At 67.0% G+C, this 54,591-nt stretch carries 60 protein-coding genes, 3 tRNA genes and 2 pseudogenes (1 of these 65 running past the window's edge); 28 read left to right on the top strand and 37 right to left on the bottom strand.

The genetic code is table 11. From position 1 onward, the window contains the following. From EV643_RS10920 to EV643_RS10930, 3 genes are all read right to left on the bottom strand, one after another. A partial coding sequence (locus tag EV643_RS10920) for an SDR family oxidoreductase (RefSeq protein ID WP_133800053.1) occupies nt 1-729 on the bottom strand: 729 nt, incomplete at its 3' end. A gap of 93 nt (nt 730-822) precedes the next feature. After that, complete coding sequence (locus EV643_RS10925) at nt 823-1,758, bottom strand: LysR family transcriptional regulator (protein ID WP_133799896.1); 936 nt, start codon at nt 1,756-1,758, stop codon at nt 823-825. A gap of 210 nt (nt 1,759-1,968) precedes the next feature. Further along, on the bottom strand, nt 1,969-4,023 hold the full coding sequence (locus EV643_RS10930; RefSeq protein ID WP_370452255.1) for an APC family permease: 2,055 nt from the start codon (nt 4,021-4,023) through the stop codon (nt 1,969-1,971). Nucleotides 4,024-4,247: 224 nt separating this feature from the next. Between EV643_RS10930 and EV643_RS10935 the strand changes: the two genes are divergently transcribed. Continuing rightward, nucleotides 4,248-5,357 carry a serine hydrolase domain-containing protein gene (locus EV643_RS10935; RefSeq protein ID WP_133799897.1) on the top strand — a complete coding sequence of 370 codons (1,110 nt, stop codon included), beginning with the start codon at nt 4,248-4,250 and terminating at the stop codon, nt 5,355-5,357. Nucleotides 5,358-5,421: 64 nt separating this feature from the next. Here the strand turns inward: EV643_RS10935 and EV643_RS10940 are convergent, their stop codons facing one another. After that, entirely contained in the window at nt 5,422-5,598 is a 177-nt protein-coding gene (locus EV643_RS10940) for a hypothetical protein (protein ID WP_238165493.1), read from the bottom strand. Nucleotides 5,599-5,902: 304 nt separating this feature from the next. Between EV643_RS10940 and EV643_RS10945 the strand changes: the two genes are divergently transcribed. After that, nucleotides 5,903-6,085, top strand: a complete 183-nt coding sequence (locus EV643_RS10945; protein WP_133799899.1) for a hypothetical protein — start codon at nt 5,903-5,905, stop codon at nt 6,083-6,085. 52 nt (nt 6,086-6,137) lie between these two features. On the opposite strand, the gene EV643_RS10950 is transcribed toward EV643_RS10945, so the two are convergent. The 3 genes from EV643_RS10950 to EV643_RS10955 all read right to left on the bottom strand — a co-directional run bounded on the left by EV643_RS10950 (nt 6,138) and on the right by EV643_RS10955 (nt 7,548). Further along, nucleotides 6,138-6,509, bottom strand: coding sequence for a glyoxalase superfamily protein (locus EV643_RS10950; protein WP_133799900.1), 372 nt, complete (start codon nt 6,507-6,509; stop codon nt 6,138-6,140). A gap of 101 nt (nt 6,510-6,610) precedes the next feature. After that, a complete protein-coding gene (locus EV643_RS46415; RefSeq protein ID WP_255512956.1) occupies nt 6,611-6,742 on the bottom strand; it encodes a hypothetical protein in 132 nt (43 codons plus the stop codon). A 47-nt stretch (nt 6,743-6,789) separates the two neighbouring features. After that, a complete protein-coding gene (locus EV643_RS10955; RefSeq protein ID WP_133799901.1) occupies nt 6,790-7,548 on the bottom strand; it encodes a class I SAM-dependent methyltransferase in 759 nt (252 codons plus the stop codon). A 93-nt stretch (nt 7,549-7,641) separates the two neighbouring features. On the opposite strand from EV643_RS10955, the gene EV643_RS10960 reads away from it, so the two are divergent. After that, a complete protein-coding gene (locus EV643_RS10960; RefSeq protein ID WP_238165494.1) occupies nt 7,642-8,541 on the top strand; it encodes a LysR substrate-binding domain-containing protein in 900 nt (299 codons plus the stop codon). Here the strand turns inward: EV643_RS10960 and EV643_RS10965 are convergent. Further along, entirely contained in the window at nt 8,532-9,020 is a 489-nt protein-coding gene (locus tag EV643_RS10965) for a hypothetical protein (RefSeq protein ID WP_202869506.1), read from the bottom strand. The genes EV643_RS10960 and EV643_RS10965 overlap by 10 nt on opposite strands. A gap of 137 nt (nt 9,021-9,157) precedes the next feature. Here EV643_RS10965 and EV643_RS10970 point away from each other — a divergent pair, with 137 nt between their 5' ends. Beyond that, nucleotides 9,158-9,979 (top strand): SigB/SigF/SigG family RNA polymerase sigma factor, encoded by an 822-nt coding sequence (locus tag EV643_RS10970; protein WP_133799902.1) that lies wholly within the window; start codon nt 9,158-9,160, stop codon nt 9,977-9,979. 98 nt (nt 9,980-10,077) lie between these two features. Next, a complete protein-coding gene (locus tag EV643_RS10975; protein WP_133799903.1) occupies nt 10,078-10,578 on the top strand; it encodes a DNA polymerase ligase N-terminal domain-containing protein in 501 nt (166 codons plus the stop codon). Here EV643_RS10975 and EV643_RS44100 read toward each other — a convergent pair. From EV643_RS44100 to EV643_RS11005, 7 genes are all read right to left on the bottom strand, one after another. After that, the gene (locus tag EV643_RS44100) at nt 10,565-10,858 is read right to left on the bottom strand and encodes an AzlD domain-containing protein (RefSeq protein WP_166665404.1); all 294 of its coding nucleotides are present in this window, start codon (nt 10,856-10,858) and stop codon (nt 10,565-10,567) included. The two genes, EV643_RS10975 and EV643_RS44100, sit on opposite strands and share 14 nt — an antisense overlap. Continuing rightward, nucleotides 10,855-11,526 (bottom strand): AzlC family ABC transporter permease, encoded by a 672-nt coding sequence (locus EV643_RS10985; protein ID WP_133799905.1) that lies wholly within the window; start codon nt 11,524-11,526, stop codon nt 10,855-10,857. The genes EV643_RS44100 and EV643_RS10985 overlap by 4 nt, the downstream gene beginning before the upstream one ends. Nucleotides 11,527-11,562: 36 nt before the next feature. After that, complete coding sequence (locus EV643_RS10990; RefSeq protein ID WP_133799906.1) at nt 11,563-12,207, bottom strand: nitroreductase family protein; 645 nt, start codon at nt 12,205-12,207, stop codon at nt 11,563-11,565. A gap of 540 nt (nt 12,208-12,747) precedes the next feature. Further along, entirely contained in the window at nt 12,748-13,368 is a 621-nt protein-coding gene (locus tag EV643_RS10995; protein ID WP_133799907.1) for an L-threonylcarbamoyladenylate synthase, read from the bottom strand. Nucleotides 13,369-13,431: 63 nt separating this feature from the next. Next, entirely contained in the window at nt 13,432-13,557 is a 126-nt protein-coding gene (locus EV643_RS46420) for a hypothetical protein (protein ID WP_255512957.1), read from the bottom strand. Between the two features lie 100 nt (nt 13,558-13,657). Then, a complete protein-coding gene (locus tag EV643_RS45505; protein ID WP_502255081.1) occupies nt 13,658-14,269 on the bottom strand; it encodes a class F sortase in 612 nt (203 codons plus the stop codon). A 32-nt stretch (nt 14,270-14,301) separates the two neighbouring features. After that, entirely contained in the window at nt 14,302-15,117 is an 816-nt protein-coding gene (locus tag EV643_RS11005) for a DUF4397 domain-containing protein (RefSeq protein WP_238165496.1), read from the bottom strand. Between the two features lie 225 nt (nt 15,118-15,342). Here EV643_RS11005 and EV643_RS11010 point away from each other — a divergent pair, with 225 nt between their 5' ends. Then, nucleotides 15,343-16,065, top strand: a complete 723-nt coding sequence (locus EV643_RS11010; protein ID WP_238165497.1) for a subtilase-type protease inhibitor — start codon at nt 15,343-15,345, stop codon at nt 16,063-16,065. 29 nt (nt 16,066-16,094) lie between these two features. Next, nucleotides 16,095-17,588 (top strand): MFS transporter, encoded by a 1,494-nt coding sequence (locus EV643_RS11015; protein ID WP_133799910.1) that lies wholly within the window; start codon nt 16,095-16,097, stop codon nt 17,586-17,588. Nucleotides 17,589-17,594: 6 nt separating this feature from the next. Here the strand turns inward: EV643_RS11015 and EV643_RS11020 are convergent, their stop codons facing one another. From EV643_RS11020 to EV643_RS11030, 3 genes are read right to left on the bottom strand one after another with little or no spacing between them, the layout of a single operon-like run. Next, nucleotides 17,595-18,383, bottom strand: coding sequence for a DNA alkylation repair protein (locus EV643_RS11020; protein ID WP_370452263.1), 789 nt, complete (start codon nt 18,381-18,383; stop codon nt 17,595-17,597). Further along, on the bottom strand, nt 18,335-19,075 hold the full coding sequence (locus EV643_RS11025; protein WP_133799912.1) for an SDR family oxidoreductase: 741 nt from the start codon (nt 19,073-19,075) through the stop codon (nt 18,335-18,337). Before EV643_RS11025 ends, EV643_RS11020 begins: the two co-directional genes overlap by 49 nt. Before the next feature lies 1 nt (nt 19,076). Further along, the gene (locus EV643_RS11030) at nt 19,077-19,703 is read right to left on the bottom strand and encodes a DUF305 domain-containing protein (protein WP_133799913.1); all 627 of its coding nucleotides are present in this window, start codon (nt 19,701-19,703) and stop codon (nt 19,077-19,079) included. Nucleotides 19,704-19,799: 96 nt separating this feature from the next. On the opposite strand from EV643_RS11030, the gene EV643_RS11035 reads away from it, so the two are divergent. The 7 genes and pseudogenes from EV643_RS11035 (at nt 19,800) to EV643_RS11060 (ending at nt 26,168) form a co-directional block, all read left to right on the top strand. Then, nucleotides 19,800-21,158, top strand: a complete 1,359-nt coding sequence (locus EV643_RS11035) for an LVIVD repeat-containing protein (RefSeq protein ID WP_133799914.1) — start codon at nt 19,800-19,802, stop codon at nt 21,156-21,158. A gap of 178 nt (nt 21,159-21,336) precedes the next feature. Beyond that, nucleotides 21,337-21,696: an STAS domain-containing protein gene (locus EV643_RS11040; protein ID WP_238165498.1), complete on the top strand. Its 360-nt coding sequence runs from the start codon at nt 21,337-21,339 to the stop codon at nt 21,694-21,696. Between the two features lie 22 nt (nt 21,697-21,718). Next, complete coding sequence (locus EV643_RS11045; RefSeq protein ID WP_133799916.1) at nt 21,719-22,777, top strand: chemotaxis protein CheB; 1,059 nt, start codon at nt 21,719-21,721, stop codon at nt 22,775-22,777. After that, nucleotides 22,749-23,030 (top strand): annotated as a pseudogene (locus EV643_RS46885) (STAS domain-containing protein); the annotation flags it as partial. The gene EV643_RS11045 and the pseudogene EV643_RS46885, both read left to right, overlap by 29 nt. Before the next feature lie 14 nt (nt 23,031-23,044). After that, on the top strand, nt 23,045-23,494 hold the full coding sequence (locus EV643_RS11050) for an ATP-binding protein (protein WP_370452265.1): 450 nt from the start codon (nt 23,045-23,047) through the stop codon (nt 23,492-23,494). Between the two features lie 9 nt (nt 23,495-23,503). Continuing rightward, on the top strand, nt 23,504-25,336 hold the full coding sequence (locus EV643_RS11055) for a CheR family methyltransferase (protein WP_238165499.1): 1,833 nt from the start codon (nt 23,504-23,506) through the stop codon (nt 25,334-25,336). A 100-nt stretch (nt 25,337-25,436) separates the two neighbouring features. After that, nucleotides 25,437-26,168, top strand: coding sequence for a polyprenol monophosphomannose synthase (locus tag EV643_RS11060; RefSeq protein WP_133799918.1), 732 nt, complete (start codon nt 25,437-25,439; stop codon nt 26,166-26,168). 71 nt (nt 26,169-26,239) lie between these two features. On the opposite strand, the gene EV643_RS11065 is transcribed toward EV643_RS11060, so the two are convergent. Together EV643_RS11065 and EV643_RS11070 are read right to left on the bottom strand one after the other, a co-directional pair. After that, on the bottom strand, nt 26,240-26,581 hold the full coding sequence (locus tag EV643_RS11065) for a metallopeptidase family protein (protein WP_133800058.1): 342 nt from the start codon (nt 26,579-26,581) through the stop codon (nt 26,240-26,242). A gap of 26 nt (nt 26,582-26,607) precedes the next feature. After that, on the bottom strand, nt 26,608-27,570 hold the full coding sequence (locus EV643_RS11070; RefSeq protein WP_133799919.1) for a LuxR family transcriptional regulator: 963 nt from the start codon (nt 27,568-27,570) through the stop codon (nt 26,608-26,610). A 149-nt stretch (nt 27,571-27,719) separates the two neighbouring features. Here EV643_RS11070 and EV643_RS11075 point away from each other — a divergent pair, with 149 nt between their 5' ends. The 4 genes from EV643_RS11075 to EV643_RS11090 all read left to right on the top strand — a co-directional run bounded on the left by EV643_RS11075 (nt 27,720) and on the right by EV643_RS11090 (nt 29,438). After that, nucleotides 27,720-28,922 carry a hypothetical protein gene (locus EV643_RS11075; RefSeq protein WP_133799920.1) on the top strand — a complete coding sequence of 401 codons (1,203 nt, stop codon included), beginning with the start codon at nt 27,720-27,722 and terminating at the stop codon, nt 28,920-28,922. Between the two features lie 185 nt (nt 28,923-29,107). Further along, nucleotides 29,108-29,180 (top strand) — tRNA-Glu (locus EV643_RS11080). Between the two features lie 58 nt (nt 29,181-29,238). Then, nucleotides 29,239-29,315, top strand: a tRNA-Asp gene (locus EV643_RS11085). Between the two features lie 50 nt (nt 29,316-29,365). Beyond that, a tRNA-Phe gene (locus EV643_RS11090) sits at nt 29,366-29,438 on the top strand. A gap of 994 nt (nt 29,439-30,432) precedes the next feature. On the opposite strand, the gene EV643_RS11095 is transcribed toward EV643_RS11090, so the two are convergent. Then, nucleotides 30,433-30,804: a hypothetical protein gene (locus EV643_RS11095; RefSeq protein ID WP_133799921.1), complete on the bottom strand. Its 372-nt coding sequence runs from the start codon at nt 30,802-30,804 to the stop codon at nt 30,433-30,435. 590 nt (nt 30,805-31,394) lie between these two features. Here EV643_RS11095 and EV643_RS11100 point away from each other — a divergent pair. The 4 genes from EV643_RS11100 to EV643_RS11115 all read left to right on the top strand — a co-directional run bounded on the left by EV643_RS11100 (nt 31,395) and on the right by EV643_RS11115 (nt 35,321). Then, nucleotides 31,395-32,594: an XRE family transcriptional regulator gene (locus EV643_RS11100; RefSeq protein WP_133799922.1), complete on the top strand. Its 1,200-nt coding sequence runs from the start codon at nt 31,395-31,397 to the stop codon at nt 32,592-32,594. 137 nt (nt 32,595-32,731) lie between these two features. Then, nucleotides 32,732-33,196, top strand: coding sequence for a GNAT family N-acetyltransferase (locus tag EV643_RS11105; protein ID WP_166665406.1), 465 nt, complete (start codon nt 32,732-32,734; stop codon nt 33,194-33,196). 152 nt (nt 33,197-33,348) lie between these two features. Beyond that, nucleotides 33,349-34,113, top strand: a complete 765-nt coding sequence (locus EV643_RS11110; protein WP_133799924.1) for an XRE family transcriptional regulator — start codon at nt 33,349-33,351, stop codon at nt 34,111-34,113. Then, complete coding sequence (locus EV643_RS11115) at nt 34,110-35,321, top strand: hypothetical protein (protein WP_133799925.1); 1,212 nt, start codon at nt 34,110-34,112, stop codon at nt 35,319-35,321. The genes EV643_RS11110 and EV643_RS11115 overlap by 4 nt, the downstream gene beginning before the upstream one ends. Nucleotides 35,322-35,333: 12 nt before the next feature. On the opposite strand, the gene EV643_RS44820 is transcribed toward EV643_RS11115, so the two are convergent. The 3 genes and pseudogenes from EV643_RS44820 to EV643_RS45510 form a co-directional block, all read right to left on the bottom strand. Next, complete coding sequence (locus EV643_RS44820) at nt 35,334-35,507, bottom strand: hypothetical protein (RefSeq protein ID WP_202869508.1); 174 nt, start codon at nt 35,505-35,507, stop codon at nt 35,334-35,336. Nucleotides 35,508-35,513: 6 nt separating this feature from the next. After that, nucleotides 35,514-37,316: a group II intron reverse transcriptase/maturase gene (ltrA, locus tag EV643_RS11125; protein WP_238165500.1), complete on the bottom strand. Its 1,803-nt coding sequence runs from the start codon at nt 37,314-37,316 to the stop codon at nt 35,514-35,516. Between the two features lie 668 nt (nt 37,317-37,984). Continuing rightward, nucleotides 37,985-38,196: pseudogene (locus EV643_RS45510) on the bottom strand (transposase); the annotation flags it as partial. 343 nt (nt 38,197-38,539) lie between these two features. Between EV643_RS45510 and EV643_RS11135 the strand changes: the two are divergent. Continuing rightward, nucleotides 38,540-39,235 (top strand): class I SAM-dependent methyltransferase, encoded by a 696-nt coding sequence (locus EV643_RS11135; RefSeq protein ID WP_133799927.1) that lies wholly within the window; start codon nt 38,540-38,542, stop codon nt 39,233-39,235. 299 nt (nt 39,236-39,534) lie between these two features. On the opposite strand, the gene EV643_RS11140 is transcribed toward EV643_RS11135, so the two are convergent. The 4 genes from EV643_RS11140 to EV643_RS11155 all read right to left on the bottom strand — a co-directional run bounded on the left by EV643_RS11140 (nt 39,535) and on the right by EV643_RS11155 (nt 42,436). Continuing rightward, nucleotides 39,535-39,963, bottom strand: coding sequence for a VOC family protein (locus EV643_RS11140; protein WP_202869509.1), 429 nt, complete (start codon nt 39,961-39,963; stop codon nt 39,535-39,537). Nucleotides 39,964-40,455: 492 nt separating this feature from the next. Further along, a complete protein-coding gene (locus EV643_RS11145; RefSeq protein WP_133799928.1) occupies nt 40,456-40,662 on the bottom strand; it encodes a hypothetical protein in 207 nt (68 codons plus the stop codon). Between the two features lie 170 nt (nt 40,663-40,832). Further along, nucleotides 40,833-41,351 (bottom strand): DinB family protein, encoded by a 519-nt coding sequence (locus EV643_RS11150; protein WP_133799929.1) that lies wholly within the window; start codon nt 41,349-41,351, stop codon nt 40,833-40,835. Between the two features lie 95 nt (nt 41,352-41,446). Then, nucleotides 41,447-42,436, bottom strand: a complete 990-nt coding sequence (locus tag EV643_RS11155; protein ID WP_133799930.1) for a calcium-binding protein — start codon at nt 42,434-42,436, stop codon at nt 41,447-41,449. A 347-nt stretch (nt 42,437-42,783) separates the two neighbouring features. Between EV643_RS11155 and EV643_RS11160 the strand changes: the two genes are divergently transcribed. Continuing rightward, on the top strand, nt 42,784-43,371 hold the full coding sequence (locus tag EV643_RS11160; protein WP_133799931.1) for a hypothetical protein: 588 nt from the start codon (nt 42,784-42,786) through the stop codon (nt 43,369-43,371). A gap of 59 nt (nt 43,372-43,430) precedes the next feature. On the opposite strand, the gene EV643_RS11165 is transcribed toward EV643_RS11160, so the two are convergent. From EV643_RS11165 to EV643_RS11175, 3 genes are all read right to left on the bottom strand, one after another. Further along, a complete protein-coding gene (locus EV643_RS11165) occupies nt 43,431-45,896 on the bottom strand; it encodes a VIT domain-containing protein (protein ID WP_133799932.1) in 2,466 nt (821 codons plus the stop codon). Continuing rightward, complete coding sequence (locus EV643_RS11170) at nt 45,893-46,537, bottom strand: MerR family transcriptional regulator (protein WP_202869510.1); 645 nt, start codon at nt 46,535-46,537, stop codon at nt 45,893-45,895. The genes EV643_RS11165 and EV643_RS11170 overlap by 4 nt, the downstream gene beginning before the upstream one ends. 67 nt (nt 46,538-46,604) lie before the next feature. Further along, nucleotides 46,605-47,093, bottom strand: a complete 489-nt coding sequence (locus tag EV643_RS11175; protein WP_133799933.1) for a hypothetical protein — start codon at nt 47,091-47,093, stop codon at nt 46,605-46,607. A gap of 415 nt (nt 47,094-47,508) precedes the next feature. Here EV643_RS11175 and EV643_RS11180 point away from each other — a divergent pair, with 415 nt between their 5' ends. Continuing rightward, nucleotides 47,509-48,030: a pyridoxamine 5'-phosphate oxidase family protein gene (locus EV643_RS11180; protein ID WP_133799934.1), complete on the top strand. Its 522-nt coding sequence runs from the start codon at nt 47,509-47,511 to the stop codon at nt 48,028-48,030. A 20-nt stretch (nt 48,031-48,050) separates the two neighbouring features. On the opposite strand, the gene EV643_RS11185 is transcribed toward EV643_RS11180, so the two are convergent. The 5 genes from EV643_RS11185 to EV643_RS11205 all read right to left on the bottom strand — a co-directional run bounded on the left by EV643_RS11185 (nt 48,051) and on the right by EV643_RS11205 (nt 51,417). After that, nucleotides 48,051-48,440 carry a VOC family protein gene (locus tag EV643_RS11185; RefSeq protein WP_133799935.1) on the bottom strand — a complete coding sequence of 130 codons (390 nt, stop codon included), beginning with the start codon at nt 48,438-48,440 and terminating at the stop codon, nt 48,051-48,053. Nucleotides 48,441-48,497: 57 nt separating this feature from the next. After that, entirely contained in the window at nt 48,498-48,974 is a 477-nt protein-coding gene (locus tag EV643_RS11190) for a hypothetical protein (protein WP_133799936.1), read from the bottom strand. Nucleotides 48,975-49,172: 198 nt separating this feature from the next. Further along, a complete protein-coding gene (locus tag EV643_RS45515) occupies nt 49,173-49,574 on the bottom strand; it encodes a response regulator transcription factor (protein ID WP_238165501.1) in 402 nt (133 codons plus the stop codon). A 302-nt stretch (nt 49,575-49,876) separates the two neighbouring features. After that, nucleotides 49,877-50,560: a sensor histidine kinase gene (locus EV643_RS11200; RefSeq protein ID WP_133799937.1), complete on the bottom strand. Its 684-nt coding sequence runs from the start codon at nt 50,558-50,560 to the stop codon at nt 49,877-49,879. Continuing rightward, a complete protein-coding gene (locus EV643_RS11205; protein ID WP_133799938.1) occupies nt 50,557-51,417 on the bottom strand; it encodes a hypothetical protein in 861 nt (286 codons plus the stop codon). The genes EV643_RS11200 and EV643_RS11205 overlap by 4 nt, the downstream gene beginning before the upstream one ends. 55 nt (nt 51,418-51,472) lie before the next feature. On the opposite strand from EV643_RS11205, the gene EV643_RS11210 reads away from it, so the two are divergent. Both EV643_RS11210 and EV643_RS11215 read left to right on the top strand, forming a co-directional pair. Next, nucleotides 51,473-52,339, top strand: a complete 867-nt coding sequence (locus EV643_RS11210) for a TolB family protein (protein WP_133799939.1) — start codon at nt 51,473-51,475, stop codon at nt 52,337-52,339. A gap of 10 nt (nt 52,340-52,349) precedes the next feature. After that, a complete protein-coding gene (locus tag EV643_RS11215) occupies nt 52,350-52,835 on the top strand; it encodes a GNAT family N-acetyltransferase (protein WP_133799940.1) in 486 nt (161 codons plus the stop codon). Between the two features lie 38 nt (nt 52,836-52,873). On the opposite strand, the gene EV643_RS11220 is transcribed toward EV643_RS11215, so the two are convergent. Continuing rightward, complete coding sequence (locus tag EV643_RS11220; protein WP_133799941.1) at nt 52,874-54,301, bottom strand: MFS transporter; 1,428 nt, start codon at nt 54,299-54,301, stop codon at nt 52,874-52,876. A gap of 85 nt (nt 54,302-54,386) precedes the next feature. Between EV643_RS11220 and EV643_RS11225 the strand changes: the two genes are divergently transcribed. Continuing rightward, nucleotides 54,387-54,591, top strand: partial view of a TetR/AcrR family transcriptional regulator gene (locus EV643_RS11225; RefSeq protein WP_133799942.1) — the start only. It continues 479 nt past the right edge of the window; only the first 205 of its 684 coding nucleotides appear in the window; its start codon is at nt 54,387-54,389; its stop codon lies off the right edge, out of view.

The raw sequence follows: 54,591 nt of genomic DNA on the forward strand, positions 1-54,591 counted from the left end.
GGCGGAGCCGCCGTTGGTGTAGATGGTTTGGCCGTTGATCCAGCGGGCGGGGCCGGCCAGGAAGGCGACTACCTCGGCGATGTCGGAGGGCTGGCCGAGGCGTTCGAGCGGGGGCTCGGCGGTGATGCGGTCGATCAGTTCCTGCGACTTGCCTTCGAAGAACAGTGCGGTGGCCGTCGGGCCGGGCGCGACTACGTTGACCGTGATGTCGCGGCCGCGCAGTTCCCGGGCGAGGATCAGGGTGATCGCCTCGACGCCGCCCTTGCTGGCCGCGTATGCGGAGTACCCGGGGCGGGCGAGCTTGGTCAGTGAACTGGAGATGTTGACGATCGCGCCACCGGACCGGACCCGGCGTACCGCCTGCTGGTCGACGACGAAGGTGCCGCGCAGGTTGGTGCGGATCACCTGGTCGAAGACGTTCAGGTCGAGGTCGGCCAGCGGCGACAGCGGCATGATCCCGGCCGCGTGAACCACCACGTCGACCCCGCCGAAGGCCTGCTCCGCCTGGTCGAACAGTGCGGCCACCGAACCCTCATCGGCGACGTCGGCCTGGACCGCGATCGCCTTGCCGCCGGCCTGTTCGACCTCCTTGACGGCTTCCTCGCCTTGGGCCTGGTTGCCGCCGTACGTGACCACTACCGAGTAACCCTCCCGCCCCAGCCGGACCGCGGTCTCGCGACCGATACCGCTGGATCCGCCGGTCACGATCGCGACCCTGTTCTCTGTCATCGCACTTGCTCCTTTGAAGTCTGCTTTCCTGCTGACACCAAAAGCTTCGCGCGGCGGATGCATCAAGTCCAACGACTCAAGTCGATGGGTGAATCAATTCTGTTGATCCACCAGGTCGGCTCCCGGGGACGTCCCGTCGGGGTGCCGGAGGTGCGCGACGACCAGACCGAGCAGGGCACGCAGAGCAGCCGACGGCTTCCGCTTCCGCAGGGTCGCCATGTAGAGCGACCACTCGAAGGTCTCGTCCGTGATCGCTACCCGGCGGATGGCCTTGTCGTCGGCGACGGCGTACCCGGGCAGGATTCCCAGGCCGACGCCGTGCCGGACGAACTGGACTCCGTTCTCGATGCCTAGTGCCTCGACGACCACCTGGCGCTCGATCCCGGCCGCCTCGAACCTCTGGTCGATCAGCGTCCGGGTGCCGAATCCCGGTGGGAAGTCCACGAACGACTCGTCCGCCAGTTCGGCCAGCTTCAGCGAACGTCGGCGGGCCAGGCGATGGCCGGTCGGTACCGCGAGCACCTGCGGCACCTTGAGCAGTTCCCAGGCCGTCAGCTCCCGCGGCACACCGCCGGCGCCGACGCCGAGGAACCCGACGTCGATGTCGCCGTTGCGCAGGCCGACGACGACGCCGGCCGATCCCTCGGGTTCGACTCGCAATTGGAGTTCGACACCTGGATAGCGCCGCCGGAACTCCCCAGCCGCGGCCGGCAGGTCGATCAACCCGAGCCCGGGCAGCAGTCCCACGCGGACCGAACCGCGCATACCCGCGCCAAGTTCGTCGACGACATCACGCGCGCCTTGCACCGCGTCCATGACCGCCAGCGCCTCGGGCAGCAGCGCAGTACCGGCTTCCGTCAGCACCACGCGCTGCGCCGAGCGCTCGAACAGCGTGACCTTCAGATCTCGCTCCAGCGCCGCGATGGCCGCGCTCACCGCGCTCTGCACGACATGCAAACGCCGCGCCGCCAGCGTGAAACTCCGCTCGTGCGCCACCGCCACGAAGTACTCCAACTGCCGCAACTCCACGCCCCGAGTCTGGCAGCCGGTATCACGTACGACGCGCGCCGGGCGACCGACCGACTCCGTGTCGGGTCAGCCGACGTACCGCGTCTCGGGTCAGCCGACGTACCGCGTCTCGGGTCAGCCGACGTACCGCGTCTCGGGTCAGCCGACGTACCGCGTCTCGGGTCAGCCGACGTACCGCGTCTCGGGTCAGCCGACGTACTGCGTGTCGGGTCAGCCGACGTGGACCCACGGGCGGTTGGAGCGGTTTGGTTCGGCTCGCCGAAGGACTTCGCGGGTGACGGGCGGGACATCCCCTTCGCCGGAGATGAGGTAGCGGAACAGGAAGTAGAACGGGTTGCCCTCGGCCCAGGCGAAGTAGACGTGGGGCATCACGCCGGTCTCGTCGCGGATCGCCAGCAGCAGGCCGGCGATCGCGTTCGGCACAGTCGGGCTGGCGACCCGCAGGATGCGGTAGCCGAAGCGTTCCTCGCCGACCACCTCGAGCTCGCTCTCGAACACCGACGCGTCGGTCAGCGTGACCTCGAGGAAGAGGAAGTGCGCGTTCTCCGGCAGGTTGCGGACCTCGCGCTGCTCGGCTTCCTTCTCCCGGTACTCCGCAACGTCGCGCGCGTCGGGTTCGTTCGCGATGATCCGGATGTCGCCGGTCGCGGCCGCCTGGTCGATGATCCGGCGCGCCTCGGGATCGAACCGGACCTGGGTGACCCGTAGTTCGGTCGACCGGGTCGCGCGCGAGATCAGTGAGGTGAGGACGATGGCGAAGATGAAGAACGCGGCGATCTGCACACCGTCGGGGCGTTCGATGATGTTCGCGATCGTGGTGTAGACGAAGACCACGCTGATCACGCCGAACCCGATCGTCTTGCCGCGTTGCCCCCGGCGATACGCCGACAAGGTGACAGCGATCGACGCGGACAGGATCAGCACCAGTACGCCGGTCGCGTACGCACCGCCTTGCGCGTCGACATCCGCCTTGAAGATCACCGTGATGGCGAACGCGATCACCGCGAACACGAGCACGAGCGGCCGGGTCGCACGGGCCCAGTCGGGCACCATGCCGTAGCGCGGCAGGTACCGCGGCACGATGTTCAGCAGGCCCGCCATCGCGGACGCGCCCGCGAACCACAGGATCAGGATCGTGCTGACGTCGTAGATCGTGCCGAAGACATTGCCGAGGTGCTCGTGGGCGAGATACGCCAGCGCCCGGCCGGACGCCTCGCCGCCGTCCTCGAACTCGTCGGCCGGGATCAGCACGATCGTGGTGAAGCTGCTGGTGATCAGGAACCCGCTCATGATCAGCGCGGCCGTGGTGAGCAGCTTGCGGGCGCTCCGGATCCGGGCTGCGGGCGCGGCCGGGTCGTCGTCCGGGGAGCCGTTGATCTGCGGCATCACCGCGACCCCGGTCTCGAATCCGGACAAACCGAGAGCAAGCTTCGGAAAAACAACCAGCGAGATGCCGATCATCACCCAGATGTTGGAGTGCTCGGTGGTCAGCAGGTTGCGCCAGTTGGTCACCAGTTCGGGGGCGGTGATCACGTTCCACAGGGCGTTGACGATGACGACCAAGTTGAGGCTCAGGTAGACCACGACCAGGACGACCGCGATCCCGATCGCCTCGCCGAAGCCGCGCAGGAAGACGGCACCCAGCAGCGCGAGCAGGACCAAGGTGATGAGGACTTCGTTGCCGTGTAACCAGCCAGGGACGTACGGGTTCTCCACCAGGTGAGCGGTGGCGTCGGCGGCCGAAAGCGTCATGGTGATGATGAAGTCGGTCGCCATGAAGCCAAGCAGCACCAGGATGACGAACTTGCCCTTCCAGCGGCCAAGCAGCCGGTCGAGCATGGCGATCGAGCCCTCACCATGCGGACTCTCCGCCGCGACGCGGCGATAGACCGGCAGTGCACCGAGCAGGGTGAGCAGGACGAGGACGAGGGTTGCCAATGGGGAAAGGAGTCCAACAGCTGCTGCCGCGATCGCCGGCTGGTAGCCGAGCGTGGAGAAGTAGTCGACACCGGTCAGGCACATCACCTTCCACCACGGATGCGTGGGATGCGGCGGCGGCCGATGCGGCCCCGAGTGCCCGACGGGCCGGTCGTGCAGCAACCACCCGACAAACCGCCCATGCCGCCCGGGCTCAGCCCCACCCACGGCCGAACCACCCGCGCGGGCGTCCGCCGTACCGCGCTCCTCGACGGCACCGGCTGCTTCCGTGGTGCCGGCGGACGGTTCTGGCTGGTCGGATGGTTGCGTGGTGTCCGAGACGCTCACTGGGTTCTCCTCGGGCCGATCCGCGACCCCCGTCGGACCGCTCTGCCCCGCGACAGTAATCAGGCACCGGACCCCACCCACCGGGCTCTAACACGCCTCTAACAACATGTTCCTCACACCTGACGGCCGCTCGCCTGCGGATGTCAAAGGACGCAGGCCCGCTCCGACCAGAGGATGACAGCGGCCCCCAGGCCCCCGAACTGACAGAGAGTGACCCCGCCGACATGAGCAGCAATCTTCAGCAACTGGTTCAGGATTCCATCGACGAGCTGGTCGGATCAGGCGCCGAGACCGGCGTACAGGTCGCCGTCTACCACCATGGCGACCTGGTCGTGGACGCGGTCGCCGGCGTGGCCGACCAGGAGACCGGGCGCCCGGTCGCCTCGGATACGCCGTTCTACAGCGCCTCCACCGGCAAGGGGGCCTCCGCGACCGTCGCGAACGTTCTGGTCGACCGCGGTGTCCTCTCGTACGATGCGCCGATCGTCGAGGTCTGGCCGGAATTCGGTGCGCATGGCAAGGAGAAGACGACGCTGCGGCACGTGCTGACACATTCGGCCGGGGTCCCCGCGCTCCCATCGACCACGACGGTCGAGAGCATTACCGACTGGACCCAGATGACCGAGGCGCTCGCCGGCGCCGAACCGTGGTGGGAGCCGGGGACGAAGATGGTGTACCACGCGCAGACGTTCGGGTTCCTGGTCGGCGAGATCGTCCGCCGTGCGACCGGCAAGACGATCTCGCAGGTGCTCCGTGAGGAGATCACCGAACCGCTCGGCGTCGCGGACGAGTTGTACTTCGGGGTCCCCGCCGCGGAGTTGCCACGCGTCGCCAAGCTGACCGAGCCGGGTGGGTTCGACGAGACATTCGCGATGGTGGCGGACATGTTCGCCAAGCTCGCGCCGCCGGCGGTGAGCCCGAACGCCGCGTACGCCAACAGCCCGGAGGTGCTCACCGCTGACATCCCATCGGGCGCCACGACGAGTGCGCGCGGGATTGCGAAGATGTACGCCGCATTGCTCGGTGAGGTCGACGGGGTTCGTCTGGTCAGGGCCGAGCGGCTCGCGGAGATCAGCAGTCCGGTGCTGGTCGCGCAGGATGATCTGCTCGGCAGTCCCGCGACCTGGGCGATGGGCTACCTGATCGGCCGGCTCGGGTTGACGCCCGAGGAGACGCCGTACACGTTCGGGATGATGGGCATGGGCGGCAGTGTCGGATGGGCAGACACGAGCAGCGGGGTCGCCTTCGCGCTGACCAAGAACCTGTTCGACCCGACCCAGTCGAACGCGGCGGTGCAGATCGGCAACCTCGTTGCGAAATCCCTTGCAGGGTAGGAAAGAACCCTCGCAGGCATCAGCGGCGGGCGCGTGGGCGCGGCGTGCGTTTGGTCCGGTGGGTCTACGGCTCGCGGATTTGGTGTTGGTTCACCCAGACCAGGTGGCCGTGGTGGCTGATCAGGGCCTCACGGTCGCCGGTGGGGGCGATGCGCCAGGAGAGTGCCTGGCCGGCGATCCAGCGGCCGCCGATGTGGACCTGGACTGCTGTCGGCCGGTCGGTCGGAGTGGCTACAGGCATGGCAGCTGCCTTCTGGACAGGGGCGGAGACGGGTTTGTGGCGCCGTGCGGTTCTGGGGTGATGCTGAAGGTCGGGCATGTCGATCGTCCTCGGGAGGGACCGCAGTCGTCGGCGCATCCAACGCCGGCTGGCTGCTCAACCAAAGGCAACAGTACAACCGCGATATGGACGAACCCTAGCGGTAATTGAGATTGCCTCGAAACGACACGGGTACCGCACTTTCTTTCACTTTTCCCGAACCCGCTCGCATGGCTTGACGCGGAGGTGGGACGGGTACCGGTGTGGTGAGTCAGAGGAGGTAACAATGAGCACCAACCCGATTCCTCCCGTCCCGCCGGTGGTCCCCGGCAGAGACCCGGACATCCCTGACGTGGTAGACCCCGACAACCCCGACGTGACCACGCCGCCCGGCGATGACAGTCCCTTCACCCCGCCGACCCCCGACCCCGAAGAGGAAGACCCCAACGAACAGCTCCCCCACTGGTGACTCCGTCATTTCCGTCGGCGCCACAGTGGCGCCGACGGAAGTCGTTGAGTGCTCAGTTGCCGGCCGGCATTTGCTGCACGGCCCAGGTGTTTCCGTCGGGGTCGGCGAAGAAGACGAAGGTGCCCCAGGGGAATTCCTGGATCTCGGAGACCTCCACGCCTCGGCCTTCCAGCTCCTTGCGGGCCGCGGCGACGTCGGCGACGACGACCTGGAGACCGCGGACGGAGCCCGGCTCCGCCTGCGGCATGCCTGAGCCGATGGCGATCGAGCAGGCGGAACCAGGTGGGGTCAGCTGGACGAACCTGAGTTCGTCGGTGACCCGGTGGTCGTGATCAGGATTGAAACCGATCTTGTCGACGTAGAACTCCTTCGCCCGGTCGACATCCGAGACCGGTACCGACACCAGCTCCAACTTCCAGTCCATCGTTTCCCCTCCTGATCGATCGCCTGAATCCGGATCCTGCGGCCTGCCCGGCAACTTATCGGGCCCCGGCGTTCAACAGCCAGTGCCAGGGCCCCACAACCTCAGGAGCTGGGAAGGTCGACGTCGTCGGTCGTACCGCCGACGGGTGGGTCTTCTTCGGGCCCCCGGGTTTCGTCGATGAGGTCGTCCACCAGAATGGTGCCCCGTTCAGGGATCGTCGGATTGTCGGTCATCGGGTCCTCCTCCCAGACCTCTTCCGGGTACCCAAAGGGCCAGCTGCTCACGCTTTGACGGCGACGATAAGGGCGTCGTTGGAGCGACGCCAGACAGTTCCGGCACGCTCGAAACCATTGCGGCGGAGTACGTCGATATGCCAGCCATCGCGTTCGAGCAGATCGCCGGACCAGTGGGCGAAGAGGCTCCGCCGCTCCTCCCACAGTCCGGCGTACTGCGGCTCGGCGTAGGCCCGTTCGTACCACTCGTCGCAGCTCTCCACCCCCGAGGCGAACGCTTTCCGGAGGTCGTGCTCGTGCAGCCGGTCGCCGGCGGCGCGTAGTACGGGCTCGGCGATCGGGAAGTGGTCGGCGTTCGCGAAGATGCCGCCGGGGCGGAGTAGCCGGGCGACGCCTGCGTACACGTCGGCGAGTGCATCCGGCGGGAACCAGTGCATCGCCGTCGCGGTCAGTACTGCGTCGAACCCGCCGCCCGCCAACCCGTCCGTCCAGTCGGCGGCCGCCAGCTGACGGGATATCACCGAGACCCGCGCATCACCCGCGAAGGCATCCCGGGCGAGATCCAGCAGCACCGGATCGATGTCGACGGCAACTACCGAGGCCGCCGGGAACCGGTCCAGCACCCGGCGGGTGATCGAGCCCGGACCGCAGGCGAGATCGAGCACCCGCTGAGGGGTCCCGGACAACTGCTCCACATAATCCAGCATCAGCCGGAACCGGAGCTCCCGATCCGGTTCGTGGACGGCCTGCTGCTCCTCCCAGCCGGCTCGCAGCTCCGCCCGGAAATTCTCACGCTGTGTCGTCATGCTGTACACGTTCGGCGCTGTAAGGGCTCGACGTCCAAGACACAAGCACACTAACGTCACATCCTCTGGTTATCACTGCAGGTGAGGCCGGTTATGACTGCAGGCGAGGATGGCATGGACGTCGATCTACGGTTGGTGCGGTACTTCCTCGTGATGGCCGAGGAGCTGCATTTCACCGCCGCCGCGCGCCGGCTCTACGTATCGCAGCCGGCCCTCAGCAACCAGATCCGCCGGCTGGAGACCCAGCTCGGCGCCCAGCTGTTCGAGCGGTCTCCCCGCGGCGTCACGTTGACCGCCGCGGGCGATGCGTTCCTCCCGCACGCCAGGGGAGCGATCGCGGCGATCCGCTCGGGCATCGCGGACGCGACCAAGGCGGCCGGGCGCGACCAGGTGCTGCGGATCGACGTGCTGCAAACCGATCTGGTCACGCCGCGGGCGGTGCTGGCTCGGCTTCGCGACAGGCTTCCGACGTTGCGGCTCGAGGTGAGCAGTCGAGGCAGTCGCGACCAGGTGCAGCGTCTGCTCAGCGGCGACCTGGACCTGGCGCTCTGTGGTTCCACTGCGCACCTTCCGGACGGGTTGATGCAGCGCGTCGTCCGGCGCGAGGCGCTCGGGGTTGCGCTGCCGGCGGATCACCCGCTCGCGCAGGCCGAGGCGGTCGCCGTACGCGAGCTGGCCGACGAGACGCACTACCTGCCGCGCGACGACTTCGCGCCCGAGTGGAACGAGTTCGTCCTGAACTGCTTCCGTACTGCGGGTTTCCAGCCGCAACGTCATCCGGCGAGCACCGACGGGACCAGTTCCGCGATGGAACTCGTCCGTGCCGGCGAGTGCGTCGCAGTCGGCCTCCTCTCGACGACTGGTCCCGACGGCGTCGTGGTCCGTCCACTCGCAGCCGGCGTCCCGCCGTACGCCTGGTCCCTGCGCTGGCGCGAGTCGAACCACACCCCAACCGCCGCTCTCGCCGTACTGCGGGACCTCGATCACCCCTGAGCTTGCGTACTGGGATTTGTCTCCATCCGCGACGTGTCCCGAGCAGCGATGGCCTCGCCGACTCGGGTCAACACATCACGGATCAGGTCGCCATATGCGTCATCACCCAGTACTCCGGCGGTGAGGCGCGCCGCGGTCAGGTGCCGCTCTGCGTCGTCGAAACGCGCCAACCGTCTGTAGTCGTCGGCCAGGTTGACGTGCAGCGACGGCATCAACGCCTCGGCCTTGAAGCCCGCTTCAACTGTCTCCTCGTCGGTGACAACGTCGGCCGCCGCGAGTGCACGCAGATCCCACTCGAGTTCATCCTCGGTTGAATCCTGCAGATCGGCCAGATAGTGAGCGATCGTGCACGGTGCGAACGGACCGCGCTCGGCTTCGCTGAAGAAAGCTTCAAGTTTCAAACGGGCGGTGACGCGATCGGTCCGGCCCAGTGACACTACGTCGGCGAGTTTCCCCAGCAGGGACTGTGTTTCCGTCATATCTCGATGCTGAGGGTTGGTGTTGGTTCAAGGTCAAAGGCATAACTTCGTGGCCGCAGGGGTAGGTTTGAGAGCAGATATTGACCGCGGTTCAGAGATGTGCCGCGCCGTGACTCACAGTCGCGAGGTCAAGAATCATGGGTACGAGTGCCAGCTACCTGGTCGACGAGCAGCGCGAATCCGGTCCGAAACAGCGCCGCGACGACACCACCCGGGAACTTCTCACCCGGCGAGCCGCAAGCAAGGACGACGAACTCCGGCAGCGCCTGCTGGACGAAGCCGTCGAACTCAACCTGGGTATCGCCCACAGCATCGCGGGCCGGTTCCGCGGCCGCGGAGTCGAGGCCGACGACCTGGACCAGGTCGCCTACCTCGGGCTGGTCAAGGCCGCCCGCAGCTACCGTCCCGACAGCGGGACACCGTTCCTCGCGTACGCCGTACCGACCATCCGCGGCGAGGTGAAACGGTACTTCCGCGACTGCTCGTGGACGGTCCGGATCCCACGCAGACTGCAGGAATTGCAAGGTTCCATCGCCTCTGTCCGGCCTGGACTCGTGCAGGATCTGCAACGTGATCCCACTACCGCAGAACTGGCCGCCGAGATCGGCTGCGATACCGCCGAGATAGAGGCCGCGATCGCCGCGGACGGCTGCTTCTCCGTGCTGTCGCTGGACCGCCCAGTCGACGGCGACTCGACCGCGAGCCTGGCCGACACGATCGCGGCCGAGGAGGACACCGCGTTCGAGCAGACCGAGGCGGTCGCCGTCCTCGAACCGGTGCTGAGCGACCTGGCACCGCGCGAACGCAAGATCCTCGAACTGCGGTTCGTCGAGGGGCAGACGCAGGCCGATATCGGCGCCGAGATCGGGGTCAGCCAGATGCAGGTGTCCCGGCTGCTCCGGGCCATCCTCGACCGGCTGCGCGACCGGATCGAACCACCCGCCGCCGCGGCAGCCTGATCCGCTGCCGGCCTGATCCCGGCTGCGTGTGACCGCTCTGTCCGTGGTCCGCCGTAGACTCGTCTTGCGGCGGACCACGCACGCAGAGGAGGTTTCCGTTGCCCGAGGCCCCTTTGTTCGTCGTCCAGCTGCACGACGCCCGGCGGTTGCACTACGACGTCCGGCTAGAGGTCGACGGCGTGCTCAAGTCCTGGGCGGTCCCCCGCGGCCCGTCTCTCGATCCGACCGTCAAACGGCTCGCCGTACCGACGGACGATCACTCGATCGAGTACGCGGAGTACGAGGGGGTGATTGCCGACAGCAAGTACGGCAGCGGCGCGGTGATCGTGTGGGACGCCGGCGTCTACACCAACCTGACACTGGACAAGCAACGCCGCCGGATCGACCCGGCCGAAGCGATCGACCGCGGCCATCTCAAGGTCCGGCTCCGCGGCGTCAAGCTGACCGGCGCATGGGCGTTCACCCGGACGGATCAGGACTGGCTACTGGTCAAGGTCCGCGACGACGACGCCGACCCGTCGCTCGACCTCACCATCACCGAACCGCGTTCGATCCTCAGCGGCCTCACCATCGAGGAGATGGCCGCTACCCGAGCCTGATCAGCGCTGTCACGACGATCCCGGCCGCCACCGCCGCCAGCATCGGCACCTTCGCCAGCGCCAGAACACCCGCAGTACCGATGCCGGCCAACTGGGTCCAGTCGATCGCCTTCCCGCCGAGCTCCGTCACGATCAGGCCCGCGAGCAGGACCGGCGCGGTCAGGGCAGTCACCCGTACGGCGGCCGGCGGCAGCTTGCGTTCGCCGATGATCAACGGCCCACTCGCCTTCGTCAGCCAGCTGAGCACCGTCACGGTCAGGGCCGACAACCAAAGCCTCACGCTGATTCCTCCTTCTCCGGCAGTACGCCGATGAGCGCGGCCACCGTGGCTCCGAGCAGGGCATAACCAGGCGTGGTCACCAGCAGCAATGCCCCGGCCACGGTGGCGCCGAGCAAGGCCGCGACAAAAGCCCGCGCCGACCGCCGGACCTCGTCCACCGCGAGGATGAGGAAGAACGCCGGGAACACGACGTCCAGCCCCAGATCGTGCATCAGCGACGGTGACGGAGACGTCAGCGCACCGACGGCGGTCCCGCTCACCCAGAAGATCCACTGCGGCACACTCGCCCCGATCAGCCGGGCCGCGTCGTACCCGCCATCGTTGCGGTGGGCAACGACGAAGGACGCGTCGGCCAGCGCCTGCGTTTGCAACGCGCGGGACAACCGGCCGCCCCGCAGGCTGTTGTTCAGCGCCACGCTCATCATCAGGTAGCGGCTGTTGATCAGCACCGCCGACGTGATCGCCGCCAGCGCGGATCCGCCGGCCAGGGCCGTCATCAAGGTGAACTGCGCCGATCCCGAGAACGCGAACATCGAGAACAGCACCGGCAGTGCGACACCCCAGTCGCGCGCTTGCGCCTCCGCCCCGAAACTCAGCGCCAGCACGAACGCCGCACTCCCCGGCCCGATCCCGAGCCGCACCCCGTCGACGAACGCCTCCCGCCTCATCCGGCCTCTCCGACCGGATGAAGGCGCACCTGGCGACTACCAGGCATCGTGGTGCACTACCTCGTCCAGCGGCTGGCGGGGCGCAGGCTTGAAGTCCGTGCCGATCGTGTACGCCGTGGGGATGAGCACCGACTGCCGGATGTCCGCCGGCAACCCGAGCAGCTCGGCCACCTCGGTCTCGTAGTTCAGGTGTAGCGTGGTCCACGCCGTACCGAGGCCGCGCGCCCGTGCCGCGAGCATGTAGCTCCACGCCGACGGCAGGATCGAACCCCACAGTCCCGCCTGGTTCCCGGCCGGCAACGTCTTCGCTTGCAGACAAGGGATCACCAGCACCGGCACCTGCCCCATCCGCTCGCCGAGATAGGCGACGCTGTTCCCGATCCGCCGCTGGATCGGGCCGCGCTCCGGGTCGTCGGCGTACAGCTTCCCGGCCGCGCCCGAGGATTCGAGGTACCGCGCGACGGCGCGCCGGTAGTACTCGCCGATCTGGGCCCGCAACTCCCGGTCGGTGATGACCAGCCAGTGCCACGTCTGCCGATTGCTGCCGGACGGACCTTGGAGCGCGATCTCGATGCACTCGCGGATCAGCTCCAGCGGTACCGGCTTCTCGAGGTCCAGCTGCTTGCGGACCGTCCGGGTGGTGGTGAGCAGTTCGTCGGGCGTCAGGTCGAGAGTCGTCACGCTCTCACTATGTCAGCAGGTGTAGAGCGAGTTCGGGTGCACCTTCTCGCAGTACCGGACGTGCAGGTGGTTGTCATGCGCCGCCCACGCGGCCACCTGTCACCGCCACCCGCACCCCGCCGCCCTGCTGGAAATCTGGGGGTTGACGTCTCTGATTAATGAGGTCTTCTCACCGGATGGTCGTCGATCTGGGCGGTGTTGTCGGAATCCGCGACTCGACGAACCCGGGACCCCGCTACCGGCCGGCGCGACCGACCTTGTGCACCCGCCGGGCGTATTCCGCCGTCAGAAATGGCCGACCCGTGCACAAGGTCGCCGCCGAACCCGCCGGCCAGACCACCAGGCGGACTGGGGAGGGTTTTGCGCCGCAGCGCGACAAAACCCTCCCCGAACCGCTGAGTCGCGGCGTCGAGGCCGTGCCGGGGAGCGCGGTGGGAAGGCCGGGGGCGGGGTTGGAAGCGAGCGGGGTTGGGAGCGGGGGTGCGGATGGGGGTGGGATCGGGACGGGCGTCGATGGATGAGGTGAGGTGGCTTGAGTGGTTACTCGAAGGGGGTGGGGTCGCCGGCGCCTCGGCGGACTACTTCAGGGAAGTCTTCGGAGAAGTCGATGACGGTGGTGGGTTCGGTGCCGGCCTCGCCGGAGTCGATGACGGCGTCCAACTGGTTGTCGAGTTCTTCCTTGATCTCCCAGCCCTGCGTCATCGGCTCGTCGTGGTCCGGCAGCAGGAGCGTGCTCGACAGCATCGGTTCACCGAGCTCGGCGACCAGGGCCTGGGCGACGACGTGGTCGGGGATGCGCACACCGACCGTTTTCTTCTTCGGGTGCAGCAGTCGCCGTGGAACTTCTTTTGTGGCCGGGAGGATGAACGTGTAGCTGCCGGGCGTCGCCGCCTTGATCGACCGGAACACCGCGTTGCTGATGTGCACGAACTGGCCGAGCTGGGCGAAGTCCTGGCACACCAGGGTGAAGTGGTGCCGGTCGTCGAGCTGCCGGATGGTGCGGATCCGCTCGATCCCGTCCCGGTTGCCGAGCTGGCAGCCGAGCGCGAAACACGAGTCGGTCGGGTACGCGATCAACCCGCCCTCGCGAACCAGGTCCACCACCTGCCCGATCGCGCGCTTCTGCGGATTCTCCGGGTGCACGTCGAAATACCTCGCCATACCCCCGAACCTTAGTGGCCGCCTGCACCTCGCCGACTACTGGTTCGGCGGGTGCAGAGTGGCTCAGGCTGTGGAGGTCAGGACGGCGCTCAGCAGGGCGATGGCGGCGAGGATGGCGATCAGGGTCCAGCGCGCCCGGCGAGCGGCTTGCTCGCTGTCGGTGGTCGGGGGCGCCGGCGGAAGGTTCACAATCCTTATGGTCCGGCCTGCCGCCGACAGAAGGAATGGGTTCAAGCGAGGTTCAGGGTTGGGCCCGGGGTGAGCTGGGTGGAGCACCTGAGGGACGCGGTCAGCGAGCCAGTCCCACCGGAGTCGCCGTCACCACCAGGTTCTTCTCGTATCCACCCCGCGCGGCGTTGTAAGCCCCGGTGCACGTGATCAGCACCAACCGGTGCGCGGTCGTCTGATCGAACGCCCCGCTCTCCGTCGCCAACGCATCCTGAGGCACCGACACCACCGAACTCACCTTGTACGTCGCACTGTGGCCGCCTCCGCGCAAGACGACGGTGTCACCCGGCCCGATCCGCAACAGGCGAACGAAGAACCCGATCCCACCATCCGCCGAGTCCACATGACCCGCGAGCACAACCGAGCCGAACGGATCCCCCGCCTGCGCACCACCGTCCCACCACCCGACCCGCTGGACACGTTCGGGGACGACAAGCTGATCGTTCACGGTGCTGGCCGGCAACACCGGCGCGCGTGCTCCGCCAGGAAGAACCACTTCTGCCGGTACGAACCGAATCCGTTGACTCGCGGCCGGCGTACCGACTCGCGCCGGCGGCACAGGCGTAGTACCAGAGGACTCAGGAGCCCCGGACGGCGACACTGTCGCAGCGTCGCCGTCCCCACCGGAGCTCGGGGCTGCCCTGTCCTGCGCGGCGCACCCCTCCAGGCCCACGCACAGCAGGAACAGCCCGAGCAAGATCTTTCTCAGCGACGGACCACCCTTCGCACCGTCGCCAACTTCCGAACAGTCAGCAACAAAGCACAGCCGAGCAGCAGTCCCAGCGGCACCAGCGACGGCCGATCCTCACTCAGGCCAGCCGCCTGCCCGCCAGTACCGGTGTCCACCTTGCCCGGCTTCCCCGTCCCGGTCGCCGCCAACTTGATCGTCCCGACCGCGACATTCATCGTCTTCGAATTCGGTTCCCCGACCGCGAACACCCGAGTCAGGTAACCGGCCCGTGCCGTTAAAGCCACCGGTCCGAGAACAACCGGTGAGGTGGCCCCGGTCGGCACGATGTCCACCGAGTACGTCCCGGCCGGAACGACGACATCCAGTGATTCACCGTTCGCCACGTTCTGGAACACCACCTGACCATTCACCCGGATATCGGCCGGCCCGACCGCGGCGGTGTGCGCGACGCGGAGGGCGGCCTTGTCCTTCGGTATCGGGGTCAGCTTGTTCGCGTAGCTGGTGATCACCGGCGCCGCCGTCGGCGCGGCCGGCCGATGGATCACCACGTCCAGGTTGCCTCCGGCCCCGACCGTCACCTGGCGCTCGATCACCACCCGGCCGCCTTCGCGCGCGGTGATCCGGCGCTGGCCGGATGCCACAGTTAGCGGCCCGACCACACCGGTTGCCTTCACCCCACTGGCGACGGCGCGGCCGTCGACCTGGATGTCGAGGGTCCGGCCGGGCAGGCCCTGGACCATGTAGATGACCCCGTTGGTCGCCCCCTGGGCTGGTACGGCTAGCAGGCCGCCGCCGAGTCCGGCCGTCACCGCGAGCACCAGGAAAATCACCCTGAGATAATGCGGACCTGACATTCTCGAAATCCGTGCATCACCATTCGAGCGCGCTGTGGCAACTGTTCGAAATTGCCCGAATACGCTGCGTTCCTGCATTCTCCACCCCCTCAGAAATGCAAATCCGGAATTGTCTCGCCCCACCAATTTCGGCGTATCGTATGCGGAAGTCGATCCGGCCACCAGAGGAAGTGGCCGGGTTCCTCTGGGGGGCGATGAATCGTGTCCGGCCGCTTGTCGTATGCCCGGGTGCTGGCGGCGGTCGCGCTGACACTGGGGCTCGGCGCGGCCGCCTCCTGTACATCCGATGCCGGCGGGCCGACCGCACCGAGTCCGGGGCGGCTGACGAGCGGCGAAGGCTCCGGGCCGGCCGAGGCATCACCGACGCCCGAGGGGCCGGGACTGAGCGCGCCCGGGATCCGGCTGACCGCCGTACCGCGAGGCGACGGCAGCTTCGACATCACCGAGGAAGTGGTGCTGCGGGTGGCGACCGTCGTCATCCAGCTGGAGCCGCCGCCGTCCGGTGAACGCCTCCAGGGGATGATGGTCGCGACCTTGCCGCAGGCGACCAACCTCAAGGTGTTCGCGGACGACAATCAACTGCCCCTCGCCAAGACCGAGCTGGACCACGGCGAGGACTTGTCCCTGGACAACGCCGTCACCAAGCTGAAGCTGACCTACCGCCTGAAAGGTTCGTCCGCCCGGAGCCTGCCATCCAGGGTCGGACGCGCCCTGGCCGCGATCAGTCCGTTGACAGCTCGGACAGACGGTTCGCTGCCCACGAACATGACGGTGTCCGGTGGCAGCCTGTTGAACGTCGTCTGCCCACTGCTGCAGGAGACTCGCTGCGCTGTCGGCGAACCCCCGGGACTCGGGATCCAGCAGGGCATCCCGGCCGAGCAGGCGCTCGCAGTACTCCAGCTGGATCTGCCGATGCAGCCCTGAGCTCAGTCCCAGGACATACGCTGACCTGCATGGTCGACGGACAGCCTGAGGATCGGATCAGTTTCGGTACGGCGCGGGCGCGGTGGGTGCTCGCCGCGACAGCCCTCGGCTCCGGGATGGCGTTCCTGGACGGCACTGTGGTCAACGTCGCGCTGCCGGCCATGGGTGAGGATCTCGACGCCGACATGGCCGGCCTGCAGTGGATCGTCAACGGCTACATGCTGATGCTGGCCGCCCTGATCCTGCTCAGTGGTTCGCTCGGCGACCGGCTCGGCCGGCGGCGTACCTTCGTCGCGGGCGTGATCTGGTTCGCGCTCGCGTCGCTGGTCTGTGCGGTCGCGCCCAACCTCGAGGTGATGGTGGCGGGCCGCATCCTGCAAGGGATCGGCGGCGCGCTGCTCACCCCGGGCAGCCTGGCGATCCTGCAGACGACGTTCGCGCACTCCGACCGGAGCAAGGCGGTCGGCGCGTGGTCCGGGCTGACGTCGGTCGCCGCCGCGGTCGGTCCGTTCGTCGGTGGTTCACTGGTCGACAGCGGCTCGTGGCGGTGGATCTTCCTGCTCAACCTCCCAATCGCGCTGGTCACGGTCCTGATCACCCTGCGGCACGTCCCCGAGACGCGCGACGAGACCGCGGCCGGCAAGCTCGACCTCACCGGCGCACTCCTCGCGACCCTCGGCCTGGCCGGCCTCACGTACGGCCTGATCAGCGCCGGCGAACGCGGTTTCGGCGACCCCGTCGTGATGACCACCCTCGTCGCCGGTGTCTTCGCGCTGGCCGTGTTCGTCGAGGTCGAGCGACGCAGTTCGCATCCCATGCTGCCGCCCGGGATCTTCAAGAACCTCCGCTTCACCGGAGCGAACCTCGTCACGGTCGTCGTGTACGGCGCACTCGGGACCGCCACGTTCCTGGTCGTCGTCTACCTCCAGACCGCACTCGGGTACGACGCGCTGACGGCGGGCGCCTCCCTGTTGCCGTTGACGTTGCTGATGCTGACCTTGTCGGGATACGCGGGCGAGTTGTCGGAGCGGATTGGCGCGCGGATCCCGATGACGGCCGGCCCCTTGCTGATGGCCGGTGGATTCCTGCTGATGCTGCGGATCGAGCCAGATTCGGGGTACATCAGCGACGTACTGCCTGGTGTCTTCATCCTCGGTCTCGGACTGGTCGCCACGGTCGCACCGCTGACCGCTACCGTGTTGTCCTCGGTCGAGGATCACCATGCGGGGATCGCGTCCGGGGTCAACAACGCGATCGCCCGGTCCGCCCAGCTGATGGCGGTCGCCGCGATCCCGATGGCCGCCGGGATCACCGGTGAGGTCTATCGCGATCCTGTTGCCTTCAGCAATAGTTTCGGCACGGTGCTGTGGATCTCCGCTGTCCTCGCCGTCGCCGGTGGGGTGATCGCGTGGATCACCTTGGGCACGCGCCGCCCCGTCGCACCGTCGCCGGTCGTGCACCATCGGCACTGCGCACTGGAAGCGCCGCCGCTGTCCAGCACAAGGGCTACCGCAAGGAGCTAGCAGCAACTATTTGCTTCTTGGCAGCGAGAGGTAGTGGCGGCGGGTTTCGGGTGGGAGGTGTTCGATCGCGTAGCGGAGGGCGGTCCGGGGCATCGACGGGGCGTGGGCGTCGAGGAAGGTGAGGAGGTCGGCGGCGGAGACGCGCTTGCCGGCCTCGCGGAGCATCCAGCCGGTGGCTTTGTGGATGAGGTCTTCGGGGTCGTCGAAGACCACCGGGGCCAGGGCGTAGATGTCGGTGGCATCGCTGCGGTAGCGCATGAAGTAGTGGGTCGCGACGATAGCGATGCGGCGTTCCCAAAGCGAGCTTGAATGGATCAGGGTGTACAGGTCGTCGCGTGGCTTGTCCGCCAGGTAGCCGCCGACGATCTCGGACGCGCTGCAGTCGACGAGGTCCCAGTTGTTCACGCGGTCCGTGTTGCGGAGGTACAGGTCGTAGATCGCGGCCAGCTCCGGCGGGTTCGCAGTACGGGGCTTCAACGCCCGCATGGCACGATCGGCCAGCAGACAAAGAACCGCCAGCCGATGCTCGTGGACCGGGCTGCCCAACGTCTCTTCCAGGGAAGCCAAGGACAGATCAGCGCGACCATACGGCTTGAGGATCGTGCGCAAAGACGAGAGCTTGACGCCGATGATCTGATCGCCGAAGCCATAGCCGCCGGGTTCGAGCTTGAAGTACCGCGCGAGGATCGCGGCGGTCGCGGGATCGGCCGCCGCGTCGATGTCGGCGAGGAGGTCTTTGACAGTGCTCAGAGGACCAGCCCTCCGGTGGCGCGGAGGTTCTGGCCGGTGAGCCAGCGACCGTCGGGACCGGCCAGGAACGCGACCACATCGGCGACGTCCGCGGGTTCGCCGACCCGGCCGAGCGGGGTCATGCCGACCAGCATTTCGGCGATCTCGGGCGGGTTGGAATCGCGGAACATGTCCGTGTCGGTGGCGCCGGGTGACACCACGTTGGCGGTGATACCGCGGGCGCCGTACTCGCGAGCCGCGATCTTGGTGAACTGTTCGAGTCCGGCCTTGGTCGCGGCGTACAGGGAGATACCGGGAGCGGGCAGCGCCGTGTTCAGGGTGGAGACGGTGATGATGCGGCCGCCGTCGCGCAGTACTTCGCCGGCCTTCTTGATCGCGAAGTACGGGCCCTTGAGGTTGATCGCCATCAACTGGTCGAAGTCGTCCTCGGTGACGTCCGCGATCGGCTTCACCTGGGACTGTGCGGCGTTGCAGACCAGGATGTCGAGGCCGCCGTCCACCGAAGCGGTGTCGAAGACCGACGACAGCGCGGCCACATCGGACTGATCAGCCTGTACTGCGACCGCCTGGCCGCCCGCCTCCTTCACGGCGCTGACCACCTCTTCGGCCGCACTGGACGAGGACGCGAACGTGAACGTGACCAGGGCTCCGTCGGCGGCCAGGCGGCGGACGATCGCCGCGCCGATCCCGCGCGAACCACCGGCGACGAGCGCCGCCTTGCCATCCAGCAGACCCATTTCAGAGCTCCTTCAATACCGCCCGCATCGTTGCGATCTCCTTGGTCTGGGTGACGGCGACCTCCTGTGCGAGCTCGGTGATCCGGTCATCGGCACCGTTCTCGAGCTGTTTGCCGCCCATCGTCACCGCTCCCTCATGATGCTTGATCATCAGGTTCAGGAACATCGTGTCGAAGGACTTCCCGGTCGCCTGCTGAAGGGCGGCGAGCTGGGCCGGGGTCGCCATCCCGGGCATCGAACTGTGGTCGGTGTGCTCGACGTGTTCGAGCGGCGGTGGGGTCTGCCCGCGCGCGGTGAGCAGCTGCCGCATCGCCTCGATCTCCGGCTCCTGCCCGACCCGGATCCGCTCGGCCAGCGCCTTCACCTTCGGGTTCACGGCCACCGTCCGCGCCCGCTCGGCCATCACCAGCGCCTGCGTGTGGTGGACCATCATGTCCGACAGAAACGCGACGTCGTCCGGGTCGACGGTCGCGCCGGTCGTGGGCAGCGCGGTCATGGTCTTGTTCGGCCCACCCGGCGTCCCCGGCACGATCACCGGCACGGTCGAGGTCGGCGCGGCAGCCGGCGCCGGAGAACTACATCCGGCCAGGCCGGCGACGACACCAAGTACGCATACCAGCTTCAGCACCGCGGCCTCACTCCCAGTGGCAGATCGCTTCCACAGCGTGTCTATCACGATTACCCTGGGCCAATCGATCGATTCAACAAACGAAGGGACCACAGCATGCGCCGCCCACGCACGCTTGCCTGTCTCACCGCTGCCCTCCTGGGGATCGGGGCTCTGACCGCCGGCACCGCCGCCGCGGACGTCCCGGACACCGGTGCCGCCAAGAGCGACAACATCACCCACCTGGCCAGCGACCCGATGACCGGGCCACTGACCGGCGGGGTCAACACCGATATCGCGTTCGCCGGCAAGACGGCGTACGTCGGGAACTACTCCGGGTTCGCCATCTACGACATCGGCGACCCGGCGAACCCGGCCCTGATCAGCCAGGTCTCCTGTCCCGGCAGCCAGAACGACGTCAGCGTGTACGACGGGCTGCTGTTCCTCAGCACGGACAGTTCGCGCAGCGACAACTCGTGCCAGAGCGTCTCCCAGTCGCCGACGATCAAGGAGTCCTGGGAGGGCATCAAGATCTTCGACGTCCGCGACCCACGCAATCCCCGGTACATCGCGGCGGTCGAGACCAAATGCGGTTCGCACACGCACACGTTGATCCCGGACAAGCTGCGCCGATCCGTGTACGTCTACAACTCGTCGTACTTCCCGAACGCGACGTACCCGGACTGCCAGCCGCCGAACGACCGGATCGACATCGTCAAGGTGCCACTGCGGAATCCGGAGCAGGCCGCCGTCGTCGCGTCGCCGATCCTGTTCCCGGACGGTGGATTCCCCGGCAGCGAGACCGGTTACGAGACAAGTGGCTGCCACGACATCACCGCGTTCCCGGCGAAGAACATCGCGGCCGCGGCGTGTATGGGTGACGGCCTGCTGCTCGACATCTCAAGGCCGGAACAGCCGAAGGTGATCGACCGCGTCCAGGACGCCGCGAACTTCTCCTTCTGGCACGGCGCCACGTTCAACGGCGACGGCACCAAGGTCGTCTTCATGGACGAGCTCGGTGGCGGCGGTGGCGCGATGTGCACCCCGGAGGTCGGCCCGAACAAGGGCGCGACGGCGATCTTCGACATCAAGCACCGCAAGCTGAAGTTCCGCAGCTACTATAAGATCACCCGGCACCAGGCGACCAACGAGAACTGCGTGTCCCACAACGGTTCGCTGATCCCGGTCCGCGGCCGCGACATCATGGTGCAGGCCTGGTACCAGGGCGGTTTCTCGGTCTGGGACTTCACCGACTCCGCCCGGCCGAAGGAGATCGGGTACTTCGACCGCCCGCCGCGCGACCCGGCCGGGTTCGGCGGGTACTGGTCCGTCTACTACTACAACGGCGCGATCTACGGCACCGAGGCGGTGAAGGCGTTCGACGTGTTCAAGATCTCGGACCCGCGGACCGACTCGGCTGCCCGGGTGAAGCTGAAGGAACTCAACGTCCAGACCCAGCCCGCGTTCTGGGGGTGACAGCACCGGACACGACAGATCACGCTCCGGGGTCACAAACCGTGCAACCATTGTGACCCCGGAGCCTTCGGGCATACGGTTACACCAGGGCTGTCACCCACCCGCCAGGACCGACCGGCGTCTGGGCCCGCCCGGGGGAGAGACCGTCGTGACACAGCCGGAATCCCAGGACGGCGAGATGATCAGAACAACGTTCGACGCAGTCACCGAAGAACTCACCCCCGGGGTGTTGCTGGTCCGATTGTCCGGCGAGATCGATATCGCCACCACGGAATTCGCGGCCGAGTCGATCCGGGCGGCGGTCGCCCCGCCGGCGAACTTGGTGCTGATCGACGTGTCCGCGGTGACCTTCTGTAGTTCGGCCGGTCTGGGCAACCTGGTCGAGGCCCGGAGGCTGGCCGGGCAGCACGGCATCCAGCTCGCCCTGGTCGGCGTCGGCCGCCCGGTCGACCGGCCGCTGACGATCACCGGTCTAGGCAGGGAGTTCCGGATCTTCGCCTCGATCGAGGACGCCCTGCAACACCGCGACGCGGGGTGACGAGGCCGGCCGGCCATCCGCTATGAGCCGTCCGGGAACGTTCCGGGACCTCGTCGTCATCGGCGCATCCGCCGGCGGCGTGGAGGCGCTCCGCAGTCTGGTCTCCCGGCTGCCCGGAGACCTCGCGGCCGGCGTACTGGTCGTTCTGCATCTGCCGGCCGGCAGCACGAGTGCGCTCGCCGCCATCCTCGACAGCGCCGGGCCGCTTCCCGCCGAGCCGGCCAAACACGGTGCACCGATCGAGTACGGACACCTGTACGTCGCTCCGCCTGACCACCACCTGCTGGTCGAGGGCGACTGCACAGCGCTCGCCGCCGGTCCAACCGAGAACGGGCACCGGCCTGCCATCAACGCGCTGTTCCGGTCGGCGGCCCTGTCTCGTGGTCCGCAGGTGGCCGGGATCGTCCTGTCCGGTGTGCTGGACGACGGCACGGCCGGGCTGGTGGCGATCAAGTCGCGCGGCGGTCTGGCGATCGTGCAGGACCCCGACGACGCGGCGTACCAGGGAATGCCGGAGAACGCGCTGGCCAATGTGAAGGCGGACGAGGTGCTGCCCGCGGCGGAGATCGGTGAACAGCTCGCACGGATCCTCAACACCCCGCTCGGGCTACCGCGGCCCGGCGGGCCTGGTGCGATGATGCGGTATGAGCAGGCACTCGCCCGCGACGTTCCGGCCGGCGAACTTCTCGGCAAGGTGGGGCAGGCGGCCGGACTTGTCTGTCCGGACTGCGGCGCCCCACTGTCTGCGCTCGGATCGGATCGGGAGGGGTTTCGTTGCCAGATCGGTCATGCTTGGTCCGCCGATGCGCTGCTCTCCACCGCCGATCATCGAATGCAGGCCGCGCTGTGGACCGCACTGCGCAGCCTCGACGAGAAGACCGCGCTGGCCAGGCAGATGGCAGCCGCCGCGCGGCAACGGGGGAACCTTGAGCTCGCCCGGCGGTATGCCGGATCGGTCGACGAGACCGGGGCAGCCGCTCGACTGCTGCGGGCACGACTGACTGCGTCCGATCACGGGGCCAGCCCCGGGGTCCGGAGGGAGGTGGACAGCGATGGGTCGCGGCAACCCGCTGCTGATTGACGTCCGGACCGTCGGTGACGCGACGGTGGTGACCCCGGCCGGGGTACTGGAAGTGGCGAACGCACCCCAGCTGCGGACCTTCCTGACGAAGGCCATCGCGGATCAGCCGACGGCGGTGATCGTCCAGCTGCATGACCTCGTGCTGGCCAGATCCTCCACCCTCAGCATCTTCACCACCGTCGCCCGGCAGGCCTCGACCTGGTCGGGTGCGCGGCTGATCCTGGTGACCGGCCGGCAGCAGAGCCGCGAGCTCGAGCAGCAGTCGAGATTCATCGGCAGGTTCCTCCCGGTGTTCACCGATCTGGCCGCGGCACTCGCGTCGATGCACACCCCACCGGCCCGTCAGCTGACCCGGCTGCGGCTGGCCGACGATCCGCACAGCGGTGCGAGGAGGTGGCCGAGGACGCGGTGGCCATCGTCTCCGAGTTCGTCGGCAACGTGGTCCAGCACGCCCACACCGACGCGGACCTCCGGCTTGAACTGCGCCGCGACCTGCTCACCGTGGCCGTCACCGACGGGAACCCGACCCTGCCGGTACGTCGGCCGCCGAGCTCGACCCGGGAGAGCGGTCTCGGCCTCGGCATCGTCACCGCTCTCGCCACCGCCTGGGGCGCGAACCCGACCTCGGTGGGCGGCAAGGTGGTCTGGGCGACGATCCGGGTGCGCAACCCGAACGCGACCGCGGGGATCAACAACAGCTGGCGCAACGGGCAGTAGCGTGACCGGGTGACCAACCAGCTGAGCGCCGCGGCCGACGAAGTCGAGGACCTGCTCGCCTACCTGCGCGAGTCCCGGGGCTTCGACTTCGGCGGGTACAAGCGGACCAGCCTGGTCCGCCGCATCCGGCACCGGATGGGTCAGGTCGGGATCGGCACCTACCAGGCCTACCTCGACCTGCTGCAGGTGGACCCGGCCGAGTTCACCGCGCTGTTCAACACGATCCTGATCAACGTCACCGGCTTCTTCCGGGACCCCGAGACGTGGGCGCTGCTGCGGGCCGAGGTGATCCCGTCGATGCTCGCCGAGCGGAGTCCCGGTGATCCGTTGCGGATCTGGAGCACCGGCTGCTCATCCGGCCAGGAGGCCTACTCGCTGGCGATGGCGCTCGCCGAGGAGCTCGGCCTGGACAACTACCTCAAGCAGGTGAAGATCTACGCGACCGACATCGACGAGGACGCGCTCGCCCAGGCCCGGCAGGCGTCGTACCCGGAGGTGGAGCTGGAAGGGGTGCCGGCCGAGCTGCGGTCGAAGTACTTCGAGGCTCGGGGCGGCCGGTTCGTCTTCCATCCGGAGCTGCGCCGGACGGTGATCTTCGGCCGCAACGATCTGCTCCAGGACGCGCCGATCTCCCGGGTCGACCTGCTGTTGTGCCGCAACACGCTGATGTACTTCAACGCCGAGACTCAGCAGCGGGTGCTGAATCGCTTCCACTTCGCCCTGGTCCCCCGTGGCGTGCTCTTCCTCGGCCGGGCCGAGATGTTGCTCGGCCGGTCCCGGTTGTTCGAACCGATCGACCTCAAGCTGCGGATCTTCCGGCGGGTCGCCAACCGGGCGGTCCCCACCGGTCGGCGAGCGTTCGACCCGCACCACACCGAGCAGCCGATCGACCGGCTGCACGAACATGCCTTCGCGGCGACCCCGGTCGCGCAGCTGGTGGTGGGCAAGGACGACACCCTGTTGCTGCTGAGCGACCAGGCGGCGACCCTGTTCGGACTGTCCCGCCGCGACCTCGGCCGGCCGATCCGCGAGCTCGAGGTCTCGTACCAGCCACTGGCGCTGCGCGGTCATCTCGACCGGGTGCAGGCCGAGCGCAAGCCGATCCGGATCTCGGAGGTCGAGTTCGGCCGGCCGGGCGGGGTTGTGCACTGGTTCGAGGTGCACCTCAACCCGGTGATGGACGGATCCGACCTGCTCGGCGTCTCGGTGGTCTTCCACGACGTCAGCTCGACCCGCGCGCTGCGGCTGGAGATCGACCGGGTCAGCCGGCAACTGGAGTCCACCAACGCGGAGCTGCAGTCGACCAACGAGGAACTCGAGACCACCAACGAAGAACTGCAGTCGACGGTCGAGGAACTGGAGACGACCAACGAGGAGCTCCAGTCCACCAACGAGGAACTCGAGACCATGAACGAGGAGCTGCAGTCCGCGAACGACGAACTGCAGATCATCAACGACGCCGTCCGCGAGCGCAGCGCCGAGCTGAACGACGTGAACGAGTTCCTCGAATCCGTGCTGACGGCCTTCAGCGCCGGAGTGGTCGTGGTCGACCACGAGATGCTCGTGCTGGCCTGGAACGCGGCGGCCCAGGAGCTGTGGGGAGTACGCGGTGACGAGGCGGAGGGCAGACATTTGCTCAACCTTGATGTCGGTCTGCCGGCCGACGTACTGCGTCCGCTGGTACGGGCCGCCCTCGACAACCCGAGCGCGCCGACCGAGGCCCGGATCGAGGCCGTCAACCGGCGCGGCCGGTCGATCACGGTTCGGCTGGTCTGCAGCGCCCTGCGCGCTCCCGACGGCCGCCAGCGTGGCGCCCTACTGGTGATGGAGCCGGTCGACTGATCAAGGCAGCCACACTGGAACTCGGCCATACCGGCGATGCCGACACCGTTGTGCGCCGGGAGATGCGATAGCGTCCGGTGTCCCCGACGAAGGAATTTTCATGGGCGAGAGCTACTCCAAGATCATCGTCGTCGTCCCGACGTACAACGAGCGGGACAACCTGCCGGTGCTCGCTGGTCTGCTCGCGGACCTGCAGGTGCCGGGGCTGCAGCTGCTCGTGGTCGACGACAACTCCCCCGACGGCACCGGCGACGTGGCCGACAAACTGGCCCAGGACGCGCCGGAGCGGGTCGGTGTCCTGCACCGGATGGAGAAGGACGGCCTCGGCCGCGCCTATGTGGCCGGAATCACCCGGGCGCTGTCCGAGGAGGCCGACATAATCATCCAGATGGACGCCGATCTGTCCCACCCGGCCGCGGTGCTCCCGACCATGATCGAGACGCTCCGGACCACCGACGCCGGCGTGGTGATCGGCTCCCGGTACGTCGAGGGTGGTTCCGCGGCCGCCGAGTGGGCCTGGCACCGGCGGGCCCTGTCTGCCTGGGCGAACTTCTACGTGAACGCGATCCTGCGGCTGCACGTGAAGGACGCGACCGCCGGGTTCAAGGCGTGGAAGGCGGACACGCTGCGGGCGATCGACGTCGGCTCGGTGCAGAGCAACGGGTACTCGTTCCAGGTCGAGATGAACACCCGCGCGGTACGCCGCGGCTACCGCATCGCCGAGGTGCCGATCCGGTTCGAGGAGCGCACCCACGGCGCTTCCAAGATGAGCCTCAAGGTGCAGTTGGAGTCGGCCCTGATGCCGTGGAAGCTCCTCTTCCGTCGCTCCTGACGCGGCACGGCGCGCCCGGTCGGGACGGCCGACCGGGCGGAGCGTAGTACGGGCTGGTTTGTGCTGTTTGCTCAGCCGTAGCCGAGTTCGTGCAGGCGGGCGTCGTCGATGCCGAAGTGGTGGGCGATCTCGTGGACGACCGTGATGTTCACCTCGTCGATCACGTCGTCGACCGTCTCGCAGATCGCCAGGGTCGGGTTTCGGTAGATCGTGATCCGGTCCGGCAGTACGCCGCCGTAGTAGTGCCCGCGTTCGGTCAGCGGAATGCCCTCGTAGATGCCGAGCAACTGTGGATCGCCGGCCGGTGCGTCGTCCTCGACGAAGATCGCCACATTGTCGATCAACGCGGCCAACTCCATCGGCACCTCGTCCAGCGCCTCGGACACGAGCACCTCGAAGTCCGCCCGGCTCATCTCGATCACTCTGTCAGCGTAGTAAGTCAGAGCCAGCCCTGCCGGGACGCCTGGACGCCGAGCTGGAATTTCGTCTGCGCGCCGAGCGCCTCCTGCAGCTTGCCGATCCGCCGGGCGATGGTGCGCTCGCTCACGCCGAACTCCCGCGCGATCGACTCGTCGGTCAGCCCGGCGCTGAGGTACGTCAGCAGCCGCTTGGTCTCCAGGCTCGGCCCGGCGGTCACGTCGTTCAGCTCGGTGCCGCCGGTGATCGGCACCGCCATCCGCCACAGCGCTTCGAAGATCCTGGCCATCCCCGCCAGCAACGGGGAGTCGTGGACGACGATCGCCGCGAACTCCGGCCCACGCTGTACTTCCCCGCGCGCCCCGACCAGGGCCCAGCGGTCGTCGACGATCGTGATGTTCAGCGGCACGTGCGGGAACACCCGCGCCTGCTCGCCGGCGTCGATACAGGCCTGCACCTTGTGCAGCGCGGCGGCTGACTGCAGTACGTGCGCCCCGTAGATCACGTCGTACTTGACGCCCCGCTTCAGCGCCTCGAACAGCCCGTCGACGATCTGCACCTCGCGGGCTGCGAGGTTGCCCATCGTCATGGCCCGGACGTGCTCCTGGGCCTCGGTCTGGACGGAGTTCAGCACGGCCTGCGACACGGCGTACGTGGGCAGCACCTCGAGGTAGTCCTGCCGCCCGGCGGCCGCCTTCCAGAGTTCGTTGAGCATCTCGGCGCTGTCCCGCGCGAGGGCGGCCCGCTTCGTATGACGCTCCGCCAGCGCCTCCATCGCGATCCGTGGTGGGCGGACCACCAACGTCTCGCCGATGCGCTCGATCAGCCCGAGATCGGACAGTTCGGCCAGCAGATCGTCGAACGTCGCCGCGATGTGGTCGTGCCGCGCGGCCAACTCGGACAGCGTCGTCTCCGGGTGCTGCAGCAGGTCGAGGAGCACCGCCTCCGCCGCCGTCGAGAGGCCCAGTGCCTGAAGCGCTTCCATGCCTCTGTGTACCACCGGGCAGCCGTTCCTTCGGCGGCGGGCGACAAGTTCTTGACATGCCGGTTTCTGACATCACGACCACTCGTAGCCGCCGTTACCACGTGCTGATACTGATGCCGACCCGCCACCCCACTCCCTGAGGAGAGCTGATGACCAAGCGCATGGCATGGCCGGCACTCGCCGCCCTTGCCCTCACGCTCGGACTCGCGGCCGCACCGGCAGCCACCGCTGCACCCGTCACCGCGACCACGGCCAGCCAGCCGGCCCTGTCCCAGTCGCTGTCTGTCCCGCAGTCGCTGTCGCCGGAACTGCAGCAGATCGTCGACAACCTGCCCGCGATGCGAGAGCACGCGGCCGCCGTCAAGGCCGAGCTCGGGATCGAGGACAACCCGGTGCAGGCCGCTCTCCTCGAGGCCATCGACCCCACGCAGTACGAGTGCTCGTCGGCCCTCCCACCGGTGGTCAGCGCGATCCTTCCGGACGTTTCGAACTGGACGTTCGAGCAGACGCTCGCCGTCCTGCACGTGCTGCTCTTCGACATCGCGCTGGTGGACGCGGCGTACCTGCCGCAGCCCGGTCCGTACACCTACGGCGCGCGCGGTGAGTACACCAACCAGGTCAACCGGAACATCCGCGACCTGAAGACCTTCTGGGACATCCCGTCCGGCGACATAGACCTGGTGCCCGCCCACGGCCGGTCCATGCTCGACCCCGAGGTCAACTATCGCGTCTTCACCAGCGTCTACGGCCTGGCACCGGGTCCGTCCCGGATCTCCGCCGACCTGGTCGCCCGGGAGCTGAACAGCGCGGCGCTGGGCTACGGCGACCTGCCGTTCTTCACCTTCAACGCGTACGCCGCTCCGGGTGGCGAGGACATGCCGTTCGGGAAGTCCCCGAAGCGGATCGCGATGGGCGACGGCGTACTGGACGGCTTCGGCCGGGTCGGCCTTGGCGACGTCGCGCCGCAGGCGATCCTGGCGCACGAGTACGGCCACCACGTGCAGTTCGCCGACGGCCTGATGCGCACCGACCTGCCGACCCCGGAGGCGACCCGTTGGGCCGAGCTGATGGCAGACGCGTACAGCTCGTACTTCCTCACCCACGCCCGCGGTGCGGCCATGCAGTGGAAGCGGGTCGAGCTGTTCGGTGAGATGTTCTACCAGCTCGGCGACTGCGGCTTCACCGCCGACGGCCACCACGGCACCCCGAACCAGCGCATGCGCTCCGCCCTCTGGGCCTACTCCGTTGCCGACGCCGCCCGTCCCCAGGGCACCATCCTCCCGGCCCGATCCTTCTACGACCTCTTCGTCACCCAGTACCCCACCCTGATCGCCCCCGACACCACCAGCTAACCCCCTAGGACCGGTGGGCAGGGCTCCTCCCGCGGCCCACTCCTCAGGGCGCCGTACGCCTCGTCCCCGCGTACGGCGCCCTCCCCCGGCGCCGGCCGACGCCTCCGAACAACTCGTTTTGGAGCCTGGCCCGGTCTCATCTATGCTTACGGCTGTCCCTGGAGCTTCGGCTCCCGCGGGTCCGAGTCCCCATCGTCTAGTGGCCTAGGACGCTGCCCTTTCAAGGCGGTAACGCGGGTTCGAATCCCGTTGGGGATACGGTCGAAAGGCCGGTGCAGGACCGGTTCGAAGATGGTGTACCATCGTCGAGCATCCTGGCCCAGTAGCGCAGTTGGTTAGCGTGCCGCCCTGTCACGGCGGAGGTCGCGGGTTCGAGTCCCGTCTGGGTCGCCAGGAGAAAAGGCGGCGGGTGTGCAAACACACCGCCGCCGTCCTTTCTCCCCGGTCAGGTAGCTCAGCTGGTAGAGCGTCCGCCTGAAAAGCGGAAGGTCGGCGGTTCGAGACCGCCCCTGACCACCCTTTCTGACTGCGATTTCTCGCAGTTCCGTCCATCCGCTGGTCCAGCAACGCCGATCATTCTGCGGCAGACGGTCATCCAGTCGAGCCGCTCCCATCCGTCATATCGTGGCGGCTCTGGCATCACGATATGACGGAAACTGGCCCAGTAGTTCGAAGAGCGCCCTAATGACTTGCCTCTTCCTGCTCTGCGGGAGCTCCCACAGGTCCCGCACGTCGCCAAGTGCAAGATGGCGGACCTTGCCGTTCCATCCGTGATTGCAGACGCGGCCAATCCTCGCGACCAACCAGCCGCACCGGCCATCCAGCCCCGGTCCGCGGTGGGCCCACGAATGAGGGCCGTACCCTGCAGTTACGCCTCTTGGCCGACGAGCGTGCTCCGACCCAGGAACATCGCGGGCCTCTTAGCCACCTCTGCCCAGTAGTCGCGGTCGCTCACGCGCATGAGAACCATCCGCGTATCATCCCGCGCGCCACCGATGTCAGCGGGCTGGCTGTCGGCCCTAAGTCGCCCGAGGCCATCGTCGGCGCAGCTGGCACCAACGCCGTGCTCGCGACCTTCACCGGCGCCGGCATCCAGCCGCGTCGAAGCAGCCGTCTGTCAACGTCGGCACGTTGGTGGTGAACCAACTCGACGCGACCGGCAAGTTTCTTCGGCGACGACAAGGTCGAAGGCGTCGCTACCACGGACGGCGGCCGGACGCTGTACCTGTCCAACGACAACGACTTCGGCATCGCCACCATCGCTGCCGATCCCGACGGGAAGTGAACCGTCCACCACAAGATGCTGCCGCTTACGGGCCGGACCGACGACGGCGAGATCCTGAAGATCGACACCATAAGCTGCCGGCCGCCCTCAAGGCGATGACGGCGACGATCCACGTCCGCTGAACGCGCTTGGCACAGCCGGGCCGTCCTCTCCGGAGGGCGGGTCCGACAAACGCCGCACTGCGGCGGGTGAATCACACAGATCTCGGCCTTCAGGAAACCTGTGTCAGGGGCGGAGCTTCCCGAAGAGCAGTCGACCCAGCAGAGCTACCAGAACAAGCGCAACAAGTCCGGCCAGGGCGAGCACGGAAACGATGCAGGCTACGTTTGTGGCCAGCGTCAGCTTGGTCGTCGTCTTCGTGAAACCTTCTGTCAGAAGCGCGAGACCGGCGAGCATCAGGAAGCCGGCGGCGGCACAGGCCAGGACGACCAGGTGGTGACCGCCGAGCGTTGCTGTGGCTGTGAACCGTGACGAATGATCGAGCCACTGCCCGAAGGTGTACATCCAGACAACGGTCATCAGATCCGCTGCCATCAGGCTCCACATGCTGGCGGCGGAGCGAGAGGCACTGCGCGTGGCTGTGTTGTGCCGCGGCATGCGTTGCAACATTGTCACCACCTCCGAACTTCCACGGACGGGTACCAGAAGAGTGGTCGGCCACTCAGCTGATGAGTCATCACCGGGGACGGGCCCACGGGGACGCCGGTTGCCGGCGGTTCCGCTCGCGATCTCGACTGGTGAAGGCGGAGCGAAAGCCCGACGGTGCTTGTCAGTTGAAGACGTGAGGACCATCGAACGCCGGGAGATCAGCGTCGGCATGGACTTGGACGGACGCCCACGAGGATGACGTCGCTCATGACATCTGGTTGGCCAGCAGGTAGATCTGCCCGGACGGACCCGCAAGAGCGCTCGCACGACTGCTGGGTCTCGTCGTCTCCTCTACCGTCAACCACTCACTTCACCTTGAAATGAGTAGATTGGATAGAATTACAGTAGAGCCTGGTGTAGTTGCGTGCAATACGGAGCGGCGAGTTGATCTCAACCGTGAACTGTCGTTACGGTGCGCAAGGCATCCTTTGCCTAGCGTGGAACTCACGTGTGTGCCAGGGACAAGTTTCGGCGCCACGGCCTGATGTTGTGGCGCTACAGGTGTCTTCGGGTGTACATAGGTATACGGTTACCGGCGCGTGGGCACGTGGATCGACAACAATCCGGGAGTGATCTTGGCCCCCTCATCAGAGGCCGCACGACTAGCCAGGAGGCTTCGCGGCCTTCGCGCATCGCATGAGCCAAAGCTGACTCAGGCGGATCTAGCCCGCGCTCTGAGCGAAGAGTCTTCGGTGGCAGTCGCCACCATCAGCTCGTGGGAGTCGCGGACGAATCCCAAGCTGCCACCGGCGGAACGACTCCACGCCTACGCGCTGTTCTTCTCACGGACTAGCGCGGCCGACGGCACTCCGCGTTTACCACGCGAGCGGGATCTGACGGAGGCGCAACGCGATCGCTTCCAAGCGCTGCGCCAAGAGCTCATCGAACTTCGCGACGCGGTTCGCGGCGTGGTCGATTCACCTGCCGGCGGCTCCATCTGGGCCTTCGAGACTGGCCCAATCACGATCATCTGCCCGGAGGTTCCGGCCAACAGTCGTTCTCCGCTGGCCGAGGAAGGAAATCCCAACTACACCGAGACATATCGCTACGCGGACCTCGATGCGCTGATCGAGTTGTGGGGTCAAATCCGTGCCGCCAATCCGGGACTGCAGGTGACGCGCTGGCTGGCAGCAGAGGTCGTTCCGGACCAGCTGACCGGGCATCTGATCGTGCTCGGCGGCATCGGTTGGAACCAGGTCGCCGATAGGGTGCAGAGAAAGCTGAAGGATCTCCCTATCCAGCAGGTCGAGGTCACGGACCTGAAGAATGGCGAGATCTTCAGATTGAGCGAGCCTGGTGGTCGCGAGTTCCGCCCTCAGTGGATGGAGCACGAGAGCGTCATCCTGGAAGCCGTTGGCGCAGAGCAGATCGCCGCAGAGCAGACCGAAGACGCGTGGCGCGACGGCAAACATCGTGCACTGGCCGAGGACGTCGCATTCCTGGCACGATTGCGAAATCCGTACTCGCCCCACGGCACTCTCACCATCTGCAGCGGTGTCTACAGCCGAGGAGTACTGGGGGCGGTCCTCGCACTTACGGACGCCACGGTCAGCGAACGGAACGCGGCGTACATCGCCAGCCGGTTCCCGACCGGATCGTTCGCGATGCTCATGAAGGTCCCGGTGGTGAACGGCAAGGCGGGGGCACCCGACTTGGAGGTCCCCGAGAACCGTCTCTACGAGTGGTCGCCGAACGATGATGCCACCAAGCGAGCCGCCGGCTCTGCTTCGTCCTACTAGTACCCCAACCTCCATCCTCCTGAGGTGCCTCGTGAAGCCTGAAAGTACCGCTTCCCGGCGCACTCGGTCGCCGTACAGAAAGGCTTCTGGTGCAAGACCTTGAAGGGTTCTCCCGAGCACGGACCTCCATCTTTCGCTTGGTCGCAGACGACTGGCAGACCCTCAAGGACTTGCGACTTCAGGCCCTGACCGAATCTTCTGAATCGTTTCTCGGTGACCTGTTGGCCGAGCAAGATTACGATGAGAAGCACTGGCGTCAGGAGCTTTCTCGCAACGTATGGCTTATGGCCACATTCGATACGCGAAAGATCGGTCTCGCAAAACTCAATCACAACGTCCAGCCCGACGACGGCATGCATCTCGAAGCGTTGTGGGTCGCGCCGGACAACCGCCGCCAAAAGGTCGGCAAACTACTGGTATCTGCGCTGGAGAATATCGCAGCGGCGATGGATGCGCCGCAGTTGAAGCTCTGGGTTTTCGCCGAGAACGACTTGGCCCGCGAATTTTATCTACAAATGGGTTACATGGAGACGCTTCGCAAACAACCCATCAAAGCAAACGGTCGAATCAGGCTCGAAGAAGAATACCAAAAGCAGCTTTAGGGGGAGAGCCCGGCACTGCGGGAGATGCACTGCGGTTCGATACGAGGCAGTCGCACTCTCAGGCTAACCCTTTCGGCCTTCGGTGAACTGGTGCATAATTCCAGTTGGCCTACCAAGGCCTGCCTTGACGACATCTCCCCGGGGGTACACCTGTGGCCGCTTCGCCAGAGGCATTGAGACTCGCCGGGGGCCTGAGCGGCTCCTCGACGTGGACCTTCGACAGCGGTCCGATCACGATCATATGCCCGGAGGTTCCGATCGAGACGTGGCCTTCGTTAGCGGATGAGAAGGACCCAAATTACACGCGGATGTACCGGTACGCCGATCTCGATGCCCTGATCGAGTTGTGGGGGCATGTACGCGCGGCGAACCCCACCGCGCATGTCGTCCACCGACTGCCTTCAGAGGTCGTCACCGACGACCTGTCCGGTCACCTGGTCGTGATCGGAGGCATCGCCTGGAACCAGGTCACGATGCGGCTGTTGAAGACCCTGCGAGAGATGCCGGTGTCCCAGGTCGAGGTCGACGATGTGAAGACGGGCGAGATCTTCCGAACCAGCGTAGCTGGCGACCGCGAGTACCGGCCGGTGTGGGACGACGCGGCGAAGAACGGCCGCGAACTGGTCGAAGACGTCGCGCTTCTGGCAAGGGTGCGAAATCCTTTCAACTACAGGCGGACCATCACCATCTGCAACGGCATCCACAGTCGCGGCGTACTCGGATCGGTGCGAGCTCTCACCGATATCGCAGTCCGGGAGCGCAACGAGGCCTTCCTCTCCCGCCGTTTTCCTGGTGGATCGTTCGCGCTGCTATTGCGGGTACCACTGGTGAATGGCGAGGCGATCTCACCCGATCTCGAGAGTGATTCGAACCGGCTCTATGAATGGTCTCCGAGCAGCGAACCGACGGCCGAATGAGCAGCCAGTTCCAACATGTGCCGTCACACGCCTCCCTGCTGCGCGGCGTGTCCGCCATTTCCCCGCCACCTTCAAGCAGTCGCTTGGACGCGATCGTCGTGCCGGCGTCCAGACCGAACTTGCAGCGCGTCATCGCGCTGTCCGCCGTGCTGTCGGTTCCACTGGTGGCGCTGTGTAGCAGGCTGGCGAAGGCAGAGAAGGTAGCGGAACGAGTTGAAGCCACCTTTGGTGCGCGGGCGCTCATCGTCGACGTACCCCATGGATATCAACTGCTTGGGCATCGTCACCTGACCGCCGACGCGTCATTCCGGAGAGCCAACGCCGAGCGTTCCAGCGACCTGAGCGTGAAGCGCAACATCGGTCTGGTCCTGGCCCATCTACGACACTGGAACAAGATTCTCTTCATCGATGACGACATCTACCTCAGCCAACGTGATGTCGCACGCTTCTCCACCTCGCTCGATCGCCATCCCGTGGCGGCGATGGCGAGCAAGTACTTCCCAGACAACTCGGTCGTGTGTCACGCGCGCCGCATGGCGGGCTTCGCGCAGGACGTGTTCGTCGGCGGCGCTGTGCTCGGCGTCAACACGCAGCATCCGGCGGTGTCGTTCTTCCCCGATATCTATAACGAGGACTGGTTCTTCTTTGCTCGGCACGCCGCGGCACGCTCACTGCCGAAGATCGGTGAGGCGCGGCAGGACGAGTACGACCCGTTCGCTGATCCACGGCGAGCTGCACACGAGGAGTTCGGTGATCTTCTCGGCGAAGGTCTCTACGCGTTGTTCAACGGTATGCCTGGGTGGGAACTGAAGGATCACCTGAAGGTGGCGGCCAGCAGCCGCTACTGGCAGCTGTTCATCGAAGACCGACGCTCCATGATCTCCGAGACCTTCCATCGCATCTCGGCTGCGCGGCATAGGACTATTTCGCAGGGGTCTTCCGCGAAGAGGTCGCTGCTCAGAGCCGCAGAGCAACTGGAACTGATAACCCCCGACCTCTGCGTCGATTTCATTCAAAAATGGCAGATCGACGACAACCGCTGGCAACAGATCGTGCCGCGCAGGGGCACTGTTCTCAGCGAACGGGATGCCATGGACGAGCTGGATCTGACGAACTGGATTTCCTGTGGCTATGGCACTGCTTTGCGTTCGTCTGGCTCGCGGACGCCCTCCGCGCGGCCCAGCCTCATGCGCTGTTCCGATCCTTAGTGTCGTGAGTCGTTAAATTCGCGTGCAGTAGGCGGCGAGGGTGGCTTCGAGTTCGGTGAACCTGCGGCGCGCGAAGCGGCGCAGTTTGCGGTTGGTGAGTTCGGCGAACCAGCGTTCGTCGGGTAGCTCCGGCGCGTTGCCGCGCCGGAGCCCCCTCAGAACCGGGCGTGCGAGCTTTCCCCGCACCACGGCTCAAGCAAGCCCTGAAGGCGTGCGGGCTGGCAGAAGTGCTGTTTGGCTGCCACTGCTGGTGATTCGGCGGTGGCAGCGGCTGTGTATGAGGCGGGTTGCGGTGCGTTCGTCCGGCGTGCCTGCTCCCCAGGCGAGCACCGCGTGTTTGCGGGTCGCCTTCTGGGTGGCGGTGAGCCATTGTTCCCATTCCTGTGGGCTTTGCGGTTCACGCTCGGCGTGCAGCAACAGTTCCCGGCAGAGCGGGCAGCGGCCGTGCTGGGCCCGTAGGAGCCGCAGCGTGGTCGTGCCGACCGGGGGTGGGTTGCGGCGGCGCCGCTGGGCCCAGTAGTCGGTCAGGGACGGATCGTCTGTGGACGCCGTTCCTGCCACCATCCGGTGCCGGACGATCGGTGTCCAGGCGAACTTGCGCAGGTAGAAGCCGGTCTCCCGGCTTCCGAATATCCACGTGTCCTGCCTGGCGGGGTTGAACCTGCCGAAGTACCGGGCGATCACCCAGCGCGTCGGCTTGTTCGGATGCGAGAACTTGGCCCACTTGTAGGCCAGTCTCCACATATGCGCGTCCAACGCGTTGAAGGAGCGTTTGGACACCCCGATCCGGTAGTAAGCGGCCCACCCGCGGATGATCGGGTTGATCTTGGCGATCACCGCGTCAGCGTTGGACCCGCGCAGGGCCCTCATCTCGGTGGACAACCGCTTGCGGATACGCCGCATCGCGTCGTTGCTCGGCTTGGTCAGCAGCTTGCCGTTGGGGTAGCGGCGAATGGTGAACCCCACAAAGTCCACGCCCCGGTCAAGGTGCGTGATCTGGGTCTTGGTCTCGTTGAAGACCAGACCCCGGGGAGCCAGCCATTCGGCCAGCCGGGCCTTGACCTGCTCGGCCTGGTCACGGGTGTGACACAAGGCGATCAGGTCGTCGGCATAGCGGACCACGACCGGGCAGTGCGCCATGGTCTTACCGGCGCGCGTCCCGGTGTCGTAGTACCGCACCCCGGCGGCAGCCTCCATCCCGTGCAGGGCAACGTTCAGGAGCAACGGACTGATCACCCCACCCTGAGGCGCACCCTCGTCGGTGGTGGTGAACTGGCCGTCCTCGATCACGCCCGCCCACAGCCACTGCCCCACCAGTTCCCGCGCCGGGAAGTTCCCCAGCGCGTTGAGGATGTGGTCGTGGTTGAGGTGGTCGAACGCGGACGCCAGGTCGGCGTCGAGGACCCACAGACGCTTCGCGTCGGTGCGGCTGGCCGTCGTGTGGATGGCCACGATCGCGTCGTGGCAGCCACGGCCCGGACGAAACCCATACGACCTCGGCTCGAACCGGGCCTCCCACTCGGGCTCCAGCGCGTTGACCACCAGAGCCTGCAGGCATCTGTCGGCAACCACGGGGATCCCGAGCGGGCGACGGCGCCCGTTGCTCTTGGGCACATACACCCGCTTGACGGGTCGAGGCGACCACGGTGCGGCGCGGTGCAGCATCCGGTCGACCAGCGCGGTCTTCTGATCGGCTGTCACCACCACCTTGCCGTCCACCCCGGCCGTCTTGCGGCCAGCGTTGATCTCCGTCACCCGGCGCACCGCGACCAGCGCGTTGCTGCGGGAACGGAGCATCAACTTCTGCAGATTGCGGACCTTCTTCCAGTCCCCAGCCTGCGACGCCGTGAAGATTCGTTGCCGAAGTCGCCGTACGTCCCGTTCGGCCTGGTGCCACCGCACCGCGTCCCAGCCGACCAGGTTGTCCTCGGGTCCGTTCACCACGGCGGCGGCGTCGGCGACCTCGGTCGCCTCCAGCGCAAGTGCGGCGTCCAACTTTCCCCTTCGGTTCCGGCGCATCGATCATCGAGTCCGCACAGGCTCACCCGACCCGCGTCAGCACCCTTTCGGGTCAGGGCACAAACCCCTATCCGGCCGGTTATCCGGGAACGCTGGCGGAGGAGCCAGCATCGTGTTTCCCGGTTTCCCGTTGCCTTTCGGCCACCGGCATTCGCTTCTCGGGTCGTCCTGCGCCCGCCAGGGAATTCAGCCTTCCTCACGGTCAGCCCACCAGGCGACAGCATCGCCTGGACCCCGACGGGGTGGTCACGTTCCGCATGACACAGATACGACCGGGGAGGGCGCCCTCTGTACCCCGGGGACGGTGGTGCGTTCCCGCCCGACCAAATCCCCCCGGGCGGCACCCGCCGCCTCACAACGGCCGGCCCCTATCTCCCGCTGAAACATCCCATCGGCGAGACTGCTAATGACGAGGCGTCAACGAGGGTTCAAGTCCTTCACCCGTCCGGTCTTCCCCAGCCTGTGGCCACCGGATGGAACGGCGACCCTTGGGCCTTACACCCTGGGCTTCGCACCCCGCAGTTACCCGCGACGCACGCCAAGGCGGGGACGGTCCCCACGCACTGGACCGGGCACTACACCTTCGACAACGTCGAACCTCCTTCGATGAGTACCGCTGTACTCATGCGACCTCGATGTCGCACGATCCGGTTCAACCACGACGAGCTGGTCGGGGTGAAGTGCAGGTGGAACCGGGGATCGCGTAGCAGCCCCTTCTTCAGTGCCGGGTCTTGTGGGTGGCCTAGCTGTCCAGCACCAGGTGCAGGTCCAGGTCCTTGGGGACGGCGGTGTCGATGAGTTTCAGGAACCGCAGGAACTCCTAGTGGCGATGCCGGCGGTAGTGGTGGGCGATCACCGAACTTTAGCGAAGGCCAACGCCATTAGGCTCCGCCACTGGGTTCGCGCCTGCTCGGTCCAGCGACTAGTCCAGCAACGCCAGGCGCCAGCCACAACCGCAGTACAACGTCAAGCCCTGCGCTTCGACGGTGCCGACCAGTCCGGTAGCACCGCAACCCCTGCCCAGCGAGCGATCCGCCAGCAGTCGAGCGCCTTCCGCTGCTCGTCCAGGACGCATGGGCAGAGATCGTCATCAGCGGCAGTAGCGTGCGTCTGTGACGGCACGCCAAGTGACGTGAGCGTGTGCCAGGATCACCCAGGCCGCTCCCGTCCACGAGAGTTCGTACGAAAGTGAGGACCTGGTGAAGGCAAACCACTATGACAGTTTCGCCGAGAGCTACTCGACGGAGAACGAGTCCAGCCTCATCAACGGCTACTACGAGCGGCCGGCGATGATTGATCTGGCCGGGGACGTCAACGGTCACCGAGTCCTCGATGCTGGGTGCGGTTCTGGGCCCTTGTCCGCAGCATTACGGGCGAAGGGTGCCATCGTGACCGGCTTCGACTCCAGTTCGGCGATGGTCGAGCTGGCGCGGCAGAGGCTTGGTGGGGATGCAGCCCTGCACGTGGCCGACCTCAGCCAGCCACTCCCATTTGCCGATGGTGCGTTCGATGATGTGGTCGCTTCCCTCGTTCTGCACTACCTGCAGGACTGGCCGGCGCCTCTGGCTGAACTGCGGCGCGTTCTGAAGCCAGGCGGCCGCCTCATACTGTCGGTGAACCCCACCGTCTACAAGATTCTTAAGCCAAGCGACGACTACTTCGCCATCACGGAGCATTCGGAGGAGTACACCTTCAATGGCCAGAACGCGGTTCTGACGTACTGGCATCGACCGTTGCACGCGATGACGGACGCATTCACCGAGGCCGGCTTCCGCATCTCAGTCGTCAGCGAACCGCCCTTCTCCCCCGACGCGCCGCGCGAGCTCTTACCACCCAACATCGGCGACCGAACAGCGTTCCTGTGCTTCATCTTCTTCGCCCTCGAAGCACGCTGAGCCTTGGTGTGCTGCTGAAACACTGTCGAGCATGAGGTCGGTGCAGGTGTTCCCGGGCATGGACGCGTCAGCTGATTTCCCTGCTCGATAGCGTGGGTGAACGCTCAGGGTCGGAATGGTTCGGGGTCGCCGACCGACGGCTTGAGGTTGGCTTGACGCGCTACGAATCTGCCCAAGACCTAGGCTTGGTCACTCGAACAGATCCGGCATGGCAGCCCGAAAGGTCAGACCTTCCGCGCGTGATCGTTCCCGGATGACTGCATATCCGCCTGTTGCAGTCCATCACGTGGGTCGAAGGGCTAGGGCCAGGTGGTTAGGAAGTTGTGTGCTGCTACGGCTTGCCAGGTGTGGCCGTCTGGGTCGGCGAAGGCTCCGTCGTAGCCCCAGGACTGCTCGGAGGGGTGTCGGATGATTTCGGCGCCGGCAGCTGCGGCGCGGGTCATTAGGTCGTCTACGTCTGCGTTGGTGGGCAGGGTGAGGGAGAGGATGCATTCGCTTTGGCCGGGAGGTGCCTGGTTGCGGTCACTGAGGACCCAGCCGAAGCCGGTCGTGGGGATCAGCATGACTCGTACGTTGTCGCCGAGAGTTAGGCGGAGAGGCTCGGGTATGCCGTCGTTGTCGGGCTCGCCGGGTGTGTTGAATCCGAGGCCGGAGCGGTAGAACGCGTAGGACCTTTGGCGGTCTGCGATCGGTAGGGCGATTGTTACGGGCGCTTGTTCGTAGGTCATTTCACGTCCTTCGTGTCGGCTGGGGCCGTCCCGGACTGCCTTCGCCCGGAGGGAGTGGTGATCGTGAGATCCATGGCCGGCCTTTCTCTCGCCTGGGGTTCTTACCTGTACGACGAAGCAGGGAGCCGGAAACGGCCAGCTTCGCCGCAATCAGAGCTGGGTCAGGCGGCCAGTACTGCGAACTGCAGCGCCACGAGTAGGACTAGGCCCGGGAGTAGGCGGAGTAGGACGGCCTTTGGGCCCTTTGCGAGGACTGTGTTGAGCCAGTCGTGGAGGCGATTGCGGCGGGAGACGGCTACGGCCAGGACGATGAGGGATGGGAGGCCCAGGGTGTACCAGCGGGGGGGCGGCGTCCCAGTTGATGTTGTCGTCGCCGGCCGATGCTACGAACCAGGCCGAGCGGCCGGTTTCCTGCATTTCCTCGCGGAAGGCGTTGACGAAGCCGACGATCGCCATGAAGACGATCGCGGTGATCACGAGACGCAGTACGAGCTACCCCACCCCGGCGGGCCGACGCGGGCGACTGTGCGAGCTGGGGCTGGCCGCGACGTCCATGGCGAGCGCTACGAAGCCGAGGAGCAGGACGATTCCGCCGATCAGGCCCCACGACTTGATGGCGAGTCCCCACAGGTGCGCGTCCCGCAGGCCCGGGTCGCCGTCGAGCCACCATGCCCAGGCGTCCGACAGGTCTATTTGCATCGGTGCCCCGGGCCCTTTCGTCGGTTTCGGGGCCAAGCCTAGGGACGCGATGGGGCTGCCACGCGGGTGATGGACAAGAGTTCCCCACGCCGTTACCGGGGTGTGCCGTTCAGCCGCTGGCGTCGGCGTTCAAGAGGTCGTCCAAATCGGCGAACGTCGCCATCGCCCAATCATCCGCCAGCGTGGGACCGGCACCGGATAGCGGCGGGCAGCGGGGCGTCGATCAGTTCGCGGATGAGGTCGGCGTGCCCGGAGTGCTGCGCGGTCTCGCCGACCATACGGATCAGCAGTACGCCTAACGTCGTCGCCTGGTTGCCCTCGGCCCAATGCGCCACGTGACCTGGGCTGTCCAGCTCGAGCTCGGCAACAGTGACGTCGGAATGAGCACAGGCCCGCCGATAGACGCCGGTGATGTACTCGCTCGATTCATCAGGCGTGGCCCACATGTCGATCTCGTCGTACGGGTCGTCTCGGAACCAGGACGGCCGCTCGATCGGTGGGCGGCCGAACGAGTCACCGAGATAGCCGTACTCCAGACCCGCCAGATGTTTGACCAAGCCGAGCAGGTTCGTGCCGGTCGGAGTCAACGGGCGACGCCGGTCGTACTCCGACAACCCGTCCAGGTTGGCGAGCATCACTGCCCGACTACCCCGCAGATCCGACAACAGCTCCGCTTTGAGATCAGTCATCACCGAACCCTACCGACAGACGACCGCAACCGAGGCCGCAGCAGCCAGCCGACGCGGACCGGTGCTGCGACCTCGGTGGTCGTCTTGCGGAGTTGTCAGAGAATGCTGAGACCGATCGTGCCTGGGGCCAGCTTGCGGGTGTCGACGATGTCCCGGCCGGCCTTGGTGTCCACGGTCAGCTGGTCGGTGGGTTCGGCGTGGGTGATCCGGACCTTCGGCTTCAGGCCGTTGACGTCCACGGTGCCGCTGGACCCGGATACGCGGATGAAGTCCCTACGGGCCGTACCGTTGACGGTCACCGAGTCGGTCGCGCCGTCGCCGCCACCGGTCTGCGCGCTGAGATCGACATCGATCTTGCGTACGTCGGTCCCGCGCAGGTCGTCGATCGTGGTGGAGTCAGCGCCGCCGAGCGCCTTGAGCACGACCCGCTCGACGTCGTCGGTGTCCATCACGATGTTGCCGAGGTCGCGGGTGAACCGCAGCCGCGATCCGTTGGCGGTGGCGGCGAACTTCTCCGCACCGTCGCTGCCGTTGAAGAGCAACTGGTCGCCGCCGCGGGCGCCCTCGATCACGTCGCTGCCGTCGCCCGGATCCCAGACGAACGCGTCGTTGCCGTCGCCGAGCAGAGCCGTGTCGGTGCCACGGTTACCGTCGACGAAGTCGTCGCCATCCCCGGTCCGGAACAACTCGTTGCCGCTGCCACCGGCCGCGACGTCGTCGCCCCTCCCCGTGTCGACGACCGTGAACGGCTGGACCTGGGTGCCGAAGTCGATCCGTACGTCGTCGTCGCCGGCCAGGCTGTTCACCTGCAGCTGGCCGAAATCGGCGAGCTTGACCGTCTCGTCCGCCTGACCATCGTTGCCGAAGTCAACCTCCAGCACCGTGGTGTCGGCGGCCGGCACCCGCAGGGCGATCTCGTCCGCCTGGTTGGTGCCGGTGACAATCAGTTGCCGGTTGTCCAGCTGCACGGAACCCTTCGGCCCGGTCGCGTCGGCCGGACCGGCCAGGCTCAGTGCGATGCCCATGGCGACGGCGGCGACGGCAGCCGTGCTGAGGCCCCGCCGGATTCGAGTTGTGTTGCTCATCGTGGTCGTTCCCCCTTGTCGAGTCACGGCTGCCGGTTCCTCCCCGCGCGCCGTGCTTGGTTTGAGCTGTCCACCCCCACACGGCCCCAACCCGCAACCGGTTCAACGCCTCCGAAAGAAATTTGGCACCCGCTGGGCTCACACTGAGCACCCGCCCGGCTCCCGCTTGCAGCCGTTTGCCCTTCTCTACAAGGAACTCAGATTGTTCGGCAAGCAAATTCAGACCGCGCTCTGGACAAGCGCGGAACGCGGGGAGAGTCTCCAAGAGGAGGGGGTCCGGTGGGCTTGGCAGGCGCACCGCATGCATTCAGGTCCGCCGCTGTAGATCAGCGCGAGGGGGCAGGGAAATGAGGATCACCAGACGGTCGTGCGCGCTTGCGCTGGCCAGCGGGTTGACCGCAGCGATGTTAGTGATGGCGGCCACACCGGCCGTCGCGAAGCCGCTGGAGCGGGTCCATTTCAACGAGACGACCAGTGAGGTGGTCAACAACTTCTGCGGCGATCTCAGCGTCCGCATCGACACCGACATCCATGGATCGTTCCTGTTCAACTTCCACGGACCGGACGGACTCGGGTACGGCGCGGAGAAGCTCCACTTCACCACCACGTACACCAATCTGGGAACCGACAAGTCGATGACAGAGGTCCAAAACACCCTGTCCAAGGACCTCAAAGTGACCGACAACGGGGACGGCACACTCACGATCCTGGTCCTGGCCACTGGCTCCTTGAAGGTGTTCGGGCCGGACGGGCAGTTCCTCTTCAGCGATCCCGGGCAGGTCAGGTTCGAGCTCCTGATCGACCACGGAGGCACACCGACCGACCCGAGCGACGACGAGTTCCTCGAGTTCCTCGGCGTCGTCAAGGGCAGTACCGGGCGGAATGACCTCCAGGACCGCGAATTCTGCGACGTCCTCCACGAGGTCACCGGCTGACGGAGCAGCGTGCCGACTCGGCCCGCGGTCGAGCCGGCACGCTGAACGGCCGGGTACGTCTAGCCCGGGCGTTTCCAGAAGGTCTGACGGGTTGGCGCGCCGGTCGGCGGCGTACCAGTGAAGGCGTCGATGACGTCGATGGCGCGTTGCCAGAGGACGTCCAGGTCCGGGTCGGGTGGTGGAGTCGGGCCCTCGCAGGCAGCCAGGGCGGTGACCAGTTCCCGCAGCGGTGCGAGGACGGTGTCGTCGACTGCGGGCGCGAGGTGGTGGACCAGGGCGTCCAGCCGGGTGGCCAGGTCGGCCAGGATCGCGAGCCGTTGCGTCCTCGTCGGCGTACCGGCTGCCCGAAGGAGGCGTGCCTCGTCGGCGAGCTGTACTCGAGCCTCGGCCATCAGGTCACGACCGAGACCAACATGCCGTTTCGCCCTTCCGGACTGCCGGCCGCGCCTTGCCGGGCCGAAGGCGCCAGCCGAGCCGCCTGGGCGCGCACTGAGCCTCATCCCGGCCGGCGGCATCGGCGCGGACGACTCCGACTCCTGCACCATCCAGTGAGCCGCCGATTGAGCCATCGGTGCGAGCGCCAGGCCGGAGAACTGGTCGACGTCCCAGCCCGAGGGCAGTTCGACCGGCTGGATCACGCGATGGGCCGGACCGCCGTCCGCGACGACTCTAGAGTCGACCGCCACCAGAGCGGTGAAGCGGCACAACACCTTGTTTCGTAGGGATACGGCGACGATCTGGCTCTCCAGCTCATGCGGGTTCCCCGTCCCCGCGGCGTACCGGTCCTCGAGGTCGCGCAGATGCCCGCGCGCCCACACCGGCGCGAGGAGACCGCTCGCCGCGGTGACGGCGGGTACAGTCAGTTGCCACGGCTCTCCAGCAGCGGTCGTGCCCTGCAGCCGGGCCGCCGCGCCGGGCGCCGAGCTGCTGTACCGGCCACGGATCACCAGAGGTACGCCGACGAAAGCGTCCGGCATTCGCGCAGGACTGGTCGTGCCGTCGACCAGTGTCAACCCGTCGGCGGACAGCGTCAGGTTGGTCAGCAGCGGGGTGCCGATCCGCCGGTGGATCCGGTCGAGGGCCTCATCGAGCCGGTCCTCGCTCTCCACCAGTTCGCAGCGGCCGCCGCCGACCGCGGCCAGGCGACCGAGGAAGCCGGCGTTGACGGCCCGGTCGATGCCGACGGTGTGGACCCGTACGCCGGCCAGCGCGCCGGTGAGCTCCGACAAGATCTGGTCCTCGTTGCCGACCTGCCCGTCGGTCACCAGCACCAGGACCCGGTCCCGCTCGTGATCAGCCTCGGCAGCAGATTCGGCACCAGAGTCGGCAGCGGGTTTGGCGGCCAGCATGGTGGTGGCCTCGCGGAGCGGCGCGAGCATCTCGGTTCCGCCCCGGGCCGTCACGCCGGCGAGGTGCTCGACCGCGCGGAATCGATTCCGGTCCGTTCCGTCGACCAGAGCGGCCGGCAGGTCGTTCGGGTGCTCGACGACGCTGTCGAAGGTCAGGACAGCGAACCGGTCGGCGTCGGTCAGCGTGTCGACGATCCGCGCCGCCGCGCGTCGAGCCGCGACCATCTTCCAGCCGCTCATGCTGCCGGAACGGTCGAGGACCAGTACTACGTCGCGCGGCCGCGGCGCAGCGGCATCCACAGGCGGCAGCACGGTCAGCTCGAACGTGCCTTGAGACGCGTCCGAATCGTCGGGCTCGACCGTCAACGCGCTCGCGGTCGCCTCCTTCTCGCCATACGCCAGCCGGAGCACGAAGTCACGGTCCACCCGCTCGCCGGGCTCGATGGCCACGCTGGTCACCCGTCCTTCGGCCGAACTGCTGATCGCGTGCAGGCTGGACCGGATGCCGTGCAGGGTCAGACCGCCCGGATCCACGTCGGCCCGGATCCCCAACCTGATCGGGTTCGGGAATCCGGGCAGCAGGATCGGCGGCGTGATCCGGGATGCGTCCGGCACCGCGTCGGTGTCCGGTTCGACACCGTCACCGACACCCCAGCCGAGCAGCAGTTTCCCCGGGATGTAGCGGGGCGCAACCACCAGCGGCAGCCGGTACGTCGCCTCGCCGTCCTCGTACGGGAGCGGACCGACCATGGTCAGCCGCACCGTCACCCGCTCACCCGGCATGAGGTTGCCGACCCGGAGGGTGAACACGTCCGGCCGCTCCTCTTCGGCGATCGAGGCCCGTTGCCCGGCCGCCAGCGCCGCGTCGTACGTCGCCCGGGCCTCCGCGCGTTCTCGCAACTCGGCCTCGATCGTGCGGCCGTCGGCCTCCATCCTCAGGCCGGTGACCGCCGCCCGATCCGGTAGCGGGAAGACGTACGTCGCTTCGAGCGCGACGTCGTACGGGTTGCAGAAGTCCTCGGTCAGCACGGTCCGCGCGACCAGTCCGGTGATGGTCGCGTGCGCGTCGATCCGCTCCAGCGGAAGGTTCCCGCGCTCCGTGCGCAGGGTCCCGAGCCCGCCTTCGTCCGTGCGGTCCCGCAGCTCGTCAGAATGCATGGTGGTGATCGCGGTCATGTCGGGTCTCCAAGTTCTCGCTGAGCGGTCGATCGCGAATGACCGTCTGGATGGTGGGTGAGGCGTTGACGCGCAAGCTCGGCGAGCAAGGGTGCGGCGGCGGAGCGGAGTGCCGACAGCTGCTCAGTGGTCAGATGGGTGGGCTGTATGCCCATGGGGTCGAGCACGATCGTGACGCCGATCGCCAACCGGATCGCCGTCGCCAGCGCTGTCTCGTCCGCATCGGGCGTCGCGGCCGGCCGCTCTGTCCAGAACCGCTCCCGCGCCGGCTGCGGAATGGTTTCCGGAGCCGGTGATCCAGCAGCTGACAAGGGTTCGGCCGGGAGTGCGGCGATCGTCGTCAGCGTTCGATCGGTCGCCCCGGACAGCTCGGCCTGGATGTCGGCCAGCGTGCGGCCCTGGGACTGGAGACGCTTGATCGCAACCAGTTGCAGGAGGTGCCGGCGACCGTAGAACGCAGTACGGCCGCGCAGCTCGGCGGGTCGGTCGATCAGCCCGATGGTCATGTACCAGCGGATCGCCCGCCGGTCCGGAACCGCGCGCACCCGGCCATTGACCTGCCCCGGATAGTCGACAGCCAGCGCCGACCCGACCAGCTCGGTCAGCTCGTCCAACGTCCACAGCTCGCTAGTTCCTACCACCCGCCCATGTTGACACTGTCATATAACACTGTCAACATCGCCTTTGGGCGGCGTCTTCGACCAGACCTCAAGTCCCTTCGGGCGAGCGCGACGTGTCCGACAACTCCTCGACAAACGGGATCTTGCTGACGCACTGGTGATATTGCTCGACGGCCTCCTCCACCGAGAGGTGTCCGAACTGGAGGGACGTCATCACACCTTCGAGTTCCGTACTGCAAACCTCTGCGGCAGTTACGCGGGCTACGAGGTCCTGAGATTTGCTCAGGTTACTGGCAATGACCGACACCAATGAGACGATCAACGCGGCCAGACAGAGAGATCTCCAAACTGCGGCACCGCTGCTGAGTGACAATTCTCGTTTGACGCTGTCTGTGAATGATGTGCCCGCCAAGGCCGGCGGGGCCACGAAAACCGCCGTCATCGCGCTACTGATGATGCTGATATTGGTCAGTCGATTGCGGCGCGGTCGGACTTCGCGCAGAAAGGCAGCGATGCCCGCCCGCCGAGTTTCGATTTGGGCCCGCAACTCCGCACGGGCGCTAGGATCATCGGGCATCCCGCCCCTCCTGCCTTCCCCGGCCGGCCAGGTCCGCGATCAACGGCGGCCGGCGCATGGTGCCAGGTCGTGCAGTGGTCGCAGAGCCGGCGATGAGGGCTCTGTCGTCTATACGAGTCTGGCACCGCCACTTCGTTTCCGCCAGCCGCCATTCGCACAAAGCGGATTCACGCTCACCGGACCGAAGAAATACCTCGATGAATGCTTTCACCTGCGCTGCGAGCAGGCCTTGCGGTGGTCCTTGGGTGGCGGCATCGCGCGACGCGGCTAAACACCTCTCTCCCGGCCGCGATCAAATGTTTGCTGCAAAGGGACGCCGATATGCGAGCGCGATTGGAGACCGCCCCTGGCCACCCGACGATGAGGTCGGCGAGGTGGTTGACAGGTTCCGTGGTGGACGGGGTCTATTGGGGGCATGAGCGAACGAGCACCCAGCGAGACCACGAATCTTGACCGCTACGGCGACGCGGCGCTGGAGTGGAGTCGCGCCCGCGACGCCCTCGCCGTCGAGCCGAGTCCCGACGTCACGCACTTCCTTGGAACGTGCCGGCCAGACGGCACGCCGCACGCTGCCGGCGTCGGCGCCCAGTGGCGGGACGGCTACCTCTACTTCACCAGCAGCCCGAACACCCGCAAGGCACGCGACCTGGCTGTCAACCCGGCCTGCACGATCTCCGTTCGGCTGCCGGGCATCGACCTGGTTCTGGACGGCACCGCGGCCTGGGTGACCGATTCGGAGACCCTCGAGCAGGTCGCCGCCGGCTATCGCGCGGGCGGCTGGCCGGCCGAAGTCGACGGCGACGCGTTCACGGCTCCGTTCAGCGCACCCAGCGCCGGGCCGCCGCCTTGGCACGTGTATCGGTTCACCTTCCACACGGTGATCGGCGTCGCCACCGCGGAGCCGTACGGCGCGACCCGCTGGCGCTTCCAGCACTAGCGAGTCTCGCGGAGCCTGGGTCAGGAACCAGCACCACTGCCGTAGGGACGGGTGATGATCTCGAGGTTGTGGCCGTCCGGATCCTCCCAGTAGAGCCCGCGTCCACCGTCGTTGTGGTTGATGTTGTCCGGCTGGCTGTGGAACGGATCCGCCCAGTACTGGATACCCCGTTCGCGGATCCGGGCGAATATCTGGTCGAACTCGTCCTCGCTCACCAAGAAGGCGTAGTGCTGCGGATGCGGAGTCCCGTGATCGTCAGCGATGTCGAGGCTGACGCCGTTGTCCACCTGGACGACAACGAACGGGCCGAACTCGGTCGGCTCCGGCAGGCCCAGTAGATCCACGTAGTGCCGCGCCGTCCGGTGCTTGTCCCGCGCATGGATGATGGTGTGGTTGAGCTGAACTGACATCGCTGAACTCCTCTCGCTGCAACCCACTGACTGCCACACCATCCTTCCACCGGGTCGTCAGGCCTCGATTCGGCTGCCGGTGAAGGTGCCGCTGATGGATTCGGGGTCGGCGCCGGGGACGAAGATGGTAAAGGTGAAAGTGCCGGAGACCTGGTCGGCTCTCACCTCGCCGCGGAGGCGCAGGCGGGCGGTCGGACCGGGGGTACCCGGGCCGCCTTCGCCTGGGAAACCTGACCACAGGGTCGCGCGCCATTGGTGTGAGTGCTGGGCCCAGCTTCCGGTGAACGGCGGGCCCGCTGGGCTGATGTCGTGGGTGATGGCGACACCGCCGTCGGCGAAGCTGCCGACGCTGACGAGCGTGCTCCCATCGGGCTGTTGAACGTCGACCAGCCAACTGCCCTCCAGCGTTCCGGACCCACCACTCGCGGCGGCCGGCTGCGCTGCCATCACGCCCATCCCGACGACGGCGGCACCACCAGCGGCTGCCCCGGCACCATGCAACAGGCGACGGCGTTCGATCGTCTTCTCTGCCATGATTTCCCCTCCAATGTTCAACTCCCCTTGAACCACCATGCGCGCCGCCGCGACGCCCTACAACCCCATGGCGACAGCAACTCGGTGTCGCTGGTCAGGGACAGGTTGTGCGGTATGACCGGCCCCCGAAGTTCTCCTGCCACTCCTGCGCCGTCAGGTCGCGGCCGGCTGCTGCCGTTGACCCCAGCTGCTGAGAGGTCAAGTGCGGGGAGCGCCGCGGAGGAATGCGAGGACGGCCAGGACCCGGCGGTGGTCGCCGGGGTCGGGGGCGAGATTCAGCTTGGTGAAGATGCTGCGGACGTGGGCCTCGACGGTCTTGGGGCTGAGGGAGAGTTCCTGGGAGAGGGCGATGTTCGAGCGGCCCTGGGCCATCAGGGCGAGCACCTTGAGCTCGCGGTCGGTCAGCGTTCCGACCGGGTCGCCTTGACGCTTCTTGCCGACCAGGCGGGCGACCAACTCGGGGTCGATCACGCAGTCTCCGTTGGCGACCCGGCGTACGTCGGCCGCGAACGTGGCGAGGTCCGAGACACGGTCCTTGAGGAGATAGCCCACGCCGACGTCGAACTCGGTCATCAGCTGTACGGCGTAGTGCGTCTCCACATGCTGCGAGAGAAGCAGCAAGCCGACGTCGGGTGAGATCTCCCGGATCTGGGCGGCCGCTTCGAGGCCTCGGCGGACAAGCCGGGCGGCATCCGGATGTCGATGACGGCCGCATCGGGGGATCCCGCCGGACGAGGTCGAGCAGTGCGGCGGCGTCCGCGGCCTGGCCGATGATCTCGAAGCCGGCCTCGGTGAGGATGCGGGCCGTTCCCTCGCGGAACAGCATCGCGTCGTCGGCCAGGATCACGCGCATGGTATCTCCGCTCGAAGCTGGGTGCCGCCGCCGACCGGGCTGTGTACCGTCAATCGGCCGTCCAGGGTCGCGAGCCGGTCGACCAAACCCTGCAGACCGCTGCCCAGTGTCCGTCGGCCCCGCCCCGGCCGTTGTCGCTGATCTCGAGGCACAGGTCGCGACCCTGGATCGAGCCGCCAACCGAGATGGCGGTCGCGCCCGAGTGCTTCGCGGCGTTCGTCAGGGCCTCGCTCACGACGAAGTACGCGGTCGCCTCGACTTCCGGCCCGAGCCGCCGGTCCAGGTGCAGCTCGATCCGCACCGGCAGCGGCGCCCGTTCGCCGAGGAAGCTGACGGCAGCCTCCAGACCTTCCTGGGTGAGGATCGCGGGATGGATGCCGCGGGCAAGTTCACGCAGTTCGAGCAGGGCCTCGGACAGTTGGTGCCGCGCCGCCCCCACCTGGGCGGTGAGCCGGTCGTCGCCGGTCGACGCGGCACGTTCCCGCACTGCCTGGAGGCTGAGCGCAAGCGTGACCAGGCGTTGCTGGGCGCCGTCGTGCAGGTCCCGCTCGATCCGCATCCGGGCCTCATCCTGCGCGGCCACGATGCGTCGCGCCGCGGCCTGGAGTTCGCCTGCCTGTACTGCGATCTGCTGGAGCCGGTGCTGCAGTTCCGTACCCAGGCCGACGTTGTCGATGACCAAACCGGCCTGAGCGACCAGGTCGTCCAGCAACCGATCCTCGGATGCCGTCAACGCCTCGCGGGCTTCTTCGTGATGGCGACCGCCCCACGCAGTGTGCCCTGGTGCACGATCGGCCGGACCCTCCGCCGTTCGTCGTCCTCTACCGTCGCCAAGGTCGTCGCACCGGCGGCCAGCGGCGGTTCGCCCGCCTCCCGCGGCGGCCAGGACGCCACCGCAAGCAGCTGGTCCTCGCTTCCGACCCACACGGTCACCTCGGCGGCACCGACCGCGTCGGCAACGGTCGCGGCCAGCACGGAGAACAGGTCGGCCCGCCGATCCAGCCGGCCCACCTCGGCGGACAACCGAGCCAGAGCCTCGTACGGCGACGGTCGGTCGCCGTACACCAATCGGTCGGCCAGCGCCCGCGCACGTTGGCGTACGGGCTCGAAGGCGAGCGCCACGAGCACCACACCGACGTACCCGGCGGTGATGACGGCGGCCAGCGCTCCCAGGACGACGGTCTTGTGGATCACCAGATCGATGTCGTAGAGCCAGTACTTGACGATGGCCGCGCCGGCGACTAGCGGGACGACCGGCACCACCAGCAGACCGAGCGCGGGCGAGCGGAAGACGGCGATACCCGCGATCATCGCCAGCACGCTCACCGTGACGGCGTACGCGAACCACCTGAGCTGGTGCGCATCGTCTCCGATGGCATGCCGGAGCCGTACGACGACAGCGGTGGCCCAGGCGATCTGGAACAACAGATAGCAAGCGGGCGCGATCACCTGCCACACGTCTTGCACCGTTTCGTACCCGGGCACGGTCAGCGGATGCGGCAACTCGAGGGCGTTGTCGGCGTACTCGACCGGCCACAACGCCGACGCGACGGACAACAGCACGCCGGGAACCAGACGCCCAGGAGCCACGTCCGCAGGTTGAATCCCGCGACCCTCCGCCTGAGAGGTGCACTAGGTTCTTGTCATGCCACGTACTCTTCGCGACGGTCAGCGGGCCGAGCTCTATGTCGTCGACGTGACCACTGGGGACAGCCGGCTCGTGTTCGCCTCCTCCACTCTGTTGTTCGAGGCGCCGAACTGGGCCGGCGACGGTTCGCTGATCGTCAACGGAGACGGGCGGCTGTTCAAGACAACGGTTGGCGGTGGTCTTCGAGAAATCGACCTGGGCGGCGTACCGGCGATCAACAACGATCATGTGGTGAGTCCGGACGGGACCACTGTGTACGTGTCCGCCGATGACGGGCACCTGTACGCCGTACCGCTGGCTGGTGGTTCGTCGAGGCGGGTGAGCAACGATCGTGGTCCCGGGTTCCACCACTTTCTGCATGGGGTGTCGCCGGACGGGAGCACGCTTGCGTACATCGGGCTCGAGCAGCGCGGCGACAAGCGGATCACCAACGTGTGGACGATTCCCGCGGCCGGTGGTGACGACGTACAGGTGACGAACGACGAGCACGCGGACGACGGTTCGGAGTACAGCCCGGATGGCAAGTGGATCTACTTCAACTCCGAGCGGGCGTCGACGGAGCCCGGGCATGCGCAGTTGTTCCGGATCGCGGTGAACGGCGGGACGGTGGAGCAGCTCACGTACGACGAACGCGTCAACTGGTTCCCGCATCCCGCGCCGGACGGGTCGACGATCGCGTACGTCAGCTTCCCGCCCGGGACGCTCGGGCATCCCGCGGACGTGGACGACGTACGGCTGCGACTGCTCGACGCCGACGGCCGGATCCGCGAGATCACGTCGCTCTTCGGCGGTCAGGGCACCATGAACGTGCCGAGCTGGTCGCCGGACAGCAAACGGTTCGCGTACGTGACCTACCCGCTGTAGGTTCACCCGCATGTTCCGTCTCGAACGTCTCCGCGACGATCATGCGCCAGAGTTGCTCCGCTTCGAGACGGAGAATCGCTCGTACTTCGCCCGGAGCATCCCCGATCGCGGCGACGACTACTTCGCGGAGTTCGGCGAACGGCACAAGTGGTTGCTCGAACTCCAGGACGCCGGCACCGACCACTTCCATGTCATCCTCGACGGCGACCGCATCGTCGGCCGGGTCAACGTGGTCGAAGCCGCCAATGGCTCCGCCGAACTCGGCTACCGCATCGCCGAATCCGCCACCGGCAAAGGCCTCGCCACTTGGGCAGTCCGCGAAGCCTGCACCCTCGCCCGAACCCAGTACGCCCTGACCCGCCTGACCGCCCGAACCACCACCGACAACCACGCCTCCCAAAAAGTCCTCCACCACACCGGCTTCCACCAAACCGGCGATACACACCTCAACGGCAAACCGGCCTTCACGTACGCACTGGACCTCGGCGAAAGCTGATCGCCGAGGTCCAGGTGAAGTTGCTGGCAGCAACCAAATCAGGCGGCGGCTGCGGCCTCGGCCAGTTGTTCTGTGGTGGGCTGGATTTGGGGGGTGGTGAGGGTTACCAGGACGTTGGCTACGGCGAAGAGGGCGGCGATGAGGATGCCTCGCTGGAAGCCTTCGACCAGAGCCTGTTGCTGGGCGACGCCGTGGGACAGGGCGTCTGTGGTGCGGGTGATGGAGAGGGTGGTGACGATCGCCAGGCCGAGCGCGCCGCCTACCTGGTACATGGTGGTGACGGCTCCGGAGGCGGCGCCGGCTTCGTGGTGCTCGACTTCGGAGACGGCGGCGATCTGGGCGGGGACGCCGACGCCGATGATGCCGGCGCCGAACAGGAGGAACCCGGGCAGCAGTTGCGCGGCGTACGAACCAGTGGCGTCGGCACGCGAGAGCAGAAGCAGACCGAGCACACTCAGGACGGCCCCGGCGAGCTGGACGGTACGGGTGCCGACCCGCTGGACGAGCTGCGAGGCAACGACAGCACCGAGAACGGCAGCACCGCCCATCGGCAGGAAGTGGACGCCGGCTTCGAGGGCCGAGTCACCGCGGACCTGCTGCAGGTAGATCGCAGTCAGGAAGAACATCGACAGGAAGCCCGCACCGTTCAACGCCAGCGACACACTCGACACACTGAGCGCCCGCGACCGGAACAACCGCAGCGGAACCAGCGGAGCCGACGACCGCGACTCCACCCAGACGAACAAGGCCAGCAGGATCACGCCACCGCCAAGGAATCCGACCACCTCGGGCGATCCCCACCCCTTCGGCTCCGCCCGTACGACGCCGTACACGATCGCCAGGAGTCCCGAAGTACCGAGAACCGCGCCGACGGTGTCGAAGGTGCGCGGCCCGTCGGTGTTGTGCCGAGTGTCGGGGACGAACACGGGGATCACCGCGACCAACGCGATCACGATCGGCACGTTGACGAAGAAGACCCACTGCCAACTGAGCGCGTCGACCAGGACGCCGCCCGCGACCACGCCGAGGGTGCCACCGAGTCCGGCGAGGCCGCCCCAAACACCCATCGCGATGTTCCGATCGCGACCGTGCGCGAACGTGACGGTCAGGATCGCCAGCGCGGCCGGGGACAGCAGAGCCCCACCAAGACCCTGTACTGCGCGGGCGCCGATCAGGAAGCCGGGCGAATCGGACAGGCCGGCCACCAGCGAGGTGACCCCGAACAGCAGCAGGCCGGCCACGAACACCCGACGGGGCCCGAGGAGGTCGGCCATCCGGCCACCGAGCAACAGGAAACCGCCGAACAGCAGGGTGTACGCGCTGATCACCCACTGCAGGGTGTCAGCGCTGAAGTTGAGGTCGGCCTGGATGTCGGGCAGTGCGACGTTCACGATCGTCACGTCGAGCACCACGATGAACTGCGCCAGGGCGAGCACCGCGAGGGTGGCCCAGGGACTGCGTCGCATAGCGGATCCTTCACTGGTCTACGTCGTATGTATACGTTGTATGCTGACGTCGTAGACAGTAGGTCTACGGTGTAGACTTGTCAACATGCCCACCCTCAGCAAGGAGACCCCGCGACGCGGCCTCGACCCGGCGAAGGTCATCGACAGCGCACTCCTGCTCGCCGACACCGAAGGACTGGCCGCGGTCACCCTCCGGCGGCTGGCCCAGTCGCACCAGGTCACCCCGATGTCGCTCTACCGGCACTTCGCCGACAAGAGCGACCTGCTGAACGCGATCGCCGACAAGTTGC

The sequence above is a fragment of the Kribbella caucasensis genome (genome assembly GCF_004361855.1).
Taxonomy (GTDB): Bacteria; Actinomycetota; Actinomycetes; order Propionibacteriales; family Kribbellaceae; genus Kribbella; species Kribbella caucasensis.

Excerpts from the sequence above, each read along its gene's own strand:
- EV643_RS10935 (WP_133799897.1), top strand. The coding sequence starts at position 4,248 with ATGAGCAGCAATCTTCAGCAACTGGTTCAGGATTCCATCGACGAGCTG.
- EV643_RS10940 (WP_238165493.1), bottom strand. The coding sequence starts at position 5,598 with ATGCCTGTAGCCACTCCGACCGACCGGCCGACAGCAGTCCAGGTCCAC.
- EV643_RS10945 (WP_133799899.1), top strand. The coding sequence starts at position 5,903 with ATGAGCACCAACCCGATTCCTCCCGTCCCGCCGGTGGTCCCCGGCAGA.
- EV643_RS10950 (WP_133799900.1), bottom strand. The coding sequence starts at position 6,509 with ATGGACTGGAAGTTGGAGCTGGTGTCGGTACCGGTCTCGGATGTCGAC.
- EV643_RS46415 (WP_255512956.1), bottom strand. The coding sequence starts at position 6,742 with ATGACCGACAATCCGACGATCCCTGAACGGGGCACCATTCTGGTGGAC.
- EV643_RS10955 (WP_133799901.1), bottom strand. The coding sequence starts at position 7,548 with ATGACGACACAGCGTGAGAATTTCCGGGCGGAGCTGCGAGCCGGCTGG.
- EV643_RS10960 (WP_238165494.1), top strand. The coding sequence starts at position 7,642 with ATGACTGCAGGCGAGGATGGCATGGACGTCGATCTACGGTTGGTGCGG.
- EV643_RS10965 (WP_202869506.1), bottom strand. The coding sequence starts at position 9,020 with ATGACGGAAACACAGTCCCTGCTGGGGAAACTCGCCGACGTAGTGTCA.
- EV643_RS10970 (WP_133799902.1), top strand. The coding sequence starts at position 9,158 with ATGGGTACGAGTGCCAGCTACCTGGTCGACGAGCAGCGCGAATCCGGT.
- EV643_RS10985 (WP_133799905.1), bottom strand. The coding sequence starts at position 11,526 with ATGAGGCGGGAGGCGTTCGTCGACGGGGTGCGGCTCGGGATCGGGCCG.
- EV643_RS10995 (WP_133799907.1), bottom strand. The coding sequence starts at position 13,368 with ATGGCGAGGTATTTCGACGTGCACCCGGAGAATCCGCAGAAGCGCGCG.
- EV643_RS11015 (WP_133799910.1), top strand. The coding sequence starts at position 16,095 with ATGGTCGACGGACAGCCTGAGGATCGGATCAGTTTCGGTACGGCGCGG.
- EV643_RS11025 (WP_133799912.1), bottom strand. The coding sequence starts at position 19,075 with ATGGGTCTGCTGGATGGCAAGGCGGCGCTCGTCGCCGGTGGTTCGCGC.
- EV643_RS11035 (WP_133799914.1), top strand. The coding sequence starts at position 19,800 with ATGCGCCGCCCACGCACGCTTGCCTGTCTCACCGCTGCCCTCCTGGGG.
- EV643_RS11040 (WP_238165498.1), top strand. The coding sequence starts at position 21,337 with ATGATCAGAACAACGTTCGACGCAGTCACCGAAGAACTCACCCCCGGG.
- EV643_RS11045 (WP_133799916.1), top strand. The coding sequence starts at position 21,719 with ATGAGCCGTCCGGGAACGTTCCGGGACCTCGTCGTCATCGGCGCATCC.
- EV643_RS11060 (WP_133799918.1), top strand. The coding sequence starts at position 25,437 with ATGGGCGAGAGCTACTCCAAGATCATCGTCGTCGTCCCGACGTACAAC.
- EV643_RS11065 (WP_133800058.1), bottom strand. The coding sequence starts at position 26,581 with ATGAGCCGGGCGGACTTCGAGGTGCTCGTGTCCGAGGCGCTGGACGAG.
- EV643_RS11070 (WP_133799919.1), bottom strand. The coding sequence starts at position 27,570 with ATGGAAGCGCTTCAGGCACTGGGCCTCTCGACGGCGGCGGAGGCGGTG.
- EV643_RS11075 (WP_133799920.1), top strand. The coding sequence starts at position 27,720 with ATGACCAAGCGCATGGCATGGCCGGCACTCGCCGCCCTTGCCCTCACG.
- EV643_RS11095 (WP_133799921.1), bottom strand. The coding sequence starts at position 30,804 with ATGCCGCGGCACAACACAGCCACGCGCAGTGCCTCTCGCTCCGCCGCC.
- EV643_RS11115 (WP_133799925.1), top strand. The coding sequence starts at position 34,110 with ATGAGCAGCCAGTTCCAACATGTGCCGTCACACGCCTCCCTGCTGCGC.
- EV643_RS11140 (WP_202869509.1), bottom strand. The coding sequence starts at position 39,963 with ATGACCTACGAACAAGCGCCCGTAACAATCGCCCTACCGATCGCAGAC.
- EV643_RS11145 (WP_133799928.1), bottom strand. The coding sequence starts at position 40,662 with ATGCAAATAGACCTGTCGGACGCCTGGGCATGGTGGCTCGACGGCGAC.
- EV643_RS11150 (WP_133799929.1), bottom strand. The coding sequence starts at position 41,351 with ATGACTGATCTCAAAGCGGAGCTGTTGTCGGATCTGCGGGGTAGTCGG.
- EV643_RS11155 (WP_133799930.1), bottom strand. The coding sequence starts at position 42,436 with ATGAGCAACACAACTCGAATCCGGCGGGGCCTCAGCACGGCTGCCGTC.
- EV643_RS11160 (WP_133799931.1), top strand. The coding sequence starts at position 42,784 with ATGAGGATCACCAGACGGTCGTGCGCGCTTGCGCTGGCCAGCGGGTTG.
- EV643_RS11165 (WP_133799932.1), bottom strand. The coding sequence starts at position 45,896 with ATGACCGCGATCACCACCATGCATTCTGACGAGCTGCGGGACCGCACG.
- EV643_RS11175 (WP_133799933.1), bottom strand. The coding sequence starts at position 47,093 with ATGCCCGATGATCCTAGCGCCCGTGCGGAGTTGCGGGCCCAAATCGAA.
- EV643_RS11180 (WP_133799934.1), top strand. The coding sequence starts at position 47,509 with ATGAGCGAACGAGCACCCAGCGAGACCACGAATCTTGACCGCTACGGC.
- EV643_RS11185 (WP_133799935.1), bottom strand. The coding sequence starts at position 48,440 with ATGTCAGTTCAGCTCAACCACACCATCATCCATGCGCGGGACAAGCAC.
- EV643_RS11190 (WP_133799936.1), bottom strand. The coding sequence starts at position 48,974 with ATGGCAGAGAAGACGATCGAACGCCGTCGCCTGTTGCATGGTGCCGGG.
- EV643_RS11210 (WP_133799939.1), top strand. The coding sequence starts at position 51,473 with ATGCCACGTACTCTTCGCGACGGTCAGCGGGCCGAGCTCTATGTCGTC.
- EV643_RS11215 (WP_133799940.1), top strand. The coding sequence starts at position 52,350 with ATGTTCCGTCTCGAACGTCTCCGCGACGATCATGCGCCAGAGTTGCTC.
- EV643_RS11220 (WP_133799941.1), bottom strand. The coding sequence starts at position 54,301 with ATGCGACGCAGTCCCTGGGCCACCCTCGCGGTGCTCGCCCTGGCGCAG.